The sequence below is a fragment of the Terribacillus saccharophilus genome (assembly GCF_046592895.1).
Classification (GTDB): Bacteria; Bacillota; Bacilli; order Bacillales; family Amphibacillaceae; genus Terribacillus; species Terribacillus saccharophilus_D.
The window spans coordinates 1-56,305 of record NZ_JAWVPU010000005.1 but is presented as its reverse complement, the minus strand read 5'-3'; the positions used below and the strand labels follow the sequence as shown (position 1 = coordinate 56,305).

The 56,305-nt window shown below is 45.7% G+C and carries 59 protein-coding genes and 11 tRNA genes (1 of these 70 cut by a window edge); 53 read left to right on the top strand and 17 right to left on the bottom strand.

Features of this window, described 5'->3' with window-relative positions; all coding sequences use genetic code 11:
• Positions 1-180: the 3' portion of a hypothetical protein gene (locus SFC66_RS14795; protein WP_411219502.1), read on the top strand. 24 nt of this gene lie to the left of the window's left edge; 180 of the gene's 204 nt are visible here — the last part of the coding sequence; the start codon falls outside the window, past its left edge; it ends in the stop codon at positions 178-180.
• 65 nt (positions 181-245) lie between these two features.
• Here the strand turns inward: SFC66_RS14795 and SFC66_RS14790 are convergent, their stop codons facing one another.
• Positions 246-740 carry a glutathione peroxidase gene (locus tag SFC66_RS14790; protein ID WP_411219501.1) on the bottom strand — a complete coding sequence of 165 codons (495 nt, stop codon included), beginning with the start codon at positions 738-740 and terminating at the stop codon, positions 246-248.
• 103 nt (positions 741-843) lie between these two features.
• Here SFC66_RS14790 and SFC66_RS14785 point away from each other — a divergent pair, with 103 nt between their 5' ends.
• On the top strand, positions 844-1,212 hold the full coding sequence (locus SFC66_RS14785; RefSeq protein WP_411219500.1) for a VOC family protein: 369 nt from the start codon (positions 844-846) through the stop codon (positions 1,210-1,212).
• A 25-nt stretch (positions 1,213-1,237) separates the two neighbouring features.
• On the opposite strand, the gene trhO is transcribed toward SFC66_RS14785, so the two are convergent.
• Together trhO and corA are read right to left on the bottom strand one after the other, a co-directional pair.
• Positions 1,238-2,197: an oxygen-dependent tRNA uridine(34) hydroxylase TrhO gene (gene trhO / locus SFC66_RS14780; RefSeq protein WP_411219499.1), complete on the bottom strand. Its 960-nt coding sequence runs from the start codon at positions 2,195-2,197 to the stop codon at positions 1,238-1,240.
• Positions 2,198-2,313: 116 nt separating this feature from the next.
• Positions 2,314-3,282 carry a magnesium/cobalt transporter CorA gene (gene corA / locus SFC66_RS14775; RefSeq protein WP_411219498.1) on the bottom strand — a complete coding sequence of 323 codons (969 nt, stop codon included), beginning with the start codon at positions 3,280-3,282 and terminating at the stop codon, positions 2,314-2,316.
• Positions 3,283-3,742: 460 nt separating this feature from the next.
• Between corA and SFC66_RS14770 the strand changes: the two genes are divergently transcribed.
• The 4 genes from SFC66_RS14770 to SFC66_RS14755 all read left to right on the top strand — a co-directional run bounded on the left by SFC66_RS14770 (position 3,743) and on the right by SFC66_RS14755 (position 5,823).
• The gene (locus tag SFC66_RS14770; protein ID WP_077305238.1) at positions 3,743-3,940 is read left to right on the top strand and encodes a cold shock domain-containing protein; all 198 of its coding nucleotides are present in this window, start codon (positions 3,743-3,745) and stop codon (positions 3,938-3,940) included.
• Between the two features lie 78 nt (positions 3,941-4,018).
• Entirely contained in the window at positions 4,019-4,324 is a 306-nt protein-coding gene (locus tag SFC66_RS14765) for a hypothetical protein (RefSeq protein WP_411219497.1), read from the top strand.
• A 1-nt stretch (position 4,325) separates the two neighbouring features.
• Positions 4,326-4,901 carry a xanthine phosphoribosyltransferase gene (locus SFC66_RS14760; RefSeq protein ID WP_411219496.1) on the top strand — a complete coding sequence of 192 codons (576 nt, stop codon included), beginning with the start codon at positions 4,326-4,328 and terminating at the stop codon, positions 4,899-4,901.
• 19 nt (positions 4,902-4,920) lie between these two features.
• Positions 4,921-5,823, top strand: a complete 903-nt coding sequence (locus SFC66_RS14755) for an AEC family transporter (RefSeq protein WP_411219495.1) — start codon at positions 4,921-4,923, stop codon at positions 5,821-5,823.
• 26 nt (positions 5,824-5,849) lie between these two features.
• On the opposite strand, the gene SFC66_RS14750 is transcribed toward SFC66_RS14755, so the two are convergent.
• Positions 5,850-6,728 (bottom strand): NAD(P)-dependent oxidoreductase, encoded by an 879-nt coding sequence (locus SFC66_RS14750; RefSeq protein ID WP_411219494.1) that lies wholly within the window; start codon positions 6,726-6,728, stop codon positions 5,850-5,852.
• A gap of 483 nt (positions 6,729-7,211) precedes the next feature.
• On the opposite strand from SFC66_RS14750, the gene SFC66_RS14745 reads away from it, so the two are divergent.
• Positions 7,212-9,428, top strand: a complete 2,217-nt coding sequence (locus SFC66_RS14745; protein WP_411219493.1) for a ribonucleoside-diphosphate reductase subunit alpha — start codon at positions 7,212-7,214, stop codon at positions 9,426-9,428.
• Between the two features lie 16 nt (positions 9,429-9,444).
• Here the strand turns inward: SFC66_RS14745 and SFC66_RS14740 are convergent, their stop codons facing one another.
• On the bottom strand, positions 9,445-10,110 hold the full coding sequence (locus SFC66_RS14740; protein ID WP_411219492.1) for a Type 1 glutamine amidotransferase-like domain-containing protein: 666 nt from the start codon (positions 10,108-10,110) through the stop codon (positions 9,445-9,447).
• Between the two features lie 106 nt (positions 10,111-10,216).
• Here SFC66_RS14740 and SFC66_RS14735 point away from each other — a divergent pair, with 106 nt between their 5' ends.
• Positions 10,217-10,930 carry a TraR/DksA C4-type zinc finger protein gene (locus tag SFC66_RS14735; RefSeq protein ID WP_411219491.1) on the top strand — a complete coding sequence of 238 codons (714 nt, stop codon included), beginning with the start codon at positions 10,217-10,219 and terminating at the stop codon, positions 10,928-10,930.
• Between the two features lie 113 nt (positions 10,931-11,043).
• The gene (locus tag SFC66_RS14730; RefSeq protein ID WP_411219490.1) at positions 11,044-11,712 is read left to right on the top strand and encodes a class I SAM-dependent methyltransferase; all 669 of its coding nucleotides are present in this window, start codon (positions 11,044-11,046) and stop codon (positions 11,710-11,712) included.
• On the opposite strand, the gene SFC66_RS14725 is transcribed toward SFC66_RS14730, so the two are convergent.
• On the bottom strand, positions 11,678-13,225 hold the full coding sequence (locus tag SFC66_RS14725) for a glycosyltransferase (protein WP_411219489.1): 1,548 nt from the start codon (positions 13,223-13,225) through the stop codon (positions 11,678-11,680). The two genes, SFC66_RS14730 and SFC66_RS14725, sit on opposite strands and share 35 nt — an antisense overlap.
• A gap of 279 nt (positions 13,226-13,504) precedes the next feature.
• Positions 13,505-14,890 carry a S1C family serine protease gene (locus SFC66_RS14720; protein ID WP_411219488.1) on the bottom strand — a complete coding sequence of 462 codons (1,386 nt, stop codon included), beginning with the start codon at positions 14,888-14,890 and terminating at the stop codon, positions 13,505-13,507.
• Positions 14,891-15,069: 179 nt separating this feature from the next.
• Between SFC66_RS14720 and SFC66_RS14715 the strand changes: the two genes are divergently transcribed.
• The 4 genes from SFC66_RS14715 (at position 15,070) to SFC66_RS14700 (ending at position 19,417) form a co-directional block, all read left to right on the top strand.
• Positions 15,070-15,762, top strand: coding sequence for a response regulator transcription factor (locus tag SFC66_RS14715; protein WP_411219487.1), 693 nt, complete (start codon positions 15,070-15,072; stop codon positions 15,760-15,762).
• Positions 15,759-17,078 carry a sensor histidine kinase gene (locus SFC66_RS14710; protein WP_411219486.1) on the top strand — a complete coding sequence of 440 codons (1,320 nt, stop codon included), beginning with the start codon at positions 15,759-15,761 and terminating at the stop codon, positions 17,076-17,078. The genes SFC66_RS14715 and SFC66_RS14710 overlap by 4 nt, the downstream gene beginning before the upstream one ends.
• A gap of 100 nt (positions 17,079-17,178) precedes the next feature.
• Positions 17,179-19,005: a translational GTPase TypA gene (gene typA, locus SFC66_RS14705; protein WP_411219485.1), complete on the top strand. Its 1,827-nt coding sequence runs from the start codon at positions 17,179-17,181 to the stop codon at positions 19,003-19,005.
• 109 nt (positions 19,006-19,114) lie between these two features.
• Positions 19,115-19,417: a YkvA family protein gene (locus SFC66_RS14700; RefSeq protein WP_411219484.1), complete on the top strand. Its 303-nt coding sequence runs from the start codon at positions 19,115-19,117 to the stop codon at positions 19,415-19,417.
• Between the two features lie 72 nt (positions 19,418-19,489).
• Here the strand turns inward: SFC66_RS14700 and SFC66_RS14695 are convergent, their stop codons facing one another.
• From SFC66_RS14695 to SFC66_RS14670, 6 genes are all read right to left on the bottom strand, one after another.
• On the bottom strand, positions 19,490-20,881 hold the full coding sequence (locus SFC66_RS14695) for a sucrose-specific PTS transporter subunit IIBC (RefSeq protein WP_411219483.1): 1,392 nt from the start codon (positions 20,879-20,881) through the stop codon (positions 19,490-19,492).
• Between the two features lie 24 nt (positions 20,882-20,905).
• A complete protein-coding gene (locus SFC66_RS14690; protein WP_411219482.1) occupies positions 20,906-22,390 on the bottom strand; it encodes a glycoside hydrolase family 32 protein in 1,485 nt (494 codons plus the stop codon).
• 101 nt (positions 22,391-22,491) lie between these two features.
• Positions 22,492-23,469: a LacI family DNA-binding transcriptional regulator gene (locus SFC66_RS14685; protein WP_411219481.1), complete on the bottom strand. Its 978-nt coding sequence runs from the start codon at positions 23,467-23,469 to the stop codon at positions 22,492-22,494.
• A 69-nt stretch (positions 23,470-23,538) separates the two neighbouring features.
• The gene (locus tag SFC66_RS14680; protein ID WP_411219480.1) at positions 23,539-24,855 is read right to left on the bottom strand and encodes an ABC transporter permease; all 1,317 of its coding nucleotides are present in this window, start codon (positions 24,853-24,855) and stop codon (positions 23,539-23,541) included.
• Positions 24,852-25,550, bottom strand: a complete 699-nt coding sequence (locus SFC66_RS14675) for an ABC transporter ATP-binding protein (RefSeq protein ID WP_411219479.1) — start codon at positions 25,548-25,550, stop codon at positions 24,852-24,854. The genes SFC66_RS14680 and SFC66_RS14675 overlap by 4 nt, the downstream gene beginning before the upstream one ends.
• Positions 25,551-25,655: 105 nt before the next feature.
• Positions 25,656-25,790, bottom strand: coding sequence for a YfhE family protein (locus SFC66_RS14670; RefSeq protein WP_411219478.1), 135 nt, complete (start codon positions 25,788-25,790; stop codon positions 25,656-25,658).
• Positions 25,791-26,154: 364 nt separating this feature from the next.
• Here SFC66_RS14670 and argS point away from each other — a divergent pair, with 364 nt between their 5' ends.
• Entirely contained in the window at positions 26,155-27,837 is a 1,683-nt protein-coding gene (gene argS, locus SFC66_RS14665) for an arginine--tRNA ligase (protein WP_411219477.1), read from the top strand.
• Here the strand turns inward: argS and SFC66_RS14660 are convergent, their stop codons facing one another.
• Positions 27,838-28,302, bottom strand: coding sequence for a cupin domain-containing protein (locus tag SFC66_RS14660; RefSeq protein ID WP_411219476.1), 465 nt, complete (start codon positions 28,300-28,302; stop codon positions 27,838-27,840).
• A gap of 129 nt (positions 28,303-28,431) precedes the next feature.
• Between SFC66_RS14660 and SFC66_RS14655 the strand changes: the two genes are divergently transcribed.
• From SFC66_RS14655 to abc-f, 6 genes are all read left to right on the top strand, one after another.
• On the top strand, positions 28,432-29,574 hold the full coding sequence (locus tag SFC66_RS14655) for a CapA family protein (protein WP_411219475.1): 1,143 nt from the start codon (positions 28,432-28,434) through the stop codon (positions 29,572-29,574).
• Between the two features lie 64 nt (positions 29,575-29,638).
• Positions 29,639-29,959 (top strand): thioredoxin family protein, encoded by a 321-nt coding sequence (locus SFC66_RS14650; protein WP_411219474.1) that lies wholly within the window; start codon positions 29,639-29,641, stop codon positions 29,957-29,959.
• A gap of 128 nt (positions 29,960-30,087) precedes the next feature.
• On the top strand, positions 30,088-31,428 hold the full coding sequence (locus tag SFC66_RS14645; RefSeq protein WP_411219473.1) for an Nramp family divalent metal transporter: 1,341 nt from the start codon (positions 30,088-30,090) through the stop codon (positions 31,426-31,428).
• An 86-nt stretch (positions 31,429-31,514) separates the two neighbouring features.
• The gene (locus SFC66_RS14640) at positions 31,515-32,408 is read left to right on the top strand and encodes a YegS/Rv2252/BmrU family lipid kinase (RefSeq protein WP_411219472.1); all 894 of its coding nucleotides are present in this window, start codon (positions 31,515-31,517) and stop codon (positions 32,406-32,408) included.
• Between the two features lie 64 nt (positions 32,409-32,472).
• Positions 32,473-32,580: an RAxF-45 family protein gene (locus SFC66_RS14635; RefSeq protein ID WP_353615327.1), complete on the top strand. Its 108-nt coding sequence runs from the start codon at positions 32,473-32,475 to the stop codon at positions 32,578-32,580.
• Between the two features lie 159 nt (positions 32,581-32,739).
• A complete protein-coding gene (abc-f, locus tag SFC66_RS14630; RefSeq protein WP_411219471.1) occupies positions 32,740-34,362 on the top strand; it encodes a ribosomal protection-like ABC-F family protein in 1,623 nt (540 codons plus the stop codon).
• Between the two features lie 34 nt (positions 34,363-34,396).
• Here abc-f and SFC66_RS14625 read toward each other — a convergent pair whose 3' ends face one another.
• Positions 34,397-35,284, bottom strand: a complete 888-nt coding sequence (locus SFC66_RS14625; protein ID WP_411219470.1) for an SDR family oxidoreductase — start codon at positions 35,282-35,284, stop codon at positions 34,397-34,399.
• A 192-nt stretch (positions 35,285-35,476) separates the two neighbouring features.
• On the opposite strand from SFC66_RS14625, the gene SFC66_RS14620 reads away from it, so the two are divergent.
• From SFC66_RS14620 to SFC66_RS14595, 6 genes are all read left to right on the top strand, one after another.
• Positions 35,477-35,749 (top strand): glutaredoxin family protein, encoded by a 273-nt coding sequence (locus SFC66_RS14620; protein ID WP_411219469.1) that lies wholly within the window; start codon positions 35,477-35,479, stop codon positions 35,747-35,749.
• Positions 35,750-35,861: 112 nt separating this feature from the next.
• A complete protein-coding gene (locus SFC66_RS14615; RefSeq protein WP_411219468.1) occupies positions 35,862-36,380 on the top strand; it encodes a YppG family protein in 519 nt (172 codons plus the stop codon).
• Between the two features lie 28 nt (positions 36,381-36,408).
• Positions 36,409-37,101, top strand: a complete 693-nt coding sequence (locus SFC66_RS14610) for an alpha/beta hydrolase (RefSeq protein WP_411219467.1) — start codon at positions 36,409-36,411, stop codon at positions 37,099-37,101.
• 323 nt (positions 37,102-37,424) lie between these two features.
• Complete coding sequence (gene cshA / locus SFC66_RS14605) at positions 37,425-38,930, top strand: degradosome RNA helicase CshA (RefSeq protein WP_411219466.1); 1,506 nt, start codon at positions 37,425-37,427, stop codon at positions 38,928-38,930.
• Between the two features lie 106 nt (positions 38,931-39,036).
• Complete coding sequence (locus SFC66_RS14600) at positions 39,037-39,516, top strand: PH domain-containing protein (RefSeq protein WP_411219465.1); 480 nt, start codon at positions 39,037-39,039, stop codon at positions 39,514-39,516.
• Positions 39,509-40,951 carry a PH domain-containing protein gene (locus SFC66_RS14595; protein WP_411219464.1) on the top strand — a complete coding sequence of 481 codons (1,443 nt, stop codon included), beginning with the start codon at positions 39,509-39,511 and terminating at the stop codon, positions 40,949-40,951. The genes SFC66_RS14600 and SFC66_RS14595 overlap by 8 nt, the downstream gene beginning before the upstream one ends.
• Positions 40,952-40,977: 26 nt before the next feature.
• Here the strand turns inward: SFC66_RS14595 and SFC66_RS14590 are convergent, their stop codons facing one another.
• On the bottom strand, positions 40,978-41,748 hold the full coding sequence (locus SFC66_RS14590; RefSeq protein WP_411219463.1) for a rhomboid family intramembrane serine protease: 771 nt from the start codon (positions 41,746-41,748) through the stop codon (positions 40,978-40,980).
• A gap of 154 nt (positions 41,749-41,902) precedes the next feature.
• Between SFC66_RS14590 and acpS the strand changes: the two genes are divergently transcribed.
• From acpS to SFC66_RS14515, 15 genes are all read left to right on the top strand, one after another.
• Positions 41,903-42,268, top strand: coding sequence for a holo-ACP synthase (acpS, locus tag SFC66_RS14585; protein ID WP_411219462.1), 366 nt, complete (start codon positions 41,903-41,905; stop codon positions 42,266-42,268).
• A 61-nt stretch (positions 42,269-42,329) separates the two neighbouring features.
• The gene (locus SFC66_RS14580) at positions 42,330-43,841 is read left to right on the top strand and encodes an NAD(P)H-hydrate dehydratase (protein ID WP_411219461.1); all 1,512 of its coding nucleotides are present in this window, start codon (positions 42,330-42,332) and stop codon (positions 43,839-43,841) included.
• A 50-nt stretch (positions 43,842-43,891) separates the two neighbouring features.
• The gene (locus tag SFC66_RS14575; RefSeq protein WP_411219460.1) at positions 43,892-44,908 is read left to right on the top strand and encodes a LolA family protein; all 1,017 of its coding nucleotides are present in this window, start codon (positions 43,892-43,894) and stop codon (positions 44,906-44,908) included.
• A gap of 89 nt (positions 44,909-44,997) precedes the next feature.
• Positions 44,998-46,164 (top strand): alanine racemase, encoded by a 1,167-nt coding sequence (gene alr / locus SFC66_RS14570; RefSeq protein ID WP_411219778.1) that lies wholly within the window; start codon positions 44,998-45,000, stop codon positions 46,162-46,164.
• A gap of 157 nt (positions 46,165-46,321) precedes the next feature.
• Complete coding sequence (locus tag SFC66_RS14565) at positions 46,322-46,597, top strand: antitoxin (RefSeq protein WP_095216919.1); 276 nt, start codon at positions 46,322-46,324, stop codon at positions 46,595-46,597.
• Positions 46,598-46,601: 4 nt separating this feature from the next.
• Entirely contained in the window at positions 46,602-46,952 is a 351-nt protein-coding gene (locus SFC66_RS14560) for a type II toxin-antitoxin system PemK/MazF family toxin (RefSeq protein ID WP_411219459.1), read from the top strand.
• Between the two features lie 221 nt (positions 46,953-47,173).
• Positions 47,174-48,046, top strand: coding sequence for an STAS domain-containing protein (locus SFC66_RS14555; RefSeq protein ID WP_411219777.1), 873 nt, complete (start codon positions 47,174-47,176; stop codon positions 48,044-48,046).
• Positions 48,043-48,399: an STAS domain-containing protein gene (locus SFC66_RS14550; RefSeq protein WP_038558142.1), complete on the top strand. Its 357-nt coding sequence runs from the start codon at positions 48,043-48,045 to the stop codon at positions 48,397-48,399. The genes SFC66_RS14555 and SFC66_RS14550 overlap by 4 nt, the downstream gene beginning before the upstream one ends.
• Before the next feature lie 2 nt (positions 48,400-48,401).
• Positions 48,402-48,803 (top strand): anti-sigma regulatory factor, encoded by a 402-nt coding sequence (locus SFC66_RS14545; RefSeq protein WP_411219458.1) that lies wholly within the window; start codon positions 48,402-48,404, stop codon positions 48,801-48,803.
• 16 nt (positions 48,804-48,819) lie between these two features.
• Positions 48,820-49,830, top strand: coding sequence for a PP2C family protein-serine/threonine phosphatase (locus SFC66_RS14540; RefSeq protein WP_411219457.1), 1,011 nt, complete (start codon positions 48,820-48,822; stop codon positions 49,828-49,830).
• Positions 49,831-49,886: 56 nt separating this feature from the next.
• Positions 49,887-50,216: an anti-sigma factor antagonist gene (locus tag SFC66_RS14535; protein WP_411219456.1), complete on the top strand. Its 330-nt coding sequence runs from the start codon at positions 49,887-49,889 to the stop codon at positions 50,214-50,216.
• Between the two features lie 2 nt (positions 50,217-50,218).
• A complete protein-coding gene (gene rsbW, locus SFC66_RS14530; protein ID WP_411214996.1) occupies positions 50,219-50,695 on the top strand; it encodes an anti-sigma B factor RsbW in 477 nt (158 codons plus the stop codon).
• On the top strand, positions 50,667-51,458 hold the full coding sequence (gene sigB / locus SFC66_RS14525) for an RNA polymerase sigma factor SigB (RefSeq protein WP_411219455.1): 792 nt from the start codon (positions 50,667-50,669) through the stop codon (positions 51,456-51,458). The genes rsbW and sigB overlap by 29 nt, the downstream gene beginning before the upstream one ends.
• Complete coding sequence (locus SFC66_RS14520; RefSeq protein WP_411219454.1) at positions 51,451-52,044, top strand: SpoIIE family protein phosphatase; 594 nt, start codon at positions 51,451-51,453, stop codon at positions 52,042-52,044. Before sigB ends, SFC66_RS14520 begins: the two co-directional genes overlap by 8 nt.
• A gap of 89 nt (positions 52,045-52,133) precedes the next feature.
• Entirely contained in the window at positions 52,134-54,296 is a 2,163-nt protein-coding gene (locus tag SFC66_RS14515) for a Tex family protein (protein ID WP_411219453.1), read from the top strand.
• A gap of 40 nt (positions 54,297-54,336) precedes the next feature.
• Here the strand turns inward: SFC66_RS14515 and cmpA are convergent, their stop codons facing one another.
• Positions 54,337-54,459, bottom strand: a complete 123-nt coding sequence (gene cmpA / locus SFC66_RS14510; RefSeq protein ID WP_411219452.1) for a cortex morphogenetic protein CmpA — start codon at positions 54,457-54,459, stop codon at positions 54,337-54,339.
• An 87-nt stretch (positions 54,460-54,546) separates the two neighbouring features.
• On the opposite strand from cmpA, the gene SFC66_RS14505 reads away from it, so the two are divergent.
• The 12 genes from SFC66_RS14505 to SFC66_RS14450 all read left to right on the top strand — a co-directional run bounded on the left by SFC66_RS14505 (position 54,547) and on the right by SFC66_RS14450 (position 56,301).
• Complete coding sequence (locus tag SFC66_RS14505) at positions 54,547-55,023, top strand: SprT family protein (RefSeq protein WP_411219451.1); 477 nt, start codon at positions 54,547-54,549, stop codon at positions 55,021-55,023.
• Positions 55,024-55,192: 169 nt separating this feature from the next.
• A tRNA-Asn gene (locus SFC66_RS14500) sits at positions 55,193-55,267 on the top strand.
• Between the two features lie 2 nt (positions 55,268-55,269).
• Positions 55,270-55,360 (top strand) — tRNA-Ser (locus SFC66_RS14495).
• A gap of 9 nt (positions 55,361-55,369) precedes the next feature.
• Positions 55,370-55,441: transfer RNA gene (locus SFC66_RS14490), tRNA-Glu, on the top strand.
• Positions 55,442-55,469: 28 nt separating this feature from the next.
• Positions 55,470-55,546: transfer RNA gene (locus tag SFC66_RS14485), tRNA-Asp, on the top strand.
• A 5-nt stretch (positions 55,547-55,551) separates the two neighbouring features.
• A tRNA-Gln gene (locus SFC66_RS14480) sits at positions 55,552-55,622 on the top strand.
• A 16-nt stretch (positions 55,623-55,638) separates the two neighbouring features.
• A tRNA-Lys gene (locus tag SFC66_RS14475) sits at positions 55,639-55,711 on the top strand.
• 74 nt (positions 55,712-55,785) lie between these two features.
• Positions 55,786-55,872, top strand: a tRNA-Leu gene (locus tag SFC66_RS14470).
• Positions 55,873-55,932: 60 nt separating this feature from the next.
• Positions 55,933-56,009, top strand: a tRNA-Arg gene (locus tag SFC66_RS14465).
• Positions 56,010-56,018: 9 nt separating this feature from the next.
• Positions 56,019-56,095 (top strand) — tRNA-Pro (locus SFC66_RS14460).
• Between the two features lie 36 nt (positions 56,096-56,131).
• Positions 56,132-56,205: transfer RNA gene (locus SFC66_RS14455), tRNA-Gly, on the top strand.
• Between the two features lie 19 nt (positions 56,206-56,224).
• Positions 56,225-56,301, top strand: a tRNA-Ile gene (locus SFC66_RS14450).
• Positions 56,302-56,305: the final 4 nt, after the last annotated feature.

Below are 56,305 nucleotides of genomic sequence, written 5' to 3'. Positions count from 1 at the left end.
GGTGATAAAGATAAACACGGCTACGCAAAAGCGGAAACGGAGAACCGGGAAGAACAGCTGGAAAATAAACAAGATATGCTCGTAGATGATATACCTGTGGATGAAGTGGAGCGTGATCTCCAGGATGACAAGCATAAGCATCGGACAAAGCAGTCATCGAATTCGGATCCCGAAGAATGAACCCTGCATCAAAGTCGATGCAGGGCTTTTTTTTGTTTGTCTTTTATCCAGAAAGATGGGATACATTAATTGTCTGTTTGAGCCATATCCAGCTGTTTTTCGATCGCAGGCTTCATATCCATTGGGTTTGTTTTGGGAGCAAAACGCTCGACAACATTTCCTTTGCTATCGACGAGGAATTTCGTGAAATTCCATTTGATGCTTTTGGTGAATACTCCCCCAGCTTGGGAAGTCAGGTGTTTATATAGCGGGTGGGCGTCCGGACCATTCACCTTTACCTTCTCGAACATCGGGAAGCTGACGCCATAATTACGTTGACACACTTCGGCAATTTCTTCGCTGCTACCAGGTTCTTGGTTCATGAATTGATTGCTGGGAAAGCCGAGGATGACGAGACCTTGGTCTTGGTACTCTTTGTATAATTCCTGCAGCTGTTCCAGTTGTGGTGTAAAGCCACATTTGCTTGCTGTATTCACAATGACGAGCACTTTGCCGGCATAGTCCTTGAGATTTACTTCTTGTCCCTCCAAAGTAACGGCTGCATAATCATATACTGTCATCTTTTCTCCTCCTCTGTTTGCATCTTCAATGTAGCATAAAGAGGGTAAAAGCGATAACGATACAATTCAATAATGGTAGAATATAGAAAAGGGAGGGGAAAGAATGGAGTTTTTCCTAAAAAAGCTTGATCATGTGCAGCTTGCTTGTCCGCGTGGCAGCGAAGCGCAGGCAAGGGAGTTCTGTGTAGAGATCCTTGGCTTTGAAGAAATTGATAAACCAGCCAATTTGCAAGCCAGGGGCGGTGTTTGGTTCAGTTGTAATGCAATTATGGTTCATATGGGTGTAGAAGAACCATTTTCACCTGCACGAAAAGCGCATCCTGCTTTTGAAGTGGAAGGACTCGGATCGCTTAGACGCCACCTTGATGATCAAAATATTTCTTTCGCCGATGATGTGAATCTTCCGGGAGCAGACCGGATTTATGTACATGACCCTTTCGGCAACAGATTGGAATTCTTGGAATGGCAATGAAAAAAGAACCCCGAAGGGTTCTTTTTTAGTTTGCTACTGTTTCGTTTTCCAATTTAGCCAAGCGTGCCTCGACTTCTTCTTCCGTCAAGCCATGTTCTGCAACGTACATGTTACGTGGAGAACGGCGGCAGCTATCGGAGCAGCCGCGAAGATATTTATGCTCATTTTCTTCAGAACAGATGATCTGGCGGTTGCAGGAAGGATCCGCACAATTAACATAGCGTTCACAAGGCTGTCCATCGAAGTAATCTTTCGCAACGATGACGTGCTCTGTTTGGTTGATCGGTACAGAGATACGGGAATCGAATACATACATGCGACCGTCCCATAGTTTCCCTTGTACTTCCGGATCTTTTCCGTATGTTGCAATGCCGCCATGCAGCTGGCCCACATCTTCAAAACCTTCACGTACAAGCCAGCCGGAGAATTTCTCGCAGCGGATACCGCCTGTGCAGTAAGTCAGTACGCGTTTACCTTCCAGGATATCTTTGTTTTCACGGACCCAATCAGGCAGGTCGCGGAATGTTTCGATGTCAGGACGGATGGCGCCGCGGAAATGACCTAGGTCATATTCGTAATCATTCCGTGCATCCAAAACGACTGTGTTCTCATCCTGCATCGCTTCGTAAAATTCCTGCGGTGAAAGGTAATTACCTGTCATCTCGCGAGGATCTATATCGTCTTCAAGACGCAGCGTCACCAATTCAGGACGTGCGCGAACATGCATTTTCTTGAAAGCATGTTCGTCCGCTTCGTCGATTTTGAAGACCATCTCTTCAAAACCTGGTTTCGCATGCATCATATCCATATACGCTTGTGTTTGTTCAATCGTTCCGGAGCAAGTACCATTGATACCTTCATTCGCAACAAGGATACGACCTTTTAGTCCAAGTTCCTTGCATTGCTTCAGATGTTCTTTGGCGAAAGCTTCGGGATCTTCAATATCTACATAGTTGTAATACAATAATACACGATAATCACTCATGTTTTTTCCACCTGTCATTTATATTTGCAAGATACAAAATTAGGCGTTATGTCGTTATTCATACTCTTGCAATCAAATATTTTATCACGAATGGTTGTCCAGTACAAATGGAAATATTAAAACATCCGCTTCTTGAAGTAATACCACATGCCGACAGTAATCAGTATTAGAAGGACACTGACGCCTGCTGTTGTCCACGGGCTGTTCCCAAACGGTATCGGAAGGTTCATACCGAAAAATCCGGTCACGAACGTGAGCGGAAGCATGACTGTCGAGATGATCGTCAGGACATTCAGCTTTTCCGTCGATTTGGCACTGATGATGGAATAGTACGTATCCAATGCACTATTCACCAAATCACGGAATGTTTCGGTGGAATCGACGATGCGCTCCAAGTGATCGATCAAATCGGTGTAGAAAGGGACGTTGTCTTCCTGGATATCGAATTTCCATTTCCCATTCACGTTCAGGAAAATCCGCCGCTGCGGCAGGATCACCCGCCTGATCAGAATGATTGTCCGTTTCAGGGCAAGGAATTCCTCGGTCACTTCTTTCACACCTTCACTGTACATCTCATCTTCCAATTCCTCGATCCGGATGCCGATTCGGTCCAGGATAGGGAAGTACTCATCGGTTATGCCGTCTGCAAGTGCATACAGAAGAAAATCCGCACCTTGATTCATGTAGCGGGAAGAACGTGAGCAAATGGCATCCATTTGACCGAGCCACCGAAGCTTATGTTTATGGATGGTCACCACGTAATTTGGTCCCAAAAACACATTGAGTTCAAGGGTCGTGATTTCATTGTCACTTTCTTCGTTATAACGCAGGGCGTGGAAGACGAAAAATTTGTATGCATCATAATCATCGACTTTTGCACGCGGGCTGTCATGCAGACAGTCCTCGATTGCCAGCGGGTGGAAATCGAATATACCGGCCAATTCGTTTAATTCGTGGGACTGCACATCATACACGTCGATCCATAGCAGGTTATTGGGATCATCTAAATGACGGTTGCTGTCCTTCAAAGAGATATCCGTGTGCATCGTATCTGTCTGGTGATCATAAAGATACATCTTGATCATGCTGCCACCCCTTTCGTTACGTTTAGTCTTTCACAATGTTTTTAAGCTATAGTCACTATAAAAAAAGTGGGCAAGGGCTGTCAACAGGAATATATCAAGCCTCGATAGGGTATGAGAAATGTAATTGGTGGGTATATTGGAAACGAAAGCAGTCAATTGTCGAATCACGGAGCAAAATAAGGGGCAAAAGCCACAGTTAAAATTACATCCTCTGTAAGCGGATTCTGTGAGTTATATCTTAAATGTAACCGCTTTTATAGTACATACTGCTCATTATTAACTAAATTTGGAGAAAAAGTTGGAATTGACTTGCATTCTTATTCAAAAAAAGGTACTCTTAAGTAGCAAAAGGAAACGGTACGGTTGAATAATCTTTACGATCTCTTTCACAATAAGTGGTGTAAAGGTATAAGATTCAATACCTGTACTTTTGTACTTCTATTGTAAGGAGGTCATTTAAATGACTGGAAAAGTAAAATGGTTTAACGCAGACAAAGGTTTTGGTTTCATCGAAAGAGAAGACGGAGACGACGTTTTCGTACATTTCTCTGCTATCCAAGCTGACGGCTTCAAAACTCTTGACGAAGGTCAAGAAGTTGAATTCGAAATCGTTGAAGGCAACCGCGGCCCACAAGCTGCTAACGTAACTCGTCTGTAATTATTATACGACGACAGAGGCGCATTCTGGATTATTCCAGGATGCGTCTTTTATCATTTTTTAGAGAGGTGAGCACGGATGAGTCAAGAAGAGCTTTCGAGGAAAATCATTGAAAAGTATCAACAAGATGAACGAATGATGATTCAAATATTCGCCCAATGGTGTACGAATCAAAACTTTGATGCGGTTGCCTTGTACGAACAAGCTTATCCGGGCCAAGGGAAAAATGAAGCTTTGCATGATGCTTTGGAAGAAGTTCTTCCTAAAGAAGAAGCATCGGATATTTCGGATTACATGGTAGTGGAGGTACTGCAATTCTTCGGAAATGACGATCTTGCTTTTGTTGTCAGTTCAGCTGCAGAAGAAAGGAAGGGGAAACGTTAAAGTGGAAATGCTCGAAAACGCAATCAAAGATAGAGGTACCATCATCGGAGACACCATCGTAAAAGTGGATAGTTTTTTGAATCATGAAATGGATACGGCTCTTCTTTACGAGATAGGGCAGGAATTCCATCGTATGTTCAAAGGTAAGCCAGTGACGAAGATTGTGACGATCGAAGCGGGCGGTATTGCTCCAGCGCTTATGGCAGGCCTTGCTTTCAACGTTCCGGTAGTATATGCAAAAAAACAGAAGTCACTGACGATGAAAGGCGATGTATACTCCGAGTCTGTCTATTCATTCACCAAGCAGGTCTATTCGAATGTGACGATTTCAAAGGATCGATTATCAGCGGATGATCATGTATTGATCATTGACGATTTCCTCGCTAACGGCGAAGCTGCAGCTGGGCTGATCAATATCCTTAAACAAGCGGGTGCAACGGTTGCTGGTATCGGGATCGTCATCGAGAAGAGCTTTCAGCCTGGCAGAACGCGTTTGGAAGAAAAGGGTATCGAAGTAGTATCCTTAGCGCGTATCGCAAAAATCAGTGCAGGACAGATTGAATTTTTGAAATCATAATCTGATAGGATGATAGTTTGTGTCTTACATATTAACGTTACTGCCAATTTTCGGAATTTTCCTTCTAGGTTTCATCGGACAGAAACTGTTGAAATTCGACATTCGGAGCATATCGAAAATGTCGGTATATCTGTTGTCGCCGGTATTGGCTTTCCAGACTTTTTATGAAAACCGCCTGAGCGCGGATTATATTTATCTTGCTATCTTCGTGGTGGGTATTTGTTTAGCACTTGTATTGATTTGTTATCTTATCAGTTTGCTGCGGGGATATGATCGCCAGGATACTTATAGTTTGATGCTGGGTGCTTCTTTCATGAATAACGGCAACTACGGTACACCACTTGTGCTGTTTGTGTTCGGGGCGGCAGGTTTTGACTACGCCGTCATTCTGCTTGTCCTGCAGCAGCTCGTCATGGTGACGATCGGTGTGTTCATTGCTGCCAAAGGGGGCGGTGCTGCATTATCGCCGCGCGCCACTTTTTTGTCCGTGCTGAAAATACCGATCATCTATGGCGCATTGCTTGGTATCGTATTCCAATTACTCTCCATTCCGCTTAGCGGACCAATAACAGAGGCTGTCCATCTTGTGGCGGATGCGGCAATTCCTACTGTCATGATCGTCCTTGGTATGCAGCTTGCCAATATCTCTTTGAAATCCTTCGAATATGAGCGTCTTACATACGCACTCGTGCTGAAGCTGCTCATTTCGCCGGCTATTGCATACCTTTTCACTTTGTTCCTTCCTGTTGATGAGATGGTGAAACAAATCATGATTTTGGTCGCGGCCATGCCGACAGCAGCGAATACGACGCTTTATGCACTGGAGTTCGGTGCAAAACCTGATTATGTATCGAGCACAACAATGGTCAGCACACTTCTCAGTCTCATCACCTTGCCTGTTTTATTATATATTCTTGTATAGAAAAGGCCGGTTTCCCGGCCTTTTCTTTATGCTTTCTTCGTGAACAGTTTGATCAGTGCCTGGGTGCCGAGGTCTTCGCCGCCGTTTTCGGCCAGACGTTCATATAAGGAAAGGCTCAGTTCCAAACCTGGCGTCATCATATCCATTTCCCGTGCGGCTTCAAGGGCAAGCTTCATATCCTTGATAAAGTGCTTCACATAGAAACCTGGATCATAATCTCCCTTGATCATGCGAGGTGCGAGGTTGCTCAAGCTGAAGCTACCTGCAGCGCCAGTCGTGATCGACTGCAGCACTTTGGATGGATCCATGCCTGCATGCTCAGCATAAGATATCGCTTCACAAACACCGATCATGTTACTCGCAATCGTTATTTGATTGATCAGTTTCGTGTGCTGTCCGGAACCGGCTGCCCCTTGCAGGATGATATTTTCGCCCATTGCCTCAAAGAGCGGCAGTACAGCTTGGAAGGCATCCTCATCGCCGCCGACCATGATGGCGAGTTTCCCGTTTTTTGCACCGACGTCGCCGCCTGACACAGGAGCATCCAAAGCGAAGATATCCTTGGTCTTTGCAGTGTTATGAATTTCCTGCGCGAGGGCTGGTTTGGATGTTGTCATATCGATCACATATGTACCAGCTTCGGCGTGCTGGAGGATTCCGTTCTCGCCAAAGTAGATTTCTTGCACATCGCTTGGATAACCTACCATTGTGATCACAGCATCTACATCTGCAGCAAGGCTTCCTGGTGTATCATGCCAAACAGCTCCTGCTTCGATCAATTCTTCTGCTTTTGCTTTTGTTCTTGTGTAGACAGCAAGTTCAAACCCAGCTTGCATCAAATTGTGACTCATGCTTTTGCCCATGACACCAGTACCGATGAATCCGACTTTTTTTATTGTCCCCATATTACCCCTCCTTTGAATTTGTTTTCATCGTACCGCTAAGCAGCAGGAATGTCGAGTAAGGAAGGGAATTGGAGAGGAAAATCACAAACAATTTTTCGACAGCGAAAAACCTCGAAAGATGGCAGTTTGTATTCTAAGATAGATTGTGAAATAGAGCTTGCGAAAAAAGAAGAGATTGAAAGAGGGTCGGATGTATGGTAAAGTCATTTATACAACATCTTGTTAGTTAAGACATAATTTAATACTATATATAGTTTCGAAGGCGAGCAAGCCGGGTATTGACAGGGGGGATGAAGAAATCGCTTCATCAGCCTGATAGACAGTGTTTCGTGACACTTTTTATTTGTCGATTCTGATCTATGTCACTACTGTATCTAGTAGTGCATTCAGGATGGACAGCTTCCTGGTAGTTGCTCACTTTGTGCGTTTAGGGAAAGAAAAGTACTTACTATTACACCTGTATTTGGAGGAGGAAGTTTCAACATGTTAGATACGACACAAACAGTCAATTGGAAAGAGCATGTAGCATCCGTGCTCGAATCACGCTTTGCAAAAGCGGATGCCAAGCATTTGGTGCAATATGGCGAGCGATTGATGGAGCAAAAAGCTTGGTCATCCGATAAAGAATGGCTCAATCAGTTGATTTTAGAAGGTTTGGCACAGCTGGATGAGGAAGAGACGCAGTGGACATACATTGCAGCCAGCCTGTATTTGGAGCAGCTTTATTTCCAGGCTTCACAAAATAGAGGATATGATTTTGAGGACAAGTACGGTTCATTCTACAGCTTGATTAAGCAATTGACTGAGATTGGTATCTATAACAAATTCCTTCTTGAGACATACAGTGAAGAAGAAATCAATCATTTCCATAACATGATTGACTATAAAAAAGACGGTTTGTTCACATATATCGGCTTGCGTACGCTTGCTGACCGTTATCTTGCGACTGATCATAAAGGCGGAACGTACGAGCTTCCGCAGGAGAGATTCATGATCATTGCCATGACAATCATGAGCAAAGAACCTAAAGAAACCCGCAAAGAGCTTGTAACAGAAGCCTACTGGGCATTGAGCAATCTTTACATGACAGTTGCGACACCGACATTGTCCAACTCCGGAAAAAGCTACGGTCAGCTTTCCAGCTGCTTCATCGATACAGTCGATGACAGCCTGCAAGGAATCTTCGACAGCAACACAGATATCGCCAACCTTTCCAAAAACGGCGGCGGTATCGGCGTTTATCTAGGCAAGATCCGCAGCCGAGGCAGTGCGATCAAAGGATTCGAAGGTGCTTCTTCAGGTGTGCTTCCTTGGATGAAACAGCTAAATAACACTGCGGTAAGTGTGGATCAGCTTGGTCAGCGTAAAGGTGCAATTGCCACATATCTTGATATTTGGCACAAAGACATCTTCCCATTCCTTGATGCGAAGCTGAATAATGGGGATGAGCGCCAGCGTACTCATGATTTGTTCACAGGTGTCTGCCTGCCTGATATCTTCATGGAACAAGTGCAGTCCCGCGGCAACTGGTATCTATTCGATCCGCATGAAGTACGTCGTGTGATGGGCTATTCCTTGGAAGATTTCTACGATGAAACAAGAGGGGACGGCTCTTTCCGCGAGAAGTACTGGGAATGTGTAGAGAATCCTGACTTGCACAAGGAAGAGATTCCGGCTATCAATGTAATGAAGCGGATTCTGCGCAGCCAGTTGGAAACAGGCGGCCCGTTCATGTTCTATCGTGATGAAGTGAACCGTCAGAATGCCAACAAGCATGCTGGTATGATTTACTCCAGTAACCTTTGTACAGAAATCATGCAAAACCAAAGTCCGACACTTATGACGGAACAAGTCACACAAGACGGTAAGATCATCATCACAAAAGAACCAGGTGACTTTGTCGTATGTAACCTATCTTCCATCTCTTTGGCGAAGGCAGTTACAGAGGACGTTTTGGAGCGCCTGATTCCAATCCAGGTTCGTATGCTGGATAACGTAATCGATTTGAATACAATTCCTGTTCTGCAAGCGCAGATCACCAACCAGAAGTATCGTGCCATTGGACTTGGAACATTTGGATGGCACCACTTGCTTGCTTTGAAACACATCGATTGGGAAAGCGATGAAGCTGTTGCGTATGCAGATGAGCTTTATGAAAAGATCGCTTACCTGACAATTCAATCCAGTATGGAAATTGCCAAGGAAAAAGGAGCTTACCCTGTTTTTGAAGGTTCTGATTGGGCGAATGGCAACTACTTCGATAACAAAGGTTATACATCTGGAGAATCTGAGTTCGATTGGAAAGGTCTGCAAGAGCAGGTGAAAGAAAATGGTATGCGTAACGCGTACTTGATGGCGGTAGCGCCGAACTCTTCCACTGCGTTGATTGCTGGAAGCACGGCTACAACAGATCCTATTTTCAGCAAGTTCTATTCTGAAGAAAAAAAAGACTACAAAATTCCGGTCACTGCACCAGATTTGAATGAAGAAACAGATCGTTTCTATAAATCCGCATATGAGATCGATCAGCAGTGGAGCGTAAAGCAAAACGCAGCGCGCCAAAAGCATATCGACCAAGCGATTTCATTCAACATGTATGTACCGAATTCCATCAAAGCGAAAGAATTGCTTGATTTGCATCTTGCTGTTTGGGATTCTGGTATCAAAACATCTTACTATTTGCGTTCTACATCTAACTAATACAAAAGGGATCCTGTCAGAGGGTCCCTTTTTCTATGCGTTTGACTTGTTCGTTCCCGAAAACGGCTGTTGGCTGCTCATCCTCTAGATATAAACAAGCATCTCCGTCTATGCCATATCCGAGTGGGATATTGTGTTGATGCAAGCCGGAAAGGAGATTCGGTTCGTCCTGCCATTGGGAGAAATGCACACTGATGAGCTGGTTTTGGAGGATGCCGAGTCCTTTTCCGTTCCAAGCTTGCTGATTATCCGTGTCATGAGGGGATAGCAAGACAGTTTGGGGCATAAGCAAGGCTCCAGCACTATTGCCTGCGAGTGGTATACCGGCAGCGTATTTCGAAAGCAAAAGCTTTTTGATCGGTTCTTTTGTATATACGTCATAGTATGTTGCCGAGTGACCGCCGCCGATGAAAATTCCGGTGGCACCCGAGAGGATTTCCGTCATTTCTGCTGTATTCAATTCGTCTTTTTCATTTGGTACGACGACAGAGATATTGTTCTCCTGCACTCCTTCCGATATCCAATGCTTCGTATAATGCGGCAAAAATGCTTCCCAGCCTTTTCGGTAAACAATCAACAGCGCAATGCGAGCGTCCTGTCCGCCGGCTGCTTTGGCAAAATGGATATTTGCTTCTTCTTGTGAAGTGTTTCCTCCGAGCAGATACAGTTTTCTAGTTATCATAAGCAATCGCCTCCATTTTCCTGATTATACAATACGTGCTGTCTTAATAGAGATACGTTTTCTGTCATATACTACGGACAGCAGGAAATGAACAGGAGGAAAGTGCATGGTCAGACAAGAGACATTGAATGCCTGTAAGGAAATGCTTGAGAATCGTCTGCAGGAATTGAAACAGACGCTGAAGGATCACTTTGGTGTCGAGATGTCCTACACGAAAGACGCGATGGGGGAATTGAGCAACTATGATAACCATCCTGGAGATACAGCAACAGAACTATTTGAACGGGAAAAGGATATCGCACTGAATGATCATCTCGAACAGGAGCTGGAGGATGTCAAAGCTGCTCTGGCCCGCATAGAAGATGGATCTTTTGGAATCTGTAAGAAGTCAGGAAAACCGATACCGGAAGAGCGGCTGCTGGCAATGCCGACGGCCCAAACGCTTGTCGAATTCAAGCCGCAGCACATGACATTGCACGACAGACCGGCGGAAGAAGCAGTCATTCATCCGAGGCTCGAGGATCTTGAAGGGATGGACGATGAAGAAGATAATAACCATAATTTTTATGATGGAGAAGACACTTTGCAAGATCTGCAAGCGTACGGGTCATCCGAAACACCTTCCGATTTCGTCAATACGGAGAAGGATTACGATTATATGGCTGTCAATTCCGATGAAGAAACGGGTGGAGCGGAGGATATCGAGAACTTCCTACTTGCCGATATAAACGGGAAATTCGATGGTGTAAACGAAGATCACGAAAAGTATGAAGATTATCTGGAGGATGCAGATGTCAAATCGATCCTCTATGACGAATGAAAGAACCGGGCAGTGCCCGGTTCTTTTTGTTGTATGGAGAAACTTGCATAGATGCTTATCCGGCGGAATACGTTTGTACTACACGTTATCTATCATAAAAAAGGGGTTGAAGCATGTTGACAGAAGCATGGACTTCAAGATTTTTCAAGCGCGAGGATCAAGCAGTGCAGGATTTTGTGCTGAAATTACCGGATGCTTGGTGGAGCCGCAGTTATGAATATGAGTGGGCAGCATCTTTTGTGAAAGCAGATGATGTGGTATTGGATGCGGCTTCGGGCATCAGCCATCCGTTCAAGTTTCACTTGGCAGCCTCAGCTAAAACAGTCTATGCATGTGATATAGATGGCAGGATTACAAATGACAAGGCAATCATGGAGGATGTGGTAAGGGAATTCAGCCAGAGTGAAGCAGCTCGCCTGCCCGAAGATATCCTCCAGACGATTCATCGTGCCGAAGCGAATTTGACTTCCCTGCCGTATGAAGATGCTTTCTTTGATAAGATTTTCTGCATTTCGGTGATGGAGCATCTCGATGTGAGTGTACAAAAACGCGCCTGGGAACAATTCAGCCGTACTTTGAAGCCGGACGGATATGTGATCATGACCTTCGATTACCCTACTGTCGATATTGGCATACTGGAAACATTGGCAGAGCTGGCTGACTTTGAATATGCAGGTCCGGTCGAATCGGAAATACCTGCCGATGCACTTTTCGATGACCGATGGGGGCGTCTGTATTGCTACCGGGCTATTTTTCGGAAGAAGAAACCTCCGTCCATCTGATTAAGTTTGGATTGTGATCAAGAATGCTTTCATATTGCTCTTTCTGCCCATAAAGCGCTTGCGGGTCCTGCTTTTGATAGCGTTCATATTTGCGGATTCGGTCCGCCTGCCTAGCCCAGCCGAAATGCTTGATGCAAATAGAGCTGATGCTATTAGGGAGCTGAAAGATGTTTTCCGGGAAGCGGCCGCAATGCACAGGTGTGTTCAGCCATTCGTAAGGAAAGGCAGGCTGATAGCGCAGCAGGAAAGGGCGATAAAATAAATGTGCCTGCCAGTGGGGATCTTCCCGATAATGCGCTTCATCCCAAAAATCATACAAACGGAAAGAATAAAGATCATGACCGGCTTGATTCAGCAGCCGGTCTTTTTCTGTTAAAAAGGTGGCATCCAAAACTTCATCCGCATCAAGATTAAGGATCCAATCTGGATTGGTTGCTATCGTTTCGTGCCACTGCTGCTGTCGCAATTCTGTTTCATTGCTGAAGGAGGCATCGGGATTTTCAATCAGCTTCAAAGGAACATCGTATTGTGCACAAAGCTGTCTGCAGATGTCTGCTGTATTATCTGAACTATGATCATCAATGATGACAGCTTGATCGACAGCTGGGAGAGAGGAATGCAAGGAACGCTCCAGATAACGCCCGGATTCATTTTTGACTATCATGGATAATGTCAGCGTATTGCTGCTTTCTTTTGCCACACGCTCATAGCCTGGCCAGTTATTGGTCCATTTAAAAGCAGGAAGCTTCGCTAAATCGCTTTTCCGGTAAATGTGGAAAGCAGGATAATGGGTATCGACGAAAAGCGGGATATCAAGAGCGGCTGCACGGATGGAGAAGTGGCGGTCTTCGCCCCAAAAGGATAGATTGGGTATTTCGCCGAAGTGAACGCCTTTTTCCAATGCTTCTCTGCTGATCAGCGTACAAGCACCAAGGCCGCCTACTGCGTATACACCTGGTATACGCATCTGACTTAAAAACTGATGATGCCGACTGCTGCGTTCAGCTTCGGATATCGTTTCGCCGCGATGCTGGATGAATTGATCGTATTCATCCTTCAACCAGACTTGCGGAAGCGCCTGTGTCCCGGGCTGCCATTCAGTCCAGAAGATACAGGATATAATGTCTTTTTCGCTTGCAATCAGTTGCTCCATGGTGGCGGGATGAAGCACGATATCAGAATCGATGAAGAAGATATAATCCATTTTTTGCTCGATACAAAGAGAAATGAGTTTATTTTTCAGGGTGGCTACTTTCCAGATAAGCGCTTCTGTCCAATAATGGGTATGCTCATCTTTGAAATAGGTACCAGCTGCTTCGGATGGCAAGATGATAGCGCCCGTTCCATCAGCGAATGCAGCGAGTAAGGCACTGGACTTTGGATCGTCATTATCGTCAATAAAACAATAAGTGATAGACGCATTTTTTGATTGCAGATTTTGGATGGAATCCAAGTAAGAAGTCAATATCTCAGGGTCTTGTTTGACTGTTGTGCCGATCAAAACGTTATCCATGTATCATGCTCCTTTATGCAGTCTGTTTATAATATATAATTCGAATGCTGATCTGGTGCCTGTCAGATACGGGGGAAATAGTTCTAGATAAGTAGTCGGTGGGGCGGATACGTCATAATGCTTACGAAGGTATATCTTAAAATCAAAAAAATGCGATCAACCGAAAAATCGGTGATCGCATTTTTTATTGAAAAGCCGTTAAAATGACATTTGGGGATATCATGTTTGATCGTTGCATGAGCGGCCTTCATCTATCTGATCAATAAGAAAGACTTATTGTTATTGTTGCTGCTGGGCAGGTTGATCGTTTGCTGTTGTTTGTTCTTTTGTTAGCGTAAGCTTGGTAGTTTGTTTCTTGCCTTCCCGGTAGTACGTGACAGTTACGTCATCACCGATTTTCTTATCGGAATAAAGGTAAGAGCGTAAATCGACCATGCTGGTGATGTCCTGATCATCGATTTTTGTCACAACATCATATTGCTGCAATCCGGCTTCTGCTGCAGGAGATTTGTCAACAACTTGTGCAAGCACGACGCCCTGTGTCACATCTTCCGGCAAATTCAATGTTTGCTGTACATTCACTTGCGGAACTTGATCCAGGCTGACTGCTCCAATACCGATATAAGGACGTTCCACTTTACCGGAAGTTTCAAGTTGATTGATGAGTGGTTTAGCTGCATCGATTGGAATTGCAAATCCGATACCTTCCACTTCTTCCTGGGCAATCTTCATCGAATTGATTCCGATCACTTCTCCGTTGGCATTGATGAGCGCGCCACCGCTGTTACCGGGGTTGATCGCTGCATCTGTCTGCAGAACTTCTGTCACCCAGTCTTCTGTCCCATCTTGATTGGAATCAACTGCGACAGAACGATCCAATCCGCTGATGATGCCTTGCGTTACGGAACCTGCGAACTCAGCGCCTAATGGATTCCCGATCGCGATCGCTTGCTGGCCGACTGTAAGGTCATCTGAAGTACCGAATGTAGCGACAGTGTCTACGTTCGCACCATCAATCTCGAGTACAGCCAAGTCGCTTATCTCATCTGTGCCAAGCAAAGTGGCTTTTTCTTTTTGTCCATTGGCCATTGTGACTTCCAAACTGGATGCGCCATCTACAACGTGATTATTGGTCACGATATAAGCTTTGCCGTTTTCTTTTTTATAGATGACACCTGAACCGGAACCAGCTTCTTCCGATTCGGAGAATAAATCTCTTTGCTGCAAGTTTTCCACACCTACCACTGCTGCCGATGCATCTTGGATGGCGTTGGTCAGATTTGCTGTACTGGTTTGTGTAGCCAAAGCTTTATTGCTTGATTCTGTCGATGACGTATTCTTCGTTCCCATCGTCGAAGGGCTTGCTGCATTGGTACTGAAGGATATGACATTTGTGAACACTAGGATGGCCACAATTGCCAGCACCAGGATTCCGCCTGCTATTCCGCTGATGAAGCTTGTCCATACTTTGCCCTTTTGTTTCGGCTGCTGCGGTTGTCTGGTTGGTTCATCAACTTGGATTGCTTGTCTGTATTGCGGTGTTTCATCTATTTGGTCAGATGCTCTATCACGATCCTCCGTAAAAGATTGCTCCTGCTCGTATGATGAATCATGATTCCGTTCTTCTGGATTCTCGTTGAACTGCTTATCGTTCTCTCTATTCATGTAAGACACCTCTTTCGTGTTGTTGTGTGCGTTGTTCTATATTACACATTCTACCGCTTGGTTTTGGCATATTTTCGGAGCAATTATGTAAAATATGTGGAATGGTCAATTAAAAGGAAAGTCTTTTCTTTTTACGATTTTGTGGGAAAATAACGTAGAGAGGAAAGGAGTACGACCATATGACACACCATATAATCGTCGTCGAAGACGATCAAAATATACGAAATATAGTAGAAGCTTACCTAAAGAAGGAAGGTTATCAGATAAGCGTGGCGGAAACGGCTGAGCTTGCGCTTGAGATTGCGGATAAAGAAACACCGGATATGTGGATCATGGATATCATGCTGCCGGGGATGGATGGTTATGCGCTATGCAATAAAATCCGACAGACAAGCGAGGTGCCAATCATCATCATCTCGGCTAAAGATGAAGAAATAGACAGAATCCTTGGCTTGGAGCTTGGCGGGGATGATTACTTGACTAAACCTTTCAGTCCGCGTGAACTGGTTGCGCGTGTGAAACGTCTGTTCAAAAGATGGAACCCGCAAAGCAGTCAGAGTACGCAGCAAGTGAAACAAATGGATTTGCAAGCAGGTGATCTGCAGCTGCAATTAGGTGAACGCCGTGTCTACTGGCATGAAGCAGAAGTAGAGGTGACAGCGAAGGAATTCGAAATGATTGTGATCCTTGTTCAAAATCCGAATCGGGCATTTTCCCGGGATGAATTGCTGACACAAGTCTGGGGTGAGGATTATTTCGGCAGCGATCGCGCAGTGGATGACTTGGTCAAACGGCTCCGCAAAAAAATGGATGGCATCCCGATCGAGACAGTGTGGGGCTTTGGTTACCGCTTCAGGATGAACGAAGAATGAGACTGAAGACACAGATAAATATTGCGTTTACAACTTTGCTGATCATTGTGATGGGATTCACAGCCATCACATTGTATTCCCAATTAAAAGGGTTGCTGGTCACGAATGAAACAAGGCAGCTGGAGGAAAGCGGTCAGATTTTGATCACATCGATCAACGGAGCCAACGGGGAGATACTCGTCAGTACACTTGATACGATGCTGGATAATTTGGATTTGAAAATGTTTCTATATAATGAAGAAGACGATGAAGTGACTTATACCAATCTTGTTCGCTCGGATGCCGAGAGGCTTGCCGAAAGACATGATACGGCTCCCACTCAAAAAAACACCATTTGGCAGGATAGTCGAAACAGCTATGTAGTGAAATCCATCAAAACGGACAATGATCAAAACATGGTCATCCTCAGGCCGATCCGGGAGTTGGAAGAAGTGCAGGAGAGTTTCTTTCAACGCATTTTCCTGGTCTTTTTGATAGGTGTCATGATTGCGATATTGATAAGTACGTATTTGACACAGCGTTTGGTGAGGCCGTTGACAGAACTGAAGTACCAGCTGAAAAAGATACAGCGGCGTGAATTTGACAATATCAAGTCGGTGAAGGCGAGCGGGGAAATAAAAGAAGTAGAGCAAAGTGCAATCGAGATGGCCAGGGAGCTGAACCGTTATATCACCTCACAGCGGCAATTTTTCCAAAATGCCAGCCATGAGCTGAAGACACCGCTCATGACCATCCAAGGTTATGCGGAAGGAATAAAGGATGGCGTCTTTACAGGGAAGGATCAGGAACATGGCCTGGAAGTCGTGGTATCCGAGATCAATCGGCTGAAACAGCTCATAAACGAGATGATACTGCTTGCCAAGCTTGACAGTGAAGAGGGCATTTACAAAGAAGGGCAGATAGAAATCAAGGAATTGGTGGACTTGACCATCGATCGTGCGTTGCCGCTTGCGAGCGACAAGGACATCAAGCTTACTTATAACAAACCTGCGGAAATTGTAATTAATGGGGATAAAGAGAAACTGCTTCGGGCAATGATGAATATAACGTCCAATGCCATCCGTCATGCAAAAAGCCGCGTGCACATCTCGGTGCAGCCAAGCAGCATCAGGCAAGTTGAAATCACCATTTCCGATGACGGGCCAGGGATTGCGGAAGAGTTGATGCCGAATATGTTCCAGCGCTTTGTCAAAGGGGAAGGCGGCGAAACCGGACTCGGTCTTGCCATATCCCGTGCCATCATAGAGCGACATAACGGTATCATCCGAGCTGGGAAGTCCGACCTGGGCGGCGCAAGCTTTACAATAATATTATAATGTTAATGTTTCCCTATCCTATTGTGCCGCGCATGAACTGTGGTATAATTAACAGGTTGTAGTCGGATAGGATTACATGAAGAAGAGGAGACATGTATACATGCAATTAAGAGAAGATATTCGCAATATCGCGATTATTGCCCACGTTGACCACGGTAAAACGACTTTGGTTGACCAGTTGCTGAAATATTCCGGTACTTTCCGTGATAATGAGCACGTGGATGAGCGCGCAATGGATTCCAATGACTTGGAAAAAGAACGCGGCATCACAATTCTAGCGAAAAACACTGCGATTAATTATAACGATACACGTATTAACATATTGGATACACCAGGACACGCCGATTTCGGTGGTGAGGTGGAGCGCGTACTGAAAATGGTAGACGGCGTTTTGCTTGTCGTGGATGCTTATGAAGGCGCGATGCCTCAGACTCGTTTCGTATTGAAAAAAGCTTTGGAACAAAAACTCACTCCGGTTGTTGTCGTTAACAAAATCGACAAACCGAGTGCACGTCCTGAGCACGTCATCGATGAAGTGCTTGATCTATTCATCGAGCTTGGTGCAGATGACGATCAGCTTGAATTCCCTGTCGTTTATGCATCGGCATTGAACGGTACTTCCGGTGAAGAGCCGGACGGACAAGTGGAATCCATGGATGCCATCTTCAAAACGATCATGGATAACATCCCGGCTCCAATTGATAACTCTGATGAAGGCTTGCAATTCCAGGTTACTATCTTGGATTACAACGACTTCCTTGGCCGTATCGGTGTTGGCCGTATCTTCCGTGGTTCCGTTAAAGTCGGCGATCAGGTTGCCCTGATGAAGAAAGACGGTTCCGTAAAGAACTTCCGTATCACGAAACTATTCGGTTTCATCGGTTTGAAACGAATTGAAATCACCGAAGCAAAAGCTGGGGACATCGTTGCCGTTGCTGGTCTTGAAGACATCAACGTCGGGGAAACTGTCTGCTCCGTGGACAAGCAGGAAGCATTGCCTGTTCCTCGTATCGATGAACCAACGTTGCAGATGACATTCCTAGTGAACAACAGTCCGTTTGCGGGTAAAGAAGGTAAATACATCACTTCCCGTAAAATCGAAGAGCGTTTGCTTAACCAGCTTGAGACAGATGTAAGTCTTCGTGTAGACCCGACTGATTCTCCTGATGCTTGGACTGTATCCGGACGTGGAGAGCTTCACCTTTCCATCCTGATCGAGAATATGCGCCGTGAAGGCTATGAGCTTCAATTGTCCAAACCACAGGTAATCCTGAAGGAAATCGACGGCAAAATGTGTGAACCGGTGGAACGCGTACAGGCAGATGTACCGGAAGAATACACAGGAGCAGTCATGGAATCCCTAGGTTCCCGTAAAGGGGAAATGGTAGACATGATCAACCAAGGTAACGGCCAAGTACGTCTTGAGTTCCGTGTACCTTCCCGTGGATTGATTGGTTACTCTACGGAGTTCATGTCCCAAACACGCGGATTCGGTATCCTGAACCATACATTTGATGGGTATGAGCCTGTCATTGCTGGTCAGGTTGGCGGAAGAGCGAAAGGTGTACTTGTTGCCCTTGAACAAGGTAAAGCATCCACTTACGGTATCATGAAGCTTGAAGATCGCGGTATCATCTTCGTAGCTCCTGGTACAGATGTGTATTCTGGTATGATCGTTGGGGAACATAGCCGTGATAACGACCTTACAGTTAACATCACTGTGGAAAAACACCTGACTAACGTACGTTCAGCAAACAAAGACCAAACATCTACAATCCGTAAAACGCGCGACTTGTCTCTTGAAGAGGCGATCGAGTACTTGAACGATGATGAGTATTGCGAAGTAACACCGGAATCCATCCGTCTTCGTAAGAAAATCCTTAACAAGAACGAACGTGAAAAAGCAACGAAAAAGAAAAAAGCATAATCTAAAGCCCAGCATCCCTGATGCTGGGCTTTTTGCTTAAATGTTGTATATGGAGCTTATATCCCTTAAAATGGGAATAGCTCTATTTGGAGCAGAAAGGAAGGATGATATGACCAGACTATGGAGCAGGCTCCGTTTTCTGTTCAATTTCCGCAAGTCGATTCCATTTCTGAAAGCTTTCTTCACAGCTAAAGAGGTGGCAGCAGCCAAGAAGGTAACAGCCATTGCATTGATTGTCCTGTACTTTGTCTTCCCATTTGATTTGATTCCGGATTTCCTTATCGGATTAGGTATCGTCGATGACGTGGCAGTAGCAGCATTCATTCTGCAGCTTATCGTCAAGATGGCCCCGACGCATATCAAAGAAAAATATGACGTTGACCGAAACGATAATAAGGTGATTGATATATAAAAAGCGTCCTGTTGGGCGCTTTTTTTAATATGATTCTTAAAAGGTAGTCCCTGTGTTCAATCCGATATTTTCCTACGCTTTCTGTGAATCCTTATAACCAAATATCCAAGTTAGCGAGAATGCCACTACCATGGCAGCCAAGTTGACAAGGATATAAAAAGGGAGTTGGCTATTTAAATAGAGCAGGGTTCCTGGTATCACAGTGACACTCATTCCTGTTCCGGCTAAGTCAAGCAAAGAAGCAAGGAAACCTCCTACCCCTCCGCCAATCAATCCCATTATAAAAGGCTTTATGTGCCTTAAATTGACACCGAAAATAGCTGGTTCCGATATACCGAGAAATGCAGAAAAAGAAGAAGGGAGTGCTAGCGCTTTCAATTTTGCGTCTTTTGTTTTTAAGCCGACTGCCAGACAGGCAGCACCTTGTGCAGCCATACCACATGTAATGATTGCATTGAAAGGGTTCACACCGCGATTTTCCAACAGCTGTATCTCAAGGAAGTTAAAGATATGATGCACACCGGTCACAACGACGAGCTGATTGAGAGAACCGATCAACAATCCAGCAATGCCAAATGGCAAATCCAATACCGCTAATGTGCCAGTCAGGACAAAATCTTCCAAGGAATGAAAAATTGGACCAATGGCAAACAATCCGAGAGTGATCATGATTGTCAATGTAAGGAAGGGGGTGAGGATCAGATCCAGCGCTTCCGTTATGCGGCGACGCAATGCTCTCTCCAATTTCGCACCGATCAGTCCGATGAAGAAAGCAGGCAGTACAGAACCTTGATAACCTACAACAGGTATGAAACCGAATAAGGTAATGGCTTCAGTGGATCCGTTTGCTACCTCATATGCGTTGGGCAAAGCAGGATTGACAAGCATGAGACCAAGTACAATACCTAAAACAGGGCTTCCGCCGAATACTTTGAAAGATGACCAAGCGACTAGTGCGGGCAGAAAGGCAAACGCTGTATCGGTCAGCACTTCTGTGAATAAAAGGAAGTTGGCAGGGATATCTGCTGGTGCCAAGCCGAACAAATTGAGTATTTGTTCTTGGGTCAGCAGGCCGCGAAGTCCCATGAATAAGCCGGTAGCGACAAGAACAGGAATGATTGGTACAAAGACATCTCCAAAGGTCCGAATCGCTCGCTGAAATGCGGAACCTTCTTTTTTAGCAGCTTGTTTGACTTCCTGTACAGATGAACCGCCGATACCGATTGTCTGGAGCTCATCAAAGATTTTATTGACGGTTCCGGTTCCAAAAATGATTTGATATTGTCCAGAGTTAAAAAATGCACCTTTGACCTTATCGATATTTTCGACTTTATCTTTATCTATCTTCTCTTTATCATGTACAACAATCCGGAGGCGAGTTGCACAATGTGCCAAGGAAGAGATATTTTCTTTTCCTCCGATAGCATCGATGACTTCTTCGGCAATTTTCCTGTTTTCCATCACTACATATCACCCTTTCAGGATTAATTAGGTATAAAGCCAGTGCACTGCGTCGAATGTTGCCTTTCCTCCCTCAGTAAAGAAGGCGACGCCATTACTATCCTTTGCCGGAAATATCCTTGCTGTCATGACAGCTTCCCCGTCATTGATGAAAACTTCAACTGACGATTGATCGACAAACAAATGAAGATCTATCATTTTGGCATCCAATGCGTAACGTCTGATGCTCCCAGTGTCATTTTCCATTGTCTGACCTGACCGGGTTCGGTCTAGAATAAGATACTTGGACAACGTGTCATAATAAAGCAGAGTCTCTTCCGTGTCCCCGGTTCGAAAAGTAATCCCGGCTTTGGCTGCACCTTCCATATGGATTGCACAATGCAATTCATAAGATGACCCATACATTTCATCAATCAGGATCTCGGAATCCTGTACTGTATGAACTGCAGTGTATGATTCTTTTCGCAGCAGTTCCATTTCTTTGACAGGGCGCTGCATTAGTTTTCCATTCTCTATCGTAAGTTCTCTCGGAAGCGTAAGGCAATGAGCCCAGCCATGCGTGTCTGTTGGGTATGACGTGTCAGGAAGTCCCATCCATCCAATCAGGATGCGCCTTCCGTCAGGAGTGAGGGTGGTTTGCGCAGCATAAAAATCAAACCCTCTATCCAGTTCCGTGAAGCTGCCATGATGAAAGTGCGGTTTCTCAGGATTGATCTGTTCGCCTAGTAAGAAGCCAGCTTGGTGAATATTCTCGAATCGATCCTTTTCTGCAGGTAATCCTTGCGGGCAGAAGAGAAGGACACCTTTTTCGCCCAGCTCGAAGTAATCAGGGCATTCCCACATATACCCAAAATCAGTGAGAGAGGTTTCCAGCTCCCCGGTGAGTGACCAATTTTGCAGATCATCCGATCGATAAACCAGCACGCATCCTGTTTGATTCAGGCGTTGTGCACCTAAGACAGCATAATAGCTGTCAGCTGCTTTCCACACTTTCGGATCGCGGAAGTGGTCGGTGTATCCTAGAGGTGGAGACTCGATGATTGGTGTATTTTGCTTTGAAATATGTCCTTGTTGATCCAACACGGCAAGGCATTGATAGGGATGCCTCGACCAGTCCTCATCCCGCGTATTTCCAGTATAAAAGAGGTAGAGCACTCCATCCTCAGCCAAGGCGCTGCCTGAGTATGCACCGTGTGAGTCATATGGATCGCCTGGCTCTATACCAACCCCCGCATCTTCCCAGTGAACCAAATCGGTCGATGTGACATGATACCAATACTTCATTCCATGAACAGGACCAAATGGGTGCCACTGGTAAAAGAGGTGATACTGGCCATTATAATGAGCGAATCCGTTAGGGTCGTTCAATAACCCGGTATTAGGCTGAATATGATAGTGCTGTCTCCAGGGGGAGGCATTGACCTGTCTGGCCAGTTGAGTTAATTCATCAGGTGAGGCATCCGATAATAAACGGTATTTGTTTGAATTCGTCACCTTATCACTACTTTCCATACATTATTTCGGAACCGGTTCCAAAGCAAGTCAAAAAAAACCAAAGATTCAACTCCATTCTTGATGGAACCGGTTTCTTTGGTAATAGCATAAACGGTGCCTTATATTTTGTCAACGCTTTCACGCTTTTTTAATTGAACAGGATATATGGTAAGATTCTCGCAAGTTTCATCCTCGACAAGCTGTACTATCTTTTCACCTGCTTTTTTCCCTGCATCCAGATAATCGTATGTAACGGTTGTCAATGCGGGGGAGACGATTTCTGCTGTGTCATACCCTCCGAATCCAGCAATTGAAATATCGTCAGGAATACGCAAGTTTAATTGATGCGCTGCTTTGATTATACCTAGGGCAATATTATCGGTTGCTCCGACAATCACGGTAGCTTCCGTTCTGGAAAGGAGTCTTTGTGCCAGTTCCATTGCATCATGCATCCGGAAACTTGTTTCCAGATAATCTGCGTGGCATCCATTGTGTTGCAAGGCCTCGCGGAAACCGCGTTTCCTTTCGATTCCGACAGCGATATCCCGTTCGGTAACGCCCAGATAAATTATATTACGATGCCCTTGCTTTACAACAAAGTCACCCATTATCCTTCCAGCCTCATAATCATCATGTATCAAACTCGGAAGTAAGTGGTGCTGCTGGCCAACTAGTAGAGTTGGTATTTTTGCTTCTTTTATAGCCTGCAAATGTTCCCCTGTGATTTGTGTAGACATGAGAATGATACCAGCAACTTTCTGCCTGGTGAAGTTATGAATAGCTTCGATCTCCCGACTGACCTCCTGATTAGCACTGGCAATCAGTAATTGATAACCTTGCTTGCGTAAAGAATCATCAATTCCCATCATCGTATGAGATGCTGCAAAGGAATCCAGACGAGGCACGATGATACCGATCATGGCAGTTTTTTTCGCTTTCAGACTTTGGGCAAATGTATTTGGCACATAATTTTGTTCGTTTATGATACGCTCCAGTTTTTTCTTTGTGGCTGTACTGACAGAACCGCCATTCAAATAGCGAGATACCGTACTTTTTGAAACTCCAGCCAGATCTGCAATATCCGCTATAGTTTTCATTTTTCCTACCCTTTCAAAAGCAATGGTTTTCCTCAGTATACTATGAGAATGGCGAAATTGTCATAGAGACTAAATCTCACGCCGCAAAGCGCGCAATACGTCCACATTTGTTGCTTGCTTTGCCGGTCTTGATCCAGAAAGGACTGTGACTATCAGACAGATGGTTATGCTGATTGCTGCCAATAGGACTGGAATGGAAGAGAGCTGCAAGGTGTCTGGGATTTCCTCTTCGAATATTTGTTCCAATATGACCGGGACTCCTGCATTGACGATGAAACTGATCAGGTAAGCGACAGCTGTTCCGATCAATGCACCGGCCAATCCTATGAATGTGCTTTCCATAAGGAAGATCTGCTTGATTGTCCTGGGATTGGCTCCGATTGCTTTCATTATGCCAATATCCGGGGCACGTTCGGTTACGGCCATTGTCATTGTATTATATATCCCGATGGAAGCAATCAAGACGGCGATTGTACCGACAATGATCAGACCTGCTTTGACTACAGTGAACAGGATATTGATATTTTTGAGCTCTTCCAAATTCGAGTAAGCAAGATAGCCTTTTTCGTCCAATGTCGTAAGGATGTCTTCCACTGCTTCTGCATTGGCAGCATACACTTCCACTTGGTCGTATAATGGGTCTTTCGCATCTGTATGGCTGGTCGTTATATCCAATGCTTCATCAAGCTTCTTTTTCAGTCCCGGCGTTGCTTTAACCGAGTTCGATAAGGTATATTCGTTTGCCGGAGCTGCTTCAATACCGACCACCTTGACCTTTTCCGTGGCAGTCCGGGGTTCACCGCCATCCTCTGGCGATGCAGCAGCTATCAGTTCTATTTCTTTGTCGAGTATTTGTCCATCATATTGATACGCGGAGTTGATGGTACCGTCTTCTGAATATTTGTCTTTATCCTCCACATCGTCTTTTCCTAAAAATGCGGCAAAGTCATGGCTGACGATAATTTCATTCTCTGCTTCTGGCATTCTTCCGCTGCCAAGCTCCAGACCTGCTTGTTTTTCACTTTCGAAGTTCACTGCAATTGCTGAGGGCATTTCATTCGTATATCCATCCACATGGAAAGCAGCTTCTCCGAGACCCTGTATTTGCCGGACGGCTTTGACGCTATCTATTTGCTTCAATTCTGCAATGTTTTCTGTTGTGAATCCATACTGATTTTCATCGTCTGTGCCGTAAATTTCAATCTTTGTGACAGCGCTGCTTTCCAGTTCATCTTTTATCAGGGAATCGTGCAGACCAAAGCCGACAGAAGCCAGGACAATAAGAAAGCAGCTGCCCATTGCTGCTGCAAGAATCGTCATGAATACACGGACTTTATTTTTTTTCATATTCTGCTGCACAAACCGCCATTTGTCTTTGAATGTCATCCCTGCATCACTCCTTTCACTTTTAGCATTTGGCCATCCCTGATCTCCAGCTGTCTGTCCGCAATGGCAGCGACTTCCTGATCATGCGTGATCAAAAAGAATGTGATATTTTTTTGTTTGTTCAATTTCTGGATGAAAGTAAGCAGTTCCCTCTCTGTATCACTATCCAGGCTGCCGGTAGGTTCATCTGCAAGGATTAGCGGCGGATCGAGGATTAGTGCCCTGGCTATCGCGACACGCTGCTGTTGGCCGCCCGACAGCTCGGAAGGGTAATGGTCGGGATAGGCTTCCAGTTCGACTTGCCTTAGCATCTCGTCCACTTTTTGTTTGCGCAATTGCTTAGCCGTACCGTTCAGGATGAGTGGCAGCTCGATATTCTGGGCAGCAGTCATGCTCGGTATCAGTTGGAAATTTTGAAAGATATAGCCGATATGCTGTAAGCGGAAATCGGCGAGCTTGGTTTCATCCCAGCCAGTGATTGCTATACCGTCGATTTCGACTTGTCCGCTGGTTGGCTGGATAAAGCCACCGATGATATGCAGTAAAGTCGATTTTCCAGAACCGCTCTTACCGACAAGGCTGACAATTTCCCCCTTATCCACATGCAAATCGATTTCATGCAATACAGGTACGGTTGTTTCTTTTGCTTTCTTTCCCATCTTGTAATGATGGGATAATTGCTTGATTGTTATCATCTTTTCTCCCCCTGTTCAACCTGTTATAAATAATGACGGCAGCAAGGAGGAAAAGTATTCAAAAAAAATCCAGCTGTCTCATTGAGACAGCTGGATTTGATAAAATCATCTTTTTTTCTGACGGAAACCGCCGGCGATATCTGCGCGTTTGAACTCTTTGCGGAATGCGACTTCACGGGCATCGGATAGACTGACACCATTCATCCGGACAGGCTGATAGTTGCCATGTTGCTTAGACATGTGATCATCCTCCTTATTACGGGTTATCCAAAGTGTGCCCAGGCGCTGGGATTTTAAACGGGGTTGCATCTTTCCAGGGAAACGCTATAATAGGAAACAATATACAAGGTCGATAAGAAAGAGAGTACTGCAGCTGGAAACAAAAGCGAGTCCCGGACGGTGGAAGCGGGATGTGGAAGGCGGCGGGAACCGGACTTTCTTGGCTGCAGCTTTGAACGAACGAGAAAGTAGGGGCTGCCGGGAGTCATCATTCCCGTTACCAATTTGAGCAGGTCCGAAAAGGACAAGTAGAGTGGCACCGCGGATAAACCGTCTCTTCCAAGTGGAAGAGGCGGTTTTTTTATTTTGAAGGAGGATATGGATAATGTACAAATCGATGATAGCAGAAGTGATAGCAAAAGCGCTGGACCGTTCATCGGCAGAAGTCGAAGAACAAATCGAAAGACCAAAACAGCTGCAGCATGGGGATTATGCCTTCCCTTGTTTTGCACTGGCGAAAGAAAAAAGGAAAGCACCGCACATCATTGCATCTGAACTGGCAGCCGGACTGTCGCATGACTTGTTTTCTTCGATCACATCGATAGGTGGCTATGTCAATTTTACACTGGATAAAAGTTTTGCCGGCTATCAGGTGCTGCATGATATTCTACAACAGCGTGAGAATTACGGAAGTGCGAAGGTTGGGAAAAATCAGATGGTGACGATCGATCTTTCCTCACCAAACATAGCCAAGCCTTTCTCGATGGGGCATCTGCGCTCGACCGTCATCGGGAACAGTATCGGTCTTTTACTGGAAAAGCAGGGCTATGAAGTTGAAAGGATCAATCATGTCGGAGACTGGGGCACGCAATTCGGCAAGCTGATATGCGCGTATGAAAAATGGGGCGAAGAAGAGAAGGTTCGCGCCAACACGATCCCTGAACTGCTGAAGCTGTATGTCCGTTTCCATGAAGAAGCAGCTGAAGATGAACAGCTCGAACAAGAAGGAAGAGACTGGTTTTTGAAATTGGAGCAAGGAGATCCTTACGCCAACAAGCTGTGGAGCTGGTTCCGTGACGTATCCATGGAGGAATTCGGGCGTGTGTATCAATTGATGGGCATTCATTTTGATTCGGACGCAGGGGAAGCATTTTATAATGACAAAATGGATCGTGTCGTGGAAGAACTTGAACAAAAAGAATTGCTAAGTTTGTCGGAAGGGGCACAGGTAGTACGTCTGGATGAACACGAACTTCCGCCCAGCTTGATCAAAAAGAAAGATGGCGCAACGCTGTATGCGACACGTGATCTCGCTGCGGCCATCTATCGCAAGGAAACGTACAATTTTTCCAAAAGCTTGTATGTAGTAGGGCATGAGCAGAGTCTGCATTTTCAGCAATTGAAACTAGTGCTCAATAAAATGGGATACGAATGGGCAGATCAAATCAACCATGTTCCATTTGGTATGGTACTGCAGGACGGTAAAAAGATGTCGACCAGAAAAGGAAAGCTTGTGTTGCTCGATAAGGTTCTGGAAAAGGCGATTGAGCTTGCATCTGCAAATATATCCAAGAAGAATCCGAACTTGATCAATAAAGACGAAGTGGCAAGGCAGGTTGGCGTCGGTGCTGTATTGTTTCATGACTTGAAGCATGAGCGCATTCACGATATCGAGTTTTCCTTGGAGAATATGCTGCGTGTGGAAGGTGAGACAGGACCATATGTGCAATATACTCATGCCAGAGCTTGTACGCTGCTTCAAAAAGCTGGCGATATCCGCCGTAATCCGGATATTGCAGCAGGTACAGCCGCGGAGGCTTGGCCGATGATCTCTTTGCTGATGCAGTTTTCGGAAGCAGTCGATTATGCAGTTCTTCACTATGATCCTTCCCGTGTTGCCAAATATGTCATCGATCTTGCCCAGGCGTTCAATAGTTATTACGGAAAAGTGCGCATTTTGCAAGAAGATGATGAAATCGAATCGCGCTTAGCAATCGTCGAGGCTGTAGCTGTGGTTTTGGCAGAAGGCCTGCGCCTGCTTGGCATCGATGCTCCGAAAAAGATGTGATCACCTCCAGATGGGGTTTCCGGTAACAGGATCACGTTTCGGTATCGGAACATTTGGTATCTGCTGCATAGCTTGATCGAACTCGCCGGGTTTGTCTGTTTTCGTATCAAAAGGCATACCGTCTGGATAAGCTCCCATCACTTGGAAGTCATCTGTTTGCCAGATCAGCTTATGCGCAGTTCCGGCAGGAAGCACGAGGACATCACCACTGGCAATGTCCAACTGTTTGCCGGCTGGTCCGCCAAGCTGTACAGCAGCTTTACCTGATAAGACACCGAGTACCTCATGAGCGGTGCTATGATAATGATGATAAGGGAAAATACCATTGATCCAGCTATTGCGCCAATGATTGGATTTGAAGAGCTCACGCATTGCGTGAGTATCCTTGATGGCTTTTTCGTGTACAATCACCGGCAAACTGCTATTTGGATAAATTCCGTCAGCTTGAAAATGCATTTTATTCATGTTTATCCTCCTCCTGTTTCCATTTACCCATTTATAGGAGAAATTTATACCTTTTTGTGCAAAAAGTACTACTCTTTGTGCAAATCTGGGCTTATAATACGGATAAATAACATAGACAGGCGGATACGCATGAAAATAAAAGCATTTATAGTCGCAATGTCGAGCCTTATTCTCTTAACAGCGTGCAGCGGCGGTGTTCCTGTGCAGCAGCAAGAAGCGATTCAAGCGGTACATCAAAATGATATTGAACTGGAACCTAAAGAACTGCCAAGTGCGCCATCATCAATTTCCATTACGGCCATTGGAGATGTGCTTTTACACAGTTCCATCTATTCAGAGGCAAAAAAGGGACAAGGATATGATTTCAACCCAATGTTCCAGGACATAAAACCTTATCTTGGGGAATCAACGCTAACCGTTGCGAACCAGGAGTCGGTCATGGGCGGGGAGGAATTAGGTCTTTCTTCTTATCCGACATTCAACAGTCCTATTGAAATCGGGGATACGTTGAAAGATGTCGGAGTGGACGTGATCACGATGGCTAATAATCATACACTTGATCAAGGCGAAGCAGGTGTCCAGCATGCAACGGCCCAATATGACAAAATCGGAATGGCATATACTGGGGCGTATGCAAACAAGAAAGATAGTGAAAAGCTAACGATAGAACAAACGGACGAGGGAATCTCTGTTGCATTCCTCAGTTATACGTATGGTACGAACGGGATACCTGTACCGAGGGGAAAAGAATATCTTGTCAATGTGATTGATAAGCAGAAGATAAAAGATGATATCCAAAAAGCAAAACAAGAGGCGGATGCAGTCATCGTCAGCTTGCATTTTGGAATCGAATACGAAAATGATCCAAATGAGGAACAAAAGAAGCTGGCGCAATTTGTTGCCGATCAGGGAGCGACAGCGGTATTGGGCTGTCATCCGCATGTGCTCCAACCGGTTGAGTGGCTGAAAGGTAAAGACGGAAATAAAACACTTGTCATTTATTCAATGGGGAATTTCATTGCAGCACAAGAAGAAACAGATCGGCGAATCGGAGGGGCCTTTTCATTCGATATTAAAAAGGATGGCAAAGAAGTAACGGCATCGTCCCCGAGGATGCTGCTGACGTACTTATCTTTCACGGATTGGCATGATTATCGCATTGAGCCGATGTATCGCTTGCCGGAATTGAAAAATGAATATGAAGAGAAAAAGAAGCATATGGCTAAGCTTGCGCCTGATCTTACCTTCATAGAAGAGAGTCCATCAAGCTAACTGCTTGATTCCCTTTGTAGTGTACCGTATCTTTAGAAGGAAAAGCAGAAGGGGGAAACATAGAATGGAACAGATTAATTCAAAAGAGAAATTCAACGAAGTCATCATGAGTGAGGAGCCGATCATCGTCAAGTTCTTCGCGGATTGGTGTCCGGACTGTACGCGCATGAACATGTTTATCGATCAAGTGCTTGCGGAATATGGCAATTATAAATGGTATGAACTGAATAATGATGAAGTACCAGACGTTGCACAGGAGCAGGATGTGATGGGGATTCCAAGTATCCTCCTATTCCAAAATGGTGAAAAGCTGGCGCATTTGCATAGTGCAAACGCAAAATCCCCAGAAGAAGTCATCGCGTTTCTTCAACAGCAGCTTGGATGAATCCATAACAAAAAGGCTTTCCTGAATCAGCAGGAAAGCCTTTTTTTATATACAATATCTTTTCTTTGACTAAAAAAGTTTCCTTTGGTAAACTCGCGTTAATAATAATTAGAAAGAAGCGGATTTTCATGGGTAAAGAACGAGACAAAGGCTGGCTCTCAAGAGCTGGTGATAAAAGTCTGGAAGAGTCGAACCATAGCGTGGCCATTCCAGAGAACGGCAACTTTTTCAAAAAGCTGTTTGCTTTCATGGGTCCAGGAGTTCTCGTGGCAGTCGGTTTCATTGACCCGGGAAATTGGGAGACATCCATTTCCGCAGGATCTTCATTCGGTTATATGCTGCTTGCTGTCGTCCTGCTTTCCAATTTGATCGCCATGCTCATGCAGGGGCTCGCTGCCAAGCTCGGGATTGCTACAGGGCGTGATTTAGCACAGGCGACAAGGGATGCATTCCATCCGAAAGTAGTGGCGGTACTGTGGCTGCTGACAGAACTTGCGATTATAGCAACTGATTTGGCTGAGGTATTGGGCTCGGCCATCGCGCTTAATCTGCTGTTCCATATACCGATCATGGCAGGCATCATCATTACGGCACTGGACGTGCTTTTGCTCCTTTTATTGCAGAAAAAGGGTTTTCGCTGGATGGAGGCGATCATCACCGTTTTGATGATCACCATTGCAGGCTGCTTCCTGTTCGAAATGATTTTCTCGCATCCAGCTTTGTCGGAAGCATTGAAAGGCTATATCCCGTCTCCGGAAATTGTAACGAATCCATCTGTTTTGTTCCTGGCACTTGGTATCCTTGGCGCAACGGTTATGCCGCACAATCTGTACCTTCATTCCTCCATCGTGCAAACGAGGAACTATCAGGATACAGAGAAGGGAAAGAAAGAGGCTGTCCGTTTCGCATACATCGATTCCACCTTCTCACTCGGTGTCGCATTCTTCGTCAATTCCGCGATTCTGATTCTCGGTGCGGCTGCTTTTCATACGATCGGTCAGCATGTGGAGGGAATCGAGGATGCATACAAGCTGCTCAGCCCCGCAATCGGTGCAGGAGCCGCCAGCTTCCTGTTCGGTTTTGCACTGCTGCTATCTGGTCAGTCATCTACCATTACAGGAACATTGACTGGACAGATCGTCATGGAAGGATTCATTCAGTTCCGTATCAAACCATGGGTCAGACGACTTGTCACACGGATCATCGCCATCATTCCAGCGCTCATCGTCGTCGGGATTTATGGACCTTCCAGTACAGGTGATTTGCTAGTCTGGAGTCAGGTAATCTTGAGTCTACAGCTATCCTTTGCAGTCATACCGCTCGTTTTATTCACAAGCAGCAAGAAGAAGATGGGTTCATTTGTGAATAAGCCGCATATCAAAGTGCTTGCGTGGACTGCGACAGGATTGATTGTGTCACTGAATGCATTCATGCTCGGATATATGATTGTGACAGGACATGCATTATAAAGCCGGTTTCCAGCCGGCTTTTTTTATTTCCCAAAGTTTAGCCGATCCAAGCTGCAGGGAACATAATAGGGAAGGAGAGGAGAACGATGAAAACTTTTGAACATGCCGTATATGTGGTGAATGGAAACATGGATGAAGCTGAACTTGAAAGGGAGTTGGGTCAGACGCTGCCAAAGCTTGCGGCATCGATTACAAAGCTCGAAGTCAAGCAAGCGAAGGATCTGGATGAATTGGTAAGCTACAGCCGGGAGGTTGCTGGTTCTATCGATTTATTGATTGTCCATGGTGGTGACGGTACCATCCATCAAGTAATCAATGCCGTTGCACCCTTACCGAAACGACCTGTAGTTGCAATCATCCCCGGAGGTACGTGCAACGATTTCAGCCGCATGCTAGGTTTGCCGCAGAATTTAGGGAAGGCAGCAGCAGCGATTGCAAGCGGAAAGACAGCGTCGATAGACATTGGCCAATATGGCGATGCGTACTTTTTGAATTTCTGGGGAGTGGGGCTGATTGCTGATGCATCGAATAATATCGATGAAGATCAGAAAGCCCGCTTAGGCGTGCTGTCTTATTTCATCAGTACTTTGAAATCGGTGAACCAGGCAGTGCCATTTTCGTATGAGATGGAAATTGATGGAGAGAAGCAAAACGGAGAAGCAGTCATGGTATTAGTGATGAACGGTCGTTTCATCGGTACAAGGGAGTTTGCGGGACCGAATATCAGGCCCGATGACGGCAAGCTTCACGTCATATTCGTGAAGAATTCCAACCTTACGAGCTTTAAAGAACTCCTTCAGATCAAACAAGATAAAACAGTGCTGTCAGAATTGACTGAGGTCGGGGTGCAGGAAGCAGAGACAATCCGTTTCTTGTCACCTGCGGGTAAGCCGATCGATATGGATGGGGAGATTTATCAAGATACTCCTGGGGAAGTGAAAATTTTACCCGGTCATCTGGAAATGATAATTGGAGAATAGTTTGACAATTCATCGCATCTTCCTCTATACTGGAAATAACTACTAGAAAAAGGAGGGGAATCAGATGTTGCACACACTTTCGCGTGAAGCCGATCAGAATCTATTGCATCGCCGCGCGATTATTCATGGTTTTGTTGGTAACGGGATACGTATGCCCTTTTTTACCAACTGAATACTGAATAATGTGCAGGATCTATTTCTCTACGATTAAAAATAGGCGTTCCGAGAAAACCACACCCTGCGTGTGGTTTTTTTGTACCCTTTTTTGAGTCATGTCAGAGTCAGACAGTCTTGCTGTCTGGCTTTTTTTATAGAAAAAGGAGCGGATAATATGTTGATTACATTGAAGGATATTAAGAAAATCATGGGTGGTAATATTTTATTCGATAAGTTGAATCTGGAACTGAAACCTGGCGAAAAGCTTGGCTTGGTCGGTCGCAATGGCAGCGGCAAATCAACAATTTTCAAATTGATCACTGGAACGGAAGATTGTGATGAGGGGCAAGTTTTCATACGCAAGCAGGCGAAAATCGGGTATCTGGAGCAAATTCCCACTGGCTATACGGGGACGGTAAAACAGTACTTGATGGGTGCATTCGAGGAGCTTGCTGTTTTACAGGAAAGAATGCATAAACTGGAGGAACAAATGTTGGATCCGGATAAGTTAGAAAAAGCATTGAACATATATGGAGAGGTGCAAACTGCATTTGCGGAAGCAGGTGGTTACGAAGTGGATGCAACTATTGCGCGAACTGCAAATGGATTGCATATAGCGCACTTGCTGGAGGAATCGTTTGCTCGTTTGAGCGGGGGGGAGAAGACGAAGGTAGGATTAGCTTATGTTCTTCTGCAGCAGCCGGATTTGCTGCTATTGGATGAGCCAACGAACCATCTGGATCTATCGGCTATCGAATGGCTGGAAAACTTCCTGGCGAATTACAAAGGCGCAGTGTGTGTCATTTCGCATGACCAGTATTTCCTCGATGCAACGGTGTCCCGTATCGCAGATTTGGAGGATGGAGAGGTGACGGTGTATACCGGTAATTTCACTTCGTATTTGAAGCAAAAGGAAGCTAAGCTTTTACAGGAATTCGAAGCATACAAAGAACAGCAGAAGAAAATCAAAAAAATGAAAGAGACGATCAAACGATTGAAGTTGTGGGCCAACCAAGCAAATCCGCCGAATGAAGGGCTTCATAAACGAGCACGCAGTATGGAACGGGCATTGGAGCGGATGGAGAAGATGTCCAGACCGAATATCGATCCTACTAAAATGAAGCTTGAGCTTGCTGCCGATGAGCGCAGCGGAGAAGATGTCATCCGTTTGGATTCGATCAGCAAGTGTTTCGGTGATAAAGAAGTTTTGCGGGATATTTTGCTGCATGTACGCTATAAAGAAAGAGTGGCAATCGTAGGGGATAACGGCAGCGGCAAGTCGACATTGATCAAAATCATACTGGGTGATCTATCTGCCGACAGCGGTGTTGTCAAAGTGGGAAGTGCAGTGCGATTGGGCTACCTGCCTCAGCATCCCTTGGAAGATGCCGATCCGGCTATGCGGATGATCGATTATTTCCGGACAGTGATTGCTGTGACCGAAGCAGAGGCGCGGCATATGCTGGCAAGCTTCATGTTTTATGGTTACGCAGTATTCCAGCCGATTGGACGATTGAGCGGAGGAGAAAGAATGCGGCTGAAGCTGGCCATCTTCATGCATCAAGGTATCAATCTGCTTATTTTGGATGAACCAACGAATCATCTGGACTTGGAATCAAGGGAAGTGCTGGAGGAAGCGCTGGGACGTTTCGATGGAACGGTGCTGGGTATCAGTCATGATCGGCATTTGCTGAATTGCTGTTTTGACCAGACGGCTTACTTGGAGAATGGGGTGCTGCATCGCTTTCCTGGTAATTATGAAGAAACAAAGGGTCAATGGAATCTTGTCAAACAATGAAAAAGCTGCGAGCAATATTTGCTCGCAGCTTTTCTTATGCTGTCGGTACTCCGCCAGTGATGCTATAGATCTGAGCGGTTACGTAGCTTGATTCCTCGGATGCAAGGAACACATATACACTGGAAAGCTCGACTGGCTGTCCGGCCCGTCCGATCGGGGTTTCTGGTGAACTGGAACCAAATCCAGGAATGTTTTCAGGCAGCTGTCCGCCAGAAATTTGCAGCGGCGTCCAGATCGGACCCGGAGCGACGGAATTCACCCGGATGCCTTTGTCAGCGATCTGTTGTGCCAAGCCTTTGGTGAAGCCGATGATCGTACTCTTCGTAGCAGCATAGTCCAGTAATATCGGTGAAGGACTGAAGCCTTCCACGGAAGTGGTCGTGATGATCGAAGAGCCTGCTGGCAAATGTGGCAGGGCAGCTTTTGTCAGCCAGTACAGCGGATAGACATTCGTTTCGAATGTTGCTTTCAGCTGTTCGGTCGTCAAGTCGGCGATGTCTTCGACAGCTTGCTGTTTACCAGCGACAAGAGCCAGGATATCAAGGCCGCCTAGTTGTTCAACCGCTTCTTCCACTAATTTGTAGTTGAAACGTTCATTCCGAAGGTCACCAGGTATCAATACGGCTTTTCTTCCTTCAGCTTCGATCAGTTCTTTCACTTCATCGGCATCGGGTTGTTCTTCTGGCAAGTAGTTGATGGCAACATCAGCACCCTCTCTTGCATAAGCAATGGCAGCAGCACGGCCGATACCAGAATCTCCGCCTGTAATCAGTGCTTTGCGACCGGTCAGTTTGCCGGAGCCTTTATAGCTTTCTTCCCCGCAATCGGGTTTTGGATCCATATCTTTTTGCAATCCCGGCGGATTCTGGGATTGTTTCGGGAATGTATCATTATAATATTGTTCTTTTGGATCTTTTGGCATAGTTGAGCAACTCCTTTTGATTTTTGTGTATACCCTATTGATACCACCTGTTGCTTATCTCAAACTGTCATTTTCTTTTGGAAAGGGTTGCAAGGAAAAATAATGATTTTTCGTTGGAAATAGGTTTTAAGTACTAGAGGACGGGGAAATAATTGGTAGAACATATCGCAGGCATTAAAAAGGAGAATGTACATGAAACATCGCAATGTGGAAGTATACATCAGTGACAATTGCATCCAGTGCGAGCGAGTGATGGATCAGCTGGAAAAGTGGAATATCCATTACAACGTCAAAAATATCACAAACTCACCTGCTGTCCTGAAAGAAATGCAGGCACATTCCATATACAGTGTACCGCTTGTCCTCATAAATGGTGAAAAGGTGCACGGTTTTCAAAAAGAGAAACTTCAGCAGACGCTGGGACTTACAAATAGACTGTATTCAACACGAAAACAAATTGGCTAATAAGCAAAAATCAGCGTATCTGCGATGGTTTTTGCTTTCTTTTTGTGCTTAGTGATAACGCCCTCCTTCTGCCGTACATAGGATAAAGGAGAAACAGGAAAGGTGTGTGGAGATGATGTATCACTACCATGCAGCAGAGCCACGCTCCCATGTGCAGCAGATGAGCGATGGCCGTCAGCGTTATTACTATGAACCGATTTATCAAACGGAATCTGATGGGCAATATAGAAATGTCTATAATCATGCAGAGACACAAGGCATTGAAAATGGCCACGGCGCAATGAGACAGGGTGAGCCATATAATTATAATCCGTATCCGCCTGAATATTTCACCCAGTGGGGCGGATGGCAGCAGCAGGCGCAGCCGTATCCGCAGCAAGTGACGCCATATGAGTATTTCAAGAAACCAACGCTTGCGCCGTACTGGCATAACTTTGCCCAGCCGACGAATGTCTATCAGCCGAAGCAGCCAGCACAGCTGACGAAAGGACTTGCATCATATTTTCAGGATAAAGACGGACAAATGGACATAAATAAGATGATGTCCACAGTCGGCCAGATGGCTTCCACCGTTCAGCAAGTTTCTCCCATTGTCAAATCCCTTGGTTCTTTTTTGAAGATATTGAAATAAACCTCAGAGAGAAAGAGAAGATGATGAAATGACAGGAATATTGTGTATCCATGGTTTCACGGGAGGTACGTACGAAGTGGAACCCTTGACCAAGCATTTATTGCACCATACGGAATGGAAAGTCGAGGCTGTCGCACTTCCTGGCCATGGCGAGGCTGACGAGCTAGCCCTTCATAATGTCGGGCACAAAGAATGGATAAAAGCTGCCGAACAAGCATATGAACGGCTGGCAAGTGAGTGCAGCCGCATATATGTGATCGGATTCTCGATGGGGGGGATGATCGCCTCCCATCTGGCTGCCAAATATGGCGCAGACAAGCTTGTACTGCTGTCAGCTTCGGGGAAATATCTGAATTGGAAGCTGTTGACGCTGGAAGCTTGGGAATACATGAAGACACATATGAGCGGTGATATCATCGAGGATTTGAATATGCTCCGGAAACAGAAAAAGGGAAAGATTCCGCTCCGGGCATTCCTTGAATTCAAAAAATGCGTGGACTATACAAAAAAGTCATTGCCGGCTGTCTCTTGTCCGGTTTTCATCGTGCAGGGTATCCAGGACAGCATGGTACCGCATCGAACCGTCAACTATTTAAATAAACATCTTGGCTCCCGGAATCAGCGAATGGTCCTATTTGATGAATCGAAGCACTTGATTTGCCTTGGGCCGGATATCGATCAGATTTGTACGCAGGTGGAGGAATTTTTGCTTGAGGCATAATTTTTCGCAAGCGGCGTTTAATATCTTTCTCCTGGGAGAAAATATAATAAAGCTGTGAATGGCGGTAGTTGCTGCTTGAAAAGGGTATATGGAGTTCCGGAAATGGTAAGACGCTTTCGGGTAGGCTTTAAAATGTAATATACAGATGATATTCATGATATCATAGATATAGGTAGAATTCGGACAAATAGTATGTTACTATTATTAAATCCAATGAATGCTTGCTTAAGGCCTCTTCCAAGCGTGGAGGAAGGCTTTTTTATTGTGTATAACTGCCGTGCTTCATCAGTGAGACTTTTTTTATATAAAGGAGTAATAAGAAATTGACAACATTTAGTTCATTAGGTATTTCTGAACCAATTTTGAAAGCATTAAACAAAATGGGATTCGAAGAGGCTACACCGATTCAAGCCGAAACGATTCCTTTCGCCCTTGAAGGCAAAGACGTACTAGGCCAAGCACAGACTGGTACTGGTAAAACAGCTGCCTTCGGTATCCCGATGATCAGCAAGATCGACCGTTCAAAACGCCAAATCCAAGGTTTGGTCATTGCACCGACTCGTGAGCTTGCAATCCAGGTAGGAGAAGAGCTTCACCGTCTTGGTCAATTCAAAGGCATCCGTACGCTTCCGGTATACGGTGGCCAGCATATGGACCGTCAGATTCGTTCATTGAAAGAAGGCCCGCACATCGTCGTAGCGACACCAGGCCGTCTGCTTGACCATATCCGCCGCAAAACAATCAATATCAGCAATGTTCACACTGCTGTATTGGATGAAGCGGATGAAATGCTTAACATGGGCTTCATCGATGATATCCGTGAAATCCTTTCATCCATCCCTGAAGAGCGCCAGACATTGCTATTCAGTGCGACAATGCCGAAGGAAATCCGTGATATCGGTACAAGATTGATGAAAGACCCTACAGAAGTAAAAGTAAAAGCAAAAGAAATGACTGTAACGAATATCGATCAGTCTTACATCGAAGTTCAGGAAAGACAGAAATTCGATACACTTTCCAACTTGCTTGATATCGATGAGCCGACATTGGCAATCATCTTCGGCAGAACGAAAAAACGTGTTGATGAAGTGACAGAAGGCTTGCAGGCTCGCGGTTTCCGCGCTGAAGGTATTCATGGCGATCTTACACAAGGCAAGCGTATGTCCGTGTTGAATAAATTCAAAAATGGCCGAGTAGAAATCTTGGTAGCGACTGATGTTGCTGCACGTGGTCTTGATATCTCTAACGTAACGCATGTTTACAACTTTGATATCCCGCAGGATCCAGAAAGCTATGTACACCGTATCGGTCGTACAGGACGTGCTGGTAAAACAGGACGAGCTGTTTCCTTCATCACGCCAAGAGAGATATCTCACTTGCACTTGATCGAGAAAACAACGAAGAGCAAGATTGCACGCCAAAATGCGCCGACTAACGATGAAGCTGCGCAAGGACAGCAGCAAATCGCTATCGACAAAATGCTTCGTACGATCGAAAACAAAGATCTGAATGCATACAACGCAAAAGCAAACGAGCTTATCAACCAGTTCGGTGCTGAAACAGTTGTTGCAGCTGCTTTGAAAATGCTGACAAAAGAGCGTCGTAATACACCGGTTCGTATTACATCCATCGCGCCGATCAGCGTAAAAGGCAACTATAAAGACAAAAAGAAATATCGTGGCGGCGGTTCCCGTGGCGGTAATGGCGACAGACGTGGCGGATATGGCCGTAATGGCAACTCACGCGGCCGTAACTACCAAGGACAAGGCAAACGTAACAGTGGTGGCGGCAATGGCGGCTACCGCGGTAAACGTAATAACGATAACTGATTGATGACAGACACCTGAGAGGGTGTCTGTTTTTTTTATTTGTTTCATCGATGAAACATAGTTCTGTTACAATCGTATGGTATAACTGGAAGAAAGGAGGAAAAACATGAAAACACAGCCGCGTAATAGAATTGCAACGGATGCCAGAAAGGTTTGGCGGATAAACGCAAGTTTGCAATTACTTTTGCTGGTCATTGCCGCAGGGGTCGTAACCTATTTCAAAAATGCTTGGTCCATTCCTGATCTTATTATTTATATCGGTTGGGCAGTAATATTAGCTGCTCTCATCATCTTCATATGGCTGCTTCCCGCTTTGCGTTGGAAAAGATGGCGTTATGAAGTATTTGAACAGGAAATATATATACAAAGCGGCATCATCATCGTGACACAAACAATCATCCCGATGATTCGGGTGCAGCATGTCGACACAGAGCAAGGGCCGGTGCTGAAGAAATTTGGCTTGGCCACAGTATCGATTTCAACAGCTGCCACGACACACAATATTCCAGCACTCGCTTTGGAGGAAGCGCTTGAGCTGCGTGATCGAATCGGCGTGCTTGCACGTGTGGAGGAAGAAGATGTCTGAACCGAAACGTATGCATCCAATCAGCATCGTCCTCCGGATGCTGAAGATCATCAAAGATAGCATTGTTCCGTTGGTCATCGCTTTTATTGCAATGTTAAGAGATCTGACCAAGTTATTTTGGTGGAGCCCATTTGCACTCATCGGGGTTGTGCTGCTTCTGAGCAGTCTGTTTGCATTTTTATATTGGTACCGCTTCACATACCGGATGGAACAGGATGAACTTCGCATCGAATCAGGGATCTTTGTGCGTAAAAAACGGTATATTTCCAAGCATCGCATCCACTCCGTCAATACGAGCGCCAATATCTTACACCGACTATTCGGCTTGGTGAAATTGGAAGTGCAGACCGCAGGCGGAGGGAAAGAGGCAGAAGGGGTGATCCCCGCCCTTTCCAAAGAAGATGCAGCTGGCATCCAGGAGTTTGTGAAGAAAAGGGAAGTTGATCTCAATCAGGATTCTATAGAAGACCATGAGGGGAAAGTGCATGTCCCGGGCCGTAAGTTAAGCTTCCCGCGCTTACTTGCTGCTGCTGCCACTTCAGGCGGAACAGGGATATTTTTCGGATTTTTATTTGCCATCATTCAGCAAGTGGACAATGTGGTGGATGTTAATATTTATTCCAGCTTGCTCGACTGGCTCGTCGGAAAAAGCTTGCTCTTGGCCATTACCTTCGTGATCGGCAGTTTGGCGGTTACTTGGATGGTCGCGATGATAGGGACTATTTTAAAATACTGCTTCTTTGACATAAACAAGCAAGGCAATGAGCTGTTCATCCAGAGAGGTCTTTTGGAGAAAAAGGAAATGACCATCCCGCTGCACAGGATCCAAGCTGTGAAAATAGAAGAGAATATTTTCCGGCAGCCATTCGGACTGCTTGCAGTCAGTGCGGAAATAGCGGGAGGAGAAGCTGGAAAAGATGATAAAAGTACTTCCACTATCCTTTTCCCGCTCTTGAAGAAATCGGAGCTGCTTGGTTTCCTGGAAGAGTTCCTGCCTGATTATATAGTCGAAAGCTCGTTTCAAAAGCCGCCAATGCGGGCGTTATTGCGTTATCTATTCCTGCCGACAGCAATATCCATCTTTATCACTGGTGTGCTTATATATTTCTTTGACTGGTACGGTCTATTTGCCTTGGTGCTTGTCGCACTGACAATCTTTTTCTGTATTTTGGACCATCGGGATGCCGGGATATCGTGGACAGAAGACATGCTGACGATGCGTTATCGGGAGCTCACACGGGTCACGGTCCATGCCCATCGTAAAAAGATACAAACTTTCTATGAATCACAGCATTACTTTCAGTCCAGGAAACAGCTTGGAACGCTGCAGATGGCTGTTGCTTCCGGAGGTGCTGCGGGAAGCAGTTTCAAAGTGAAACACTTGGAAGAGAAGGATGCAGATGATGCCTTTGATTGGTACTCATTCCGGAAATGAAAAGAACCGCACAGCATATGTGCGGTTCAATTCATGTAATCATAAATTCCGATCAGCACCAAAGCCGCGATGACGATCCAGAGAATCAGTTTCTTATTGGTTCGCCTGCCATACGGACGCTTTTTCCAGCGGTCCGGATCATAGCCTGCGTCTTCGTCACCTTGGCGGGGGCGTTTATTCCGGTAGATGGAAAAAGGCTTTGCCCCTATGAGGAAAAGCGGAGCCAGGACAAATCCTGCTGCGGCGCCTCCCAAATGAGCTGCAAGGTTTATATTGGCGCTGAATAAGGACATGATGATACCGACGATGAAGATGACGAGGATCACTTGTGCATTTCCTCGGTCCATCAAGTGTTTGCGGAACCAAATCATGAACAGATAGGCGCCGAACAGACCGTAGATGGCACCGGATGCCCCGATATGACTGACGAAGCTATATGGGTCCAACACATATGTGACGATGTTTCCGATGATGCCGGCCAGCAGATAAAATAAGGTGAACTTCAGTTTTCCGAGCATCTGCTCAAGTGCAGGTCCGAATACGACTAGGGAAAAACAATTGAAAAGGACATGTGTGATGCTTCCTGGTGCGTGCAGGAATATTGGCGTGATAAGACGCCAGTAATCTCCGAGCGAGATGAATAGATTCACTCCTGCTCCTAGTTGATAGAGGCTATTCCCAAAAGGAGTCGGCAATAGTCCGGTTATGATCCAAAGCAGCAGATTCACTGCTACGAGCAAACTGATGACAGGATATGCATACAAGTATTCTTTAAAGCTTTCAGTCCTGCGGAACAAACGAATTCCTCCTTCAACCTTCTGATAACGGTCAGCGTTGTTCATGTTTCTGGATATGGCTGTGTTTACATCATATAACTTTCCTCCCGGATTTAATACATATAGGTTACAATACTTGATAGAGAAATGCAGCGGGAAGGTAGGTTGTGCACCTATGATAAAGGGTATCGGTTTAGATATAACGGAATTGGCACGTATGGAGAAAGCTATTTTACGTAATGGGAGAATCCTGGATAAGATCCTGACAAAATCAGAACAAACGCATTGCGAATCCATGGCATCCTTTAAAAGGAAAGTGGAATTTGCTGCTGGACGTTTTGCTGCGAAGGAGGCTTATGCTAAAGCAAGGGGAACCGGCTTAGGCAAATTAGGCTTTCATGATATTGAAGTATTGCCCAATAAAGCAGGGGCGCCGGTGCTCACTGCTGTCGATCAGACAGTGGAAGAGCAAGTCTTCTTATCGATCACGCATTCGGATGCGTATGCAGCAGCCCAAGTGATCATCACCCAGCAGGAATAGAACTTTCGGTATATTTTTAAAGCATGTCTCATAGATTGTAGTGCGGGTAGGAGGGAACAGCGTGTATATTGTCACCGCAAAGGAAATGTACGAAGTGGATCGCTATGCGATGGAGGAAATCGGCATCAGCGGCAGTATTTTGATGGAGTCTGCCGGCCGAGCCATCGCTGAGAGAATGAAACCGCTGATCGGGACCACGGACAGGATCCTTGTCCTCTGTGGCTCTGGCAATAACGGCGGCGATGGATATGTGGTAGCCCGGACATTGCTGAATGAAGGATATGATGCAGCTGTTGTTCAGGTCGGCCGTAATTTGACGGCCGATGCTGCGATGCATCAGCAAGTTTATGATCGGCTGGGCGGTGAAGTGATGGATGTGGAATCGGATTCGTTTCCGCAAGCCTTGGAACAAGCGGATATCATCGTGGACGCGATGCTAGGCTTAGGAGTTCGCGGCAAGCTGCGCAGTCCGTACACGGAGACGGTCCAGGCTGTCAATGACGGTGATGCCCTTGTATTGTCCATCGATTTGCCTTCTGGTGTACCGGCTGACGATGCAGCAGACTTCGAGGGAGCCATTCAAGCTGACTGCACCTTCATCATCGAAGCTCCGAAACCGAGCGCCTTCATCCAGAAGACAGCATCTTACTACGGAACATGGGATACCGTATCCATCGGTCTGCCAGCTGCCTATCTAGGCAGACAAGCAAGTGCCAAAATATGGACAGAACAGGACGTGAAGCGGTCATTCCCGGTCAGGCAGCCTTTTTCCCATAAAGGGACACATGGCAAAGGACTTCTCATCGGGGGAGGAGTGGAGATGCCGGGATCGGTTACGATGTCCAGCATGGCTGCCCTCAGGGCTGGTGCAGGTCTTCTGACTGTCGGAACGTTGCGCCAAGTCATTCCCTCTGTTTTGTCACACTTGGCAGAAGCGACATTCACTTCTTTGGCTGAAGAGAATGGTGTGATAGTCGATACAGAGGAGTTGGATGTAAGTGCTTATGATGCGATCGTCGTGGGCATGGGGATGGGAAGGGGCGAAGCGACAGCAGCGTTGACGAAACGGGTGCTGGCAGAAGCTGAAGTTCCGGTCCTCTTGGATGCCGACGCTCTTTATCACATCAAATCCGACTTGGAAATCCTGCGGAATAGACAAGCTCCGACAGTTTTGACGCCGCATCCCGGAGAAATGGCCATGCTATTGGATATGAAAGTGCCGGAACTGCTGGAACGACCATTCGAGCTGGCTCGAAAATTTGCGATCATGCACCAAGTGCATCTCGTGCTGAAAGGGACATACACCATCATCACATCCCCTGATGGCAGTCAGGTTGTCAACACGACTGGCAACCCTGGATTGGGCAAGGGAGGTAGTGGAGATGTACTATCGGGTATTCTCCTGGCTATGCTCATGCAGCATGAAGATCACATGGAGGCAATCGCAAACGGAGTCTACATCCATGGGAAAGCAGCCGACGTATTGGTCGACGAAACACATTCACAGCAGGATCTGCTGGCAACTGATCTGATGAAAGGCCTGGCCAAAGTATTTCGTACCATTTCCGATTGACGGGGGCATGTTCTCTTTGTTCGCTTTATAGCTGACAAAGGAGTGTGACCATGAAAAAATTTGCAGGTTTGATTGTCTTTGCTGCCTTTTTATTCCTATTAGCCGGCTGCAGCGAAGCCTCTCGTGAAGATGTAGTAAAGAAGCTGGAAGAGACATCAGCTGAGCTGCAAGGCTACAAGGCCGAAGCCACTATGAAGCTGAACACAGGAGAAGAACAGCAAGCCTACGGGATTGATGTATGGTATCAAAAAGACGATCAATATCGGGTCCTATTGAAAAATGATGCAGACGAACAAGGCAGCCAGGTGATCCTGCGCAATAAAGATGGTGTCTTCGTGCTGACTCCTGCCCTGAGGAAGAGTTTCAAATTCCAAAGTGAGTGGCCCTACAACAGCAGTCAGCCTTATTTGTATCAGTCACTGGTGCAGGATGTCCTGAAAGATAACAATGCAACTTTCGAGACAACGGAAGAACATTATGTTTTCCAGACAAAGACGACGTACCAAAACAATACGACACTGCCTTATCAAGAGATATACTTCAATAAAAAGACATACACTCCAGAGCTTGTGAAAGTGCTGGATAAAGATAAAAAGCCAATGGTCGAAGTGGCATTCTCCGCTTTCAAGCTGGATCCGAAATTCACAGAAAAGGATTTCGAACTTGAGAACAATATGACCGGGTCTTTGTCCGGTGTCCCAGCATCAGCCGTACCAGCTGAACAGCAGGGATTGAATGTGCTTTATCCTACTGAAACAGCAGGTGCAACACTAGCGGAGGAAAAGGAAGTCAGTGTGGATGGAAAGGATCGTGTGATCCTAACCTATCAAGGCGAAAAGAATTTCACGCTGATCCAGGAGCCTGCGGATGTTTCCGAAGTAGCATCAGCGGCAGCGACACCTGCCAGCGGGGAACCATTCAGTCTCGGGTTTACCGTAGGAGCAATCACATCCTCCAGTCTCACATGGACGCATGATGGTGTGGATTATATGCTTGCCAGTGAAGAGCTCACTCGCGAAGAGATACAGGAAGTAGCGGCTTCCATCAGCGGCCAAGCGATAAAATGATTTCCAGAAGCAGACGGGAGCGTCTGCTTTTTTGTTTTCCTGTTATAATAAGCAAAGGTATAAATTCTAGGAGATGAATACATATGAGGATTGACCATTTTTACCGGGATTCCTGGGTGGAAATAAATCTTGATCATGTTGAATATAATATAAAACAACTGGCAGCTCATATTGGAGATGACAAAGAAATTTATGCAGTTGTCAAAGCGAACGCATATGGGCATGGATATGCGCAAATTGCACAAGCTGCTTTGGGTGCAGGAGTTCAAGCTTTAGCAGTTGCTTTCCTGGATGAAGCACTGCATTTGCGAAAGAGCGGCATACAAGCTGCCATTCTTGTGCTTGGGGCCACCCGGCCTGAAGATGCCGTGATTGCTGCCGACCATGATATCTCACTTACTTTCTACCGAAAAGATTGGCTGGAAGCAGTGCGCGCCCAGCAATTCAAAAAGCCGCTGCAGCTGCATATGAAGCTGGACTCCGGAATGGGCAGGCTTGGTTTCCGTACTGTTGAAGAAATTCAAGCTGTGCTGCCTCTGCTTGATGATGCTTCTATTCGGCTGGAAGGTGTCTATACACATTTTGCCACAGCGGACGAAGCGGATTTGACATATTATGAAGGACAGCGGAGCAAGTTTGATGAATTATTGGGGCCGATCAGGAGAGAATGGCCACACCCGATCATCGTCCATACGGATAATAGTGCAGCAAGTATGCGCTTTGCTGCGGATGAGTCGGATTTTGTACGCTTTGGCATCGGCATGTATGGACTTTATCCGTCAAAGACTGTCAAAGAAGAGCATCCGATTTCCCTCCGTCAAGCGTTTTCCCTGCACAGCAGGCTTGTGCATGTAAAGCAGCTGGAAGCGCATGAAGCTGTAAGTTACGGTGCAACCTATGAAACAGACAAACCAGAGTGGATCGGGACACTGCCGATCGGATATGCAGATGGCTGGATTCGCAAGATGCAAAACTTCGAGGTGCTTGTCGATGGCAAGAAGATGCCGATCGTAGGAAGGGTCTGCATGGATCAATGCATGGTCAAACTGGATAAAGCTTATCCGAACGGTACGGAGGTTGTCCTCATTGGGGGGCAGGAGGATGCTTTCATCAGTGTGGATGAAGTGGCAGACTGGGTCGATACCATCAATTACGAGGTCCCTTGCCTCATTGCCGCACGGATGCCACGCGTTTATAAACGCTTTGGCAGGATCGTCGAAGTCACCAATGCGCTTTCTCCTGACGGAAGCTTGTAAAATTCGGCAGAAATGTCAGCTATCCTTCCAATTTTTTTGTTTGAAAAAGACTTTTTTTATCAAAAAATTCCGGATGGTCCTTTGCAAACCTAATGCTCGGATGGTATGATGGAAATGGATTTTTACAGAAACGACCCGAGCGAATTGGTGGAGGTGTATGGTTGTGTCCGAAGGCTTACAAGAAATCGTTGTAAAGCTGCCTAAGAAACTCCTAAATGAGGTGGATGGTTTGATGCAGAATAATAACAACAGTCTCGATCATTTCTTCTATCAAGCAACGAAGTCATATGTGCAAGAAAGAAAGAATATCCGTGAAACCATGCAGAAAGGTTACATGGAAATGGCACGTATCAATCTTAATATCGCTTCAGAAGCTTTCCAAGCTGAAGAGGAGGCAGAAGTAACGTTAGAGCGCCTTGTAAGCGGGGTGTAGACCTTTGATCGTTAAAAGAGGCGAAGTCTATTTCGCCGACCTGTCCCCGGTGGTGGGATCGGAACAGGGGGGCGTGCGCCCGGTATTGGTCCTGCAGAATGATATCGGCAATCGGTTCAGTCCGACCGTCATCATCGCGGCGATAACGGCACAGATCCAAAAAGCCAAGCTGCCGACCCACGTGGAGATCGACGCCAAGAAGTATGGATTTGAACGGGATTCAGTCATTCTTCTGGAACAGATCCGAACAATCGATAAGCAGCGGCTCACAGATAAGATCACACAGCTTGATCCACAGATGATGGAGAATATCAATCGAGCACTTGAAATAAGTCTAGGCCTTACAGAGTTTTAGGTACGGACCATACCCTTACGGTAATCGTAAGGGTTTTTTGTTTTGATTTGATTTGATTTCAGTCCTGATGGATTTTGGTATATACTAAAATGAAGGCGCCATGTTGGCATGGCGCCCATATTGGTGTTATTTTAATAAGTAGATAAAAGTGACCTTGAACATATGACTGCAGCATCTTACAGCTTTTGACAAGGTGAACGTTACAATACGGGGGTTTCATGATGGCAAAAAATCTGAAGGAGATTCTGGTCGAAAATAGTAACGAACTGGTTCATATGTGGCTTGAGGAAGTTGCAAAGAAGCAGGAGGAAGTACAAAACTCAGCTATTTCACAGGATCTTTTCGAGAATACCAACCGGGAGTTCGTCAATATCATCTTCGGCAGTGTCGAGAAGGAAAGTTTGACTTCCGATTTGGACAGCTTTACAGAACGAGTTATCAATCTGGGCTGGCCGCTTAGTTATCTGACGGATGGACTGCAGCTTTTCAAACGTGTTGCAATAGAGTTTCTGATTGATCATGAAGAATTGGAAGTCCCTGTTCCGAAAGTCTTGCGGCATGTGGACGAGCTTGTGAATCCGGTTATCAACCAGCTGGTGAATGAGTATTCCGGAAGCTGGGAAAATACCGTTTCCTTGCAGCGCGTGGCATTGCAGGAGCTTTCTGCACCATTGATTCCTGTTATGGATAATATTACGGTTATGCCGCTTATCGGAACCATCGATACAGAGCGCGCCAAGTTCATCATGGAGAACTTACTGGATGGTGTGATCAAGCATCATGCGGAGGTAGTTCTTATCGATATCACGGGAGTGCCAGTGGTGGATACGATGGTTGCCCATCATATCATCCAGGCAGCAGAAGCTGTAAGGCTGATCGGTTCCACTTGCATTCTTGTAGGCATCAGACCGGAAATAGCACAGACGATCGTTAATTTGGGGATCGATCTGAGTAAATTCCCTACAAAGAGCTCTTTGCGCAAAGGATTCACAACGGCTCTGGAAATGACGAATCAAATGATCGTACAAACAAACAGCGAAGAACAGACCATAGAAGAGCTGATCGATTCGCTTGATAGGAGTGAACAAACGTGAGAATTCCAATATTGAAGCTGCATAATTATTTACTGATCAGCATTCAGATCGATTTGGATGATCAGACTGCGATTCAGTTTCAGGAAGACTTGCTTAATAAAATACATCAGAGTGGAGCAACGGGTGTGGTCATCGACCTTACTTCCGTGGATATCATCGATTCATTCATCGCCAAGGTACTGGGCGATGTGGTGACGATGTCCGACTTGATGGGTGCAAAAGTCGTCTTGACTGGAATCCAGCCGGCAGTAGCGGTGACACTAATAGATTTGGGCATTCATTTGAATGAGGTAACGACGGCATTGGATCTAGAACAAGGATTGATCAAACTGCGCCAGGAACTGGAGGAGTGAAGATGGACTTCAGAACCTGTGTGAATATACAGAAAGAATGGGACATTGTCGGTGCAAGGCAATTCGGCCGCGATTTTTCGAAGAAGCTGGGTTTCGGGATCGTTGATCAAGCGCGTATCGCCACGGCTATTTCGGAGCTTGCACGTAATATCTACCTTTATGCTGGAAGCGGGAAAGTCTGCTTTGATGAGGTAGAAAATGTCGGCTCCCGGGGCATTTGCATCGTCGCCATCGATACAGGTCCCGGTATAAAAGATATCAGTCAGGTAATGGAGGACGGTTTCTCCACATCCGGAGGTCTGGGCGCAGGTCTTCCCGGTGTGAAACGCCTGATGGATGAATTCGATATAACTACTAAAGTAGGCGAGGGGACTGAAATCCGCGTCGTTAAATGGGTTCGTTAGAGGAGGATGATGCCAGGTGGATGCGCTTAAGCTAGATCTGTCTCACTATCGGGAACTGCTCAAGCAGTATATCAATACACAAGATGAGTCTGCCTTATATGAGGCAGAGCAGATAAGTAAACGCTCCATCCAGCATAATATATCGCTGGAAGAGATCATCAACACGCATATCAATGCGCTGGAAGATATTTATCCTGATCTTCCGGAGAACATACAGCACTCGATGAGCTTCCTGCTGGAGGTAATGATTTCCTATGGCCTTGCACTTCAGGAATTCCAGGATCTGCGGGAATCGCAGCTTGAAATAAAATCTGAGATTTCCGTGGCTGCCAGAATGCAAAACACGTTGCTTTCGACCGAAAAGCCGAATGTAGAAGGTTTTGATATTGGTGTCGTCAGTGTGCCTGCCAATCAGATGAACGGTGATTACCATCATTTCATTCATCATGAGGATGGCACGGTGGGAATCACGGTTGCTGATGTGATCGGCAAGGGTATCCCGGCGGCATTGTGCATGTCGATGATCAAGTATGCAATGGAGAGTTTTCCGTCAGAACATAAGAGCCCAAGTGAAATCTTGGAAAGCCTTAATCGGGTAGTCGAGCGGAATGTCGATCCTAGCATGTTCATCACGATGTTTTATGCTCTTTTCAATCCGGCAGCCAGCACGATTTCCTATTCATCAGCAGGGCATGAGCCTGGATTCTATTATCATGCTGCTGATGATACCTTCGAGGAAATCCGCGCTAAAGGGGTTGTACTCGGTGTGACTGATATGGCGCAATACCGCCAATATGAAAGGGAAATACATGCGGGGGATATGATCATCCTGCTGACGGATGGTGTGACGGAGTGCCGTCAGGGCGACCGTTTCATCGAGAGTGAAGAAGTGCTTGAAGTGATCAAGAGCTTCTCCCACCTTTCCGCACAGGAGTTGGTGGAAAATGTGTATAAACACTTTGAAAAACTGCAGGATTTCCATCTGCGGGATGACTTCACATTAATAATTATAAAAAAAGACGTTTGAGTCGAGAATAAACGGGTATTACATAGGAATGGTAACTAGCCCTTAGGAGGTACAGAATGAATTTAACTGTTGATGTACAAGAAAGCGCAGGAAAATCAGTTGTTCTACTAGCTGGTGAAATAGATGCTTATACAGCCCCTAAATTGAAGGAGAAGCTTTTATCCCTTACAGAAAAAGAAGGAAATAAAGTGGAAGTCAATTTGGAACAGGTCAATTATATGGACAGTACCGGATTAGGTGTGTTCGTTAGCGGATTGAAATCGACGAAAGAAAACAACAGTGAATTGAAGCTCGTACAGCTGCAGGACCGTGTATACCGTTTGTTCGAGATTACAGGCTTGATCGATGTGATCGATGTTGACAAAACAGTACGAGGTGGCTATTAATTATGGAATCTTTCGATTTTATCGAGATCAAAGTACCGGCTAAACCAGAATACGTTGGCGTGATTCGCCTTACATCCTCAGGTGTTGCAAACCGGATGGGCTTTTCCTACGAAGATATCGAGGATTTGAAGGTTGCGATTTCCGAGGCTGTGACAAACACTGTAAACCATGCATATGAAAAAGATGAAGATGGCGAAGTTACGATTGGTTTCGGTGTATATGAAAATCGTCTTGAAGTGATGGTTGCTGACCATGGCGGCAGCTTCAATCTTGATCAAGTGAAACGGAATATCGGGCCGTATGAGGCTGCAGAACCCATCGAGCAACTTAGGGAGGGCGGTTTTGGTTTATTCCTGATTGACGCGTTGATGGACAAAGTGGAAATCAACAGCGATTCCGGAGTGATCGTCCTCATGACGAAATACCTTCATGAAAATGAGGTGGGGCTAGATGACGACCAAATCTCAACCACACAATAACCGTGAGGATGAGGTTTATAAATGGATAGATCATCTGCAGAAGCATCCCACAGATGAAGAGATCCAAGAAAAAATCGTACTCACATACAAAGACCTCGTCGTATCCATAGCAAGGAAATATTCCAAGAACAGCTCCATCCATGAAGATCTAGTCCAAGTGGGAATGCTCGGATTGCTCGCGGCAATCCGGCGATACAATCCGGAGTTCGGCAAGTCCTTCGAATCTTTTGCCATCCCGACGATCATCGGGGAAATCAAGCGATTCATCCGTGATAAAACATGGAGCGTCCATGTGCCGCGCCGAATCAAGGAGTTGGGACCCAAAATACGCAAGGCGATCGATGAACTGACGACGGAGAATCAACATTCGCCGACGGTAGCGGAAATCGCCGCGTACCTGGAAGTGTCCGAGGAGGACATTCTGGAGACGATGGAAATGGGTAAAAGCTACAAGGCATTGTCCGTTGACAGAAAGATCGAAGCTGATTCTGACGGCAGTACAGTAGCAATCCTGGATTTGGTAGGTTCGACCGATAATGGTTATGAAGATATCGACCGCAGAATGCTGCTCGAGAAGGTTCTTCCGATACTCAGTGAACGCGAACAGGAAATCCTGCGCTGTACCTATTTCGAGAATATGAGCCAAAAAGATACTGGTGAACAGCTCGGTATTTCCCAGATGCATGTATCACGACTGCAGCGGAGAGCATTGCGTAAATTGCGTGAAGCCTTGCAAGCTGAAGGTGCTGACAGTTTTGAGTGATCATCTCCATATGGATGTGTCGGCGTATCAAGAGCCTAAAAAAGGCAATTTTTATTGCGGGGATAGTTATTTCTATCATGAATCGGAACACGAATTCATTTGTGTACTGGCTGATGGGCTTGGGAGCGGAGAGTTTGCAAAAGAATCATCTCAAGTTGTGGTGGATGTGATCAGGGATCATGTGCATAGCGGGATAGATGAATTAATCAGAAGATCGAATGAAGTATTGGTCGGTAAGCGCGGAGTGGTATTAGGCATACTGAAAGTGGATTACAGCACAAACAGCTATTCCTTCACTTCCATCGGCAATATCGGAATCATGACGATTTCAAGCGGAAAAAAAGAGCGGTGTATTCCAAGCCAAGGTTTCCTTGCCGGGTATCCCAGGAAATATAAAATATCCCGGGGTATCTTACGGGATGATATGATATTCGTTATGTTTTCTGATGGAGTATCAGATAATGAGCTCACACAGGATCTTTTCCAAGAGAAGGATGTTCGGAAAATACGCGATATGTTCGCTCTTTCAAAGCAAAAACCACATGAAGATGATATTACATTGATTGCTATGAAATATACGGAATAGGATTGGTGCCTGAATCAGGTGCCGATCCTTTTTTTATCTGTATTGAAATTTTGATACAATGGATACAGCAGCAGTCAGGAGGAACAAAATTGGAAGCATCGATACAAGACAGACTCGTCAAATGGGTCGAATCAGAAACAGCAATCAAACAGTCATCCATCAAGCAGGTCATTCATTTGCTGGAAGAAGGTAATACAGTACCGTTCATTGCCAGATATCGAAAAGAACAGACAGGTGCACTTGATGAAGTGGAAATAAAAGCGATTCAAGATAAATGGGAATATGCACAGCAGCTTCATCAGCGAAAGACAGAAGTCATTCGTTTGATTGAGGAACAAGGTAAGCTGACAGAAGAACTCAAGCGCGATATTCTCGCAGCCATGCAGCTGCAGCGTATAGAGGACCTTTATCGTCCATATAAACAAAAAAGACGGACAAAGGCAACCATAGCAAAGGAAAAAGGACTGGAGCCGCTGGCAAAAGCGTTATATGACCAAACAATCCAGCATCTCGAAAAGGAGGCACAGGCGTATGTAGATCCTGAAAAGGAATTGCATACTGCTGATGAAGTGTTGCAGGGAGCAAGTGATATAGCGGCAGAATGGATTAGCGAGCAACCAGCTTTCCGTGATTACATCAGGGAAAAGACAGAAAAACAAGGTGTTCTGTCAACAAAAGTCAAAAAAGCCGAAGAAGATGAAAAAGGTGTATATGAAATGTACTACGCATATCAAGAGCCGATTCGTCAGATGGCGTCTCATCGTATATTGGCAGTTAATCGCGGTGAAAAAGAAGGGATACTCCGGGTGGCGGTCGAACCACCAGCCGATGTGATTCTGGCATATCTTAAACGAAAAATCATCAAGCAAAAGACATCGGATAGTGTTGCGGCACTGTTGCATACAGTGATGGAAGACAGTTATAAGCGGCTCATCCAACCTTCTGTTGAACGTGAAATCCGTGCTATGCTTTCAGAAAAAGCTGAAGAGCAGGCGATAAAGATATTCTCGGAAAACCTGAAAAACCTTTTGCTGCAGCCGCCGCTTAAAGGGCGCGTTGTCTTGGGAGTGGACCCGGCATTCCGGACAGGTTGTAAACTAGCGGTAGTCGATGAGACAGGGAAGCTGCTTGAGAAGAACGTCATCTATCCTACAGCTCCTCGCAATGATGTCAAAGGAGCAAAGAAAATCGTTGAAGCATTGCTGAATAAATACAATGTCGAATTGATTGCGATTGGTAATGGTACTGCCTCCAGGGAAACGGAGCAATTCATTGCGGATGTGATCCGGGAAACAGGAAGCAATGTCGCATATATAATCGTAAATGAAGCAGGTGCAAGTGTGTATTCAGCTTCGGAATTGGCAAGAAAAGAATTTCCCGACCTACAAGTGGAGGAACGCAGTGCGATTTCCATCGGTCGCCGGATACAAGATCCATTAGCGGAATTGGTCAAGATCGATCCGAAATCGATCGGTGTTGGTCAGTATCAGCATGATGTGGGGCAGAAGAAATTGAATGATTCGCTTGGCTTTGTGGTGGAGACTGCCGTAAACCAAGTGGGAGTCAATGTGAACACGGCCTCTGAATCACTATTGCAATACGTATCAGGGTTCAGTAAGACGGTAGCCGCCAATGTTGTGAAGCAACGTAATGAGATTGGTAAATTCACATCCCGTAAGCAGCTGAAAACGATACCTAGACTTGGAAGTAAAACATATGAGCAGAGTATTGGCTTCCTGCGTGTCTTGGACGGTGAGGAGCCGCTTGATCGAACGCCGATTCACCCAGAGAGCTATACGGTTACTAAGCAACTATTGAAGCGGCTTGGTGCAGATATGGGGGATATAGGTAGCGATCAGCTGCGAGAGAAGCTTGCTGAGCTTGATAGCAGCCAAGTGGCAGCTGAATTCGGAATTGGTGAACTGACGCTGCAGGACATCATACAGGCGCTGAATCAGCCGGGAAGAGATCCTCGTGACGATTTGTCCCAGCCTTTGTTAAAACAAGATGTGCTGGCAATGGAAGATCTCAAAGAAGGCATGGAACTTCAAGGGACTGTACGGAATGTCGTCGATTTTGGTGTGTTTGTCGATATAGGGGTAAAACAAGATGGGCTTGTCCATATTTCCAAAATGTCGAATAAATTTGTGAAACATCCAATGGATATCGCTTCAGTCGGGGATGTTGTCACTGTCTGGGTCGAGAAAGTCGACGTTGACAAACAGCGAATAGCACTTACAATGGTGAAGTGAATCCAAAGAGAAAACCCCTGACCCCTCTGGGGCGGGGGTTTTAACCTTCATTGGAATGCTGTTTTTGTTTATAAAAGAACCAGCATTGGTTCAACACCTTCAATTGGTTAACATTTTTAGTGAGAAAAGCTTGTGAAAGTTGATTTTTCAACCAATTAGGCATTCTTTTACCTCCTGCAGCCCATGGATGTCGGGAAAAATGAATGTCTGCAGCATCATATGCAGAAGTGATACAGGAGGTGCCACGGCAATGGATGATATAACGATAAATAATTTGCAGCAGAGCGTCGAAGAAATATCGATAGCATGGTTTCGTAAGCCATTTGTTGATACAGCAAGGTATAACAATCGTCTTCGCACGACAGGAGGCAGATACTTGCCAGGGAAACGAATCATTGAAATCAATCCAAAGTATTTGGAAGAACTCGGGCAGGAAGAGACAATCGGGATCATTAAACATGAGCTCTGTCATTATCATCTTCATATTGAAGGAAAGGGGTATGGGCATCGAGATCCGGAATTTCGGGAGCTTTTGCGTCAAACCGATTCCCCGCGCTTTTGCAATATGCTGCCATCAGTAAAAGAAAAGCAGCTGCTATATTATAGATGTACGAAATGCAGTCATATATACAGACGCAAAAGGACAGTGAATACCAGGAAATATGGATGCGGCAAATGCGGAGGGAAGCTGAAGAAGGTTGATAATATGGGGATTTCTAATAGATAGAACAAGAAAAAACAAAAACTTTCACTAAAAGTGTTGACGTGTTCTTGAATACATGATAAATTAATTAAGCCGTCGACGAACGGTGTTGAAAAAAATCACGAAAGTGGTTGACACATAGCGAAAGATGTTGTAATATACATAAGGTCGCTAAGATGTTATAAAGATTTATTCCACAGTAGCTCAGTGGTAGAGCTATCGGCTGTTAACCGATCGGTCGCAGGTTCGAATCCTGCCTGTGGAGCCAGTGGAGAAGTACTCAAGTGGCTGAAGAGGCGCCCCTGCTAAGGGTGTAGGTCGTGTAAGCGGCGCGAGGGTTCAAATCCCTCCTTCTCCGCCATTTCAAAATGGCCCGTTGGTCAAGCGGTTAAGACACCGCCCTTTCACGGCGGTAACACGGGTTCGAATCCCGTACGGGTCATCGTTTTCATAACGAGTCTTCAAGGCTCGGTCCGGTAGTTCAGTTGGTTAGAATGCCTGCCTGTCACGCAGGAGGTCGCGGGTTCGAGTCCCGTCCGGACCGCCATTTATTGGGCTATAGCCAAGCGGTAAGGCAACGGGTTTTGGTCCCGTGATCGTTGGTTCGAATCCAGCTAGCCCAGCTTACTTTTTTGTTGTGAGCCATTAGCTCAGTTGGTAGAGCATCTGACTTTTAATCAGAGGGTCGAAGGTTCGAGTCCTTCATGGCTCATCTGTTTGAAAACAGGATGCGCATAGATCTTCCGATGCTGTGCAACACAGACAGCATTTTTCTTTTGACTTAATGCGGTCGTGGCGGAATGGCAGACGCGCTAGGTTGAGGGCCTAGTGGGTGAATAACCCGTGGAGGTTCAAGTCCTCTCGGCCGCACCAAAAAAAAAGTGTTGACAAGTTTTGAAGCGAATGATACAATATAAAAGTTGTTCTTAATAAGCGCCCGTAGCTCAATTGGATAGAGCGTTTGACTACGGATCAAAAGGTTAGGGGTTCGACTCCTCTCGGGCGCGCCATTATTTCTTCGGGAAGTAGCTCAGCTTGGTAGAGCACTTGGTTTGGGACCAAGGGGTCGCAGGTTCAAATCCTGTCTTCCCGACCAGAAGTTCCATCCTACCGAATCAAACCAATAAAATATGCGGGTGTAGTTTAGTGGTAAAACCTCAGCCTTCCAAGCTGATGTCGAGGGTTCGATTCCCTTCACCCGCTCCATTCATACAATATGATTTATGGGCCTATAGCTCAGCTGGTTAGAGCGCACGCCTGATAAGCGTGAGGTCGGTGGTTCGAGTCCACTTAGGCCCACCATATA

What these genes read in the sequence shown, in the direction of transcription:
- SFC66_RS14790 (WP_411219501.1), bottom strand. Translation starts at nt 740, where the DNA reads ATGACAGTATATGATTATGCAGCCGTTACTTTGGAGGGACAAGAAGTA.
- SFC66_RS14785 (WP_411219500.1), top strand. Translation starts at nt 844, where the DNA reads ATGGAGTTTTTCCTAAAAAAGCTTGATCATGTGCAGCTTGCTTGTCCG.
- trhO (WP_411219499.1), bottom strand. Translation starts at nt 2,197, where the DNA reads ATGAGTGATTATCGTGTATTATTGTATTACAACTATGTAGATATTGAA.
- corA (WP_411219498.1), bottom strand. Translation starts at nt 3,282, where the DNA reads ATGATCAAGATGTATCTTTATGATCACCAGACAGATACGATGCACACG.
- SFC66_RS14770 (WP_077305238.1), top strand. Translation starts at nt 3,743, where the DNA reads ATGACTGGAAAAGTAAAATGGTTTAACGCAGACAAAGGTTTTGGTTTC.
- SFC66_RS14765 (WP_411219497.1), top strand. Translation starts at nt 4,019, where the DNA reads ATGAGTCAAGAAGAGCTTTCGAGGAAAATCATTGAAAAGTATCAACAA.
- SFC66_RS14750 (WP_411219494.1), bottom strand. Translation starts at nt 6,728, where the DNA reads ATGGGGACAATAAAAAAAGTCGGATTCATCGGTACTGGTGTCATGGGC.
- SFC66_RS14745 (WP_411219493.1), top strand. Translation starts at nt 7,212, where the DNA reads ATGTTAGATACGACACAAACAGTCAATTGGAAAGAGCATGTAGCATCC.
- SFC66_RS14740 (WP_411219492.1), bottom strand. Translation starts at nt 10,110, where the DNA reads ATGATAACTAGAAAACTGTATCTGCTCGGAGGAAACACTTCACAAGAA.
- SFC66_RS14735 (WP_411219491.1), top strand. Translation starts at nt 10,217, where the DNA reads ATGGTCAGACAAGAGACATTGAATGCCTGTAAGGAAATGCTTGAGAAT.
- SFC66_RS14730 (WP_411219490.1), top strand. Translation starts at nt 11,044, where the DNA reads ATGTTGACAGAAGCATGGACTTCAAGATTTTTCAAGCGCGAGGATCAA.
- SFC66_RS14725 (WP_411219489.1), bottom strand. Translation starts at nt 13,225, where the DNA reads ATGGATAACGTTTTGATCGGCACAACAGTCAAACAAGACCCTGAGATA.
- SFC66_RS14720 (WP_411219488.1), bottom strand. Translation starts at nt 14,890, where the DNA reads ATGAATAGAGAGAACGATAAGCAGTTCAACGAGAATCCAGAAGAACGG.
- SFC66_RS14715 (WP_411219487.1), top strand. Translation starts at nt 15,070, where the DNA reads ATGACACACCATATAATCGTCGTCGAAGACGATCAAAATATACGAAAT.
- SFC66_RS14710 (WP_411219486.1), top strand. Translation starts at nt 15,759, where the DNA reads ATGAGACTGAAGACACAGATAAATATTGCGTTTACAACTTTGCTGATC.
- typA (WP_411219485.1), top strand. Translation starts at nt 17,179, where the DNA reads ATGCAATTAAGAGAAGATATTCGCAATATCGCGATTATTGCCCACGTT.
- SFC66_RS14700 (WP_411219484.1), top strand. Translation starts at nt 19,115, where the DNA reads ATGACCAGACTATGGAGCAGGCTCCGTTTTCTGTTCAATTTCCGCAAG.
- SFC66_RS14690 (WP_411219482.1), bottom strand. Translation starts at nt 22,390, where the DNA reads ATGGAAAGTAGTGATAAGGTGACGAATTCAAACAAATACCGTTTATTA.
- SFC66_RS14685 (WP_411219481.1), bottom strand. Translation starts at nt 23,469, where the DNA reads ATGAAAACTATAGCGGATATTGCAGATCTGGCTGGAGTTTCAAAAAGT.
- SFC66_RS14680 (WP_411219480.1), bottom strand. Translation starts at nt 24,855, where the DNA reads ATGACATTCAAAGACAAATGGCGGTTTGTGCAGCAGAATATGAAAAAA.
- SFC66_RS14675 (WP_411219479.1), bottom strand. Translation starts at nt 25,550, where the DNA reads ATGATAACAATCAAGCAATTATCCCATCATTACAAGATGGGAAAGAAA.
- SFC66_RS14670 (WP_411219478.1), bottom strand. Translation starts at nt 25,790, where the DNA reads ATGTCTAAGCAACATGGCAACTATCAGCCTGTCCGGATGAATGGTGTC.
- argS (WP_411219477.1), top strand. Translation starts at nt 26,155, where the DNA reads ATGTACAAATCGATGATAGCAGAAGTGATAGCAAAAGCGCTGGACCGT.
- SFC66_RS14660 (WP_411219476.1), bottom strand. Translation starts at nt 28,302, where the DNA reads ATGAATAAAATGCATTTTCAAGCTGACGGAATTTATCCAAATAGCAGT.
- SFC66_RS14655 (WP_411219475.1), top strand. Translation starts at nt 28,432, where the DNA reads ATGAAAATAAAAGCATTTATAGTCGCAATGTCGAGCCTTATTCTCTTA.
- SFC66_RS14650 (WP_411219474.1), top strand. Translation starts at nt 29,639, where the DNA reads ATGGAACAGATTAATTCAAAAGAGAAATTCAACGAAGTCATCATGAGT.
- SFC66_RS14645 (WP_411219473.1), top strand. Translation starts at nt 30,088, where the DNA reads ATGGGTAAAGAACGAGACAAAGGCTGGCTCTCAAGAGCTGGTGATAAA.
- SFC66_RS14640 (WP_411219472.1), top strand. Translation starts at nt 31,515, where the DNA reads ATGAAAACTTTTGAACATGCCGTATATGTGGTGAATGGAAACATGGAT.
- SFC66_RS14635 (WP_353615327.1), top strand. Translation starts at nt 32,473, where the DNA reads ATGTTGCACACACTTTCGCGTGAAGCCGATCAGAATCTATTGCATCGC.
- abc-f (WP_411219471.1), top strand. Translation starts at nt 32,740, where the DNA reads ATGTTGATTACATTGAAGGATATTAAGAAAATCATGGGTGGTAATATT.
- SFC66_RS14625 (WP_411219470.1), bottom strand. Translation starts at nt 35,284, where the DNA reads ATGCCAAAAGATCCAAAAGAACAATATTATAATGATACATTCCCGAAA.
- SFC66_RS14620 (WP_411219469.1), top strand. Translation starts at nt 35,477, where the DNA reads ATGAAACATCGCAATGTGGAAGTATACATCAGTGACAATTGCATCCAG.
- SFC66_RS14615 (WP_411219468.1), top strand. Translation starts at nt 35,862, where the DNA reads ATGATGTATCACTACCATGCAGCAGAGCCACGCTCCCATGTGCAGCAG.
- SFC66_RS14610 (WP_411219467.1), top strand. Translation starts at nt 36,409, where the DNA reads ATGACAGGAATATTGTGTATCCATGGTTTCACGGGAGGTACGTACGAA.
- SFC66_RS14600 (WP_411219465.1), top strand. Translation starts at nt 39,037, where the DNA reads ATGAAAACACAGCCGCGTAATAGAATTGCAACGGATGCCAGAAAGGTT.
- SFC66_RS14595 (WP_411219464.1), top strand. Translation starts at nt 39,509, where the DNA reads ATGTCTGAACCGAAACGTATGCATCCAATCAGCATCGTCCTCCGGATG.
- acpS (WP_411219462.1), top strand. Translation starts at nt 41,903, where the DNA reads ATGATAAAGGGTATCGGTTTAGATATAACGGAATTGGCACGTATGGAG.
- SFC66_RS14575 (WP_411219460.1), top strand. Translation starts at nt 43,892, where the DNA reads ATGAAAAAATTTGCAGGTTTGATTGTCTTTGCTGCCTTTTTATTCCTA.
- SFC66_RS14565 (WP_095216919.1), top strand. Translation starts at nt 46,322, where the DNA reads ATGGTTGTGTCCGAAGGCTTACAAGAAATCGTTGTAAAGCTGCCTAAG.
- SFC66_RS14555 (WP_411219777.1), top strand. Translation starts at nt 47,174, where the DNA reads ATGGCAAAAAATCTGAAGGAGATTCTGGTCGAAAATAGTAACGAACTG.
- SFC66_RS14545 (WP_411219458.1), top strand. Translation starts at nt 48,402, where the DNA reads ATGGACTTCAGAACCTGTGTGAATATACAGAAAGAATGGGACATTGTC.
- SFC66_RS14535 (WP_411219456.1), top strand. Translation starts at nt 49,887, where the DNA reads ATGAATTTAACTGTTGATGTACAAGAAAGCGCAGGAAAATCAGTTGTT.
- rsbW (WP_411214996.1), top strand. Translation starts at nt 50,219, where the DNA reads ATGGAATCTTTCGATTTTATCGAGATCAAAGTACCGGCTAAACCAGAA.
- sigB (WP_411219455.1), top strand. Translation starts at nt 50,667, where the DNA reads ATGACGACCAAATCTCAACCACACAATAACCGTGAGGATGAGGTTTAT.
- cmpA (WP_411219452.1), bottom strand. Translation starts at nt 54,459, where the DNA reads ATGCCTAATTGGTTGAAAAATCAACTTTCACAAGCTTTTCTCACTAAA.
- SFC66_RS14505 (WP_411219451.1), top strand. Translation starts at nt 54,547, where the DNA reads ATGGATGATATAACGATAAATAATTTGCAGCAGAGCGTCGAAGAAATA.